Raw genomic sequence first — 47,216 nt, forward strand, 5'->3', positions numbered from 1 at the left:
CGGGGGGCCCCGGGCGGGGGCGGGGCCCCCCAACCCCACACCGGGCCCCAACACCACTCTACCACCCCCCCCCGCCCCCCCCCCCCGCCCCCCGCGCCGCGGGGGCCCAGGGCCCCCTGGGCCAGCGAGAGCTGACGGGCGGCGCTGGGGATCGCGTACCGCGACACGGAGTCCCTGATGGGCGCGAGGACCAGCTCACCGGCCTCGGCGAGGTCGCCGCCGAGCACCACGCGGCTCGGGTTCAGAAGATTGCAGAGGTTGGCGATACCGCTGCCGATGTGCCGGCCGACGTCCGCGATCACCCGCCGGCAGCCGGGGTCGCCCTCCCGGGCCAGCTGCACCACCCGTTCCATGGTCAGATCGGGGCCGTGACTGGGCTGGAGCAGCGGCAGGACGTACCGGGCCGCGGTGAAGGTCTCCAGGCAGCCGCGGTTGCCGCAGCGGCAGACCGGACCGGACTCGTCGAGGGTGATGTGCCCGATCTCGCCCGCGGTGCCGCCGGGTCCGCGGTAGACCCGCCCGTCGATCACGAGTCCCGCGCCGACGCCGCTGGCCACCTTGATGTACGCCAGGTCCTTGACCCCCCGGCCGCTCCCCCAGACCAGCTCGCCGAGCGCGCCGAGGTTGGCGTCGTTGTCGACGTGCACGGGCACGCCGAGCCGGCCGGTCAGCTCCTCGGCCGGGTTGATGCCGCTCCAGCCCGGCAGGATCGAGGTCGATCCGAGCGTCCCGGAGGAGACGTCGATGGGGCCGGGCACGCCGAGCCCGACGCCGATGACCTTGTCCCGGCCGATGCCGGTGGCCTCGATCAGCCGGTTGACCAGCTGTTCCGCCCGGTCGAAGCCATCGGCCGCGGAGGCGTCGACGTCGAGCGGTTCGGCCTCCTCGGCGAGGACCTGGTGGGCCAGGTTGCCGACGGCGACCCGGAGGTGGGTGTGGCCGAAGTCGACGCCGATCACGATGCCGGCGTCACCGGAGAGCGAGACGCTGCGGGCCCGGCGGCCCCCCGCGGAGGTGGGCGTGACCTCGACGGTCCCGCCGTCCTTCAGCTCCCGCACGATGTTGGAGACCGTGGCGGCGGAGAGGCCCGTCGCCCGCGCGATCTCCGCCTGGGTGAGCGAGCCGGCCATCCGCACCGCCCGGACGACCCGTTCGAGATTGGCCCTGTGCAGAGAGGTCTGCGACCCCGGAGTCTCCATCGACTCACTCACTCCCACCGTTTTCTCCAACATGTGAACTCTAAGGGGACTCTTTCGGCTTGCTCCCCGTCAAGACCTTGAGTGGCGGACGGTACGGGTCACACGACGGAAAGGGCCCCCGGCGCGTGGTGCGCCGGGGGCCCTGGGGCGGGGTCGGGAGGGGCCTCGCCGGCCCCGGGGATCACTTCACGGCGCCGGCGGTCAGCCCGGCCACCACCTGCCGCTGGAAGATGACGTACGCGGCGAGGACCGGGAGCATCGCCATCACCAGGCCGGCGAAGAGACCGGACCAGTCGCCCTTGTAGCCCTGGCTGACGGCGAGCTGGACGAGTCCCTGGGAGAGCACCTTCTTCTCCGGCTCGGTGTTGAGCACGGTCGGCAGCAGGTACTGGTTCCACTGGCCGAGGAAGTTGAAGATGCCGACGCTGATGAGGCCGGGCTTGGCCATCGGCAGCATGACCTGGAAGAAGGTCCGGGTGTGCGAGGCGCCGTCCACGAACGCCGCTTCCGCCACCGAGGTCGGCAGGGTGCGGAAGAAGGCGGTGAGGAAGAAGACGGTGAACGGCAGCGAGTACGCGATGTAGACGAGGACCAGGCCGTGCAGCGTGTTCAGCAGGGCCATGTTCTGCATCACGTAGAACAGCGGCACCAGCGCCAGGATGATCGGGAAGCTCATCCCTCCGATGAAGAGGAAGTAGATGAAGCGGTTGCCCGGGAAGTCGAAGCGGGCCAGGACATAGGCCGCCATCGAGCCGAAGAGCAGGGTTCCGACGAGCGAGCCGCCGACCACCAGGAGCGTGTTCAGGAAGTAGTCGCTCATGTGCGCCTCGGTCCAGGCGCGCGACCAGTTCTCGAAGTGCAGCTTGTCGGGCAGCGACCACGGTGAGGTGAAGATCGCCCGGTCGGTCTTGAAGGACGTCATCACCGCCCAGAGGAGCGGCATGACGACCATGACCGCCCAGAGGATCAGCATGCCGTGCGAGAAGACGTTGAGGGTCGCGCCCTCGCCCCTGGAGCCCTTGGCGGGGGCGGACTCCACGGTCTTGCCGAGGGTGAGGCCCGGGCCGGCCGGGGAGCCGGGGGCGTCCTCGACGCCGGTGGAGGCAGTGTCGGTCGTCTTCATCAGAACTCCAGCCGCTCGCGCCGGCCCAGCTTCATCACGACGGCCGCGAAGGCGAGCGTGACGAGGAGGAGCGCGACACCGATGGTCGTTGCGTAGGCGGCCTGACCGTCCCGGAATGCCTTCTGGTACACGTACAGCGGCATGACGATGGTGGAGTAGTCGGGCCCGCCGCCGTTGGGGCCGACGGTCATGATCTGCACGACGGCGAAGGACTCCGCGCCGAGCGCGAGGATGCCCATGTAGATCCAGCCGGACTGCACGGTGTCCCAGAGCAGCGGCAGGGTGATCTTGAAGAACGTGGTGAAGCGGTTCGCGCCGTCGAGCAGGGCGGCCTCGTAGAAATCCCTCGGAATGGACGCCATGCCGGCCGAGAAGAGGACGACGAAGAATCCGACGGTGGACCAGACGAGGACCACCATCACGCAGATGAGGGCGAGATCCGGATCGCCGAGCCAGTCCGGCTGGACGCCGTCGAGGCCGACGCCCTTCAATACGGAATTGATGGCTCCGCTATTCGGGTTGTACGCGAACTGGAAGAGCAGCGCCACGATCGCGATCGACAGCACCTGCGGGAAGAAGTACACAATTTTGTAGAAGGACGAACCGCGCACACCCGCGATCGCCGCCCCTCTGCGGCGCCGACCGCCGACATTGAGCATGAAGGCGAAGAACAGCGCGAGACCGACGGTCACCAGCGGCAGTACCACCGCGAAGGTCAGACTGTGCTGGAGGGATTTCCAGAAGATCTCGTCGTCCAGCATTCTGCTGTAGTTGTCGAATCCGACCATCCCGAATTCGGGACTCAGCCCGGTCCAGTCCGTGAAGGAGTAGTAGATGGACTGGATGAACGGCCAGATGACGAAGAGCGCGTAGAGCGCGAGGGGGGCCGCCAGGAACCCCACGATGAAACGGTACTTGCCGTGTTGCATTCCTACCGACCCCGATCTTCCCGCGCAGGCGCGCCACCGGTGCGGCGCGCGAAGGGGCCGGGGCCCGCTCCCGGTCGGCGGGAAGGGGCCCCGGCACTGTTCATCAGTGCTTGTAGTGCTTGATCGACGAGTCCTTGGCCGCCTCGTCGGCGTACTTCTGGATCTTCTTGATCGTCTCGGCCGGGGTCGCGCGGCCTGCCATCATCTCGCCGATGCCGGCCACGCCGATCTTCTCCTTCTGGAGAGCGACGTACCAGTCCTGGAGGCGCGGGTTGACGACGTTCTGGCCGGCCTTCTCCAGCGCGGCGACACCGGACTTGAGGCCCGGGGAGAGCTCGATGCCGTCGGTGCCGCCGTTGAGGGCGGTCAGGGACTTCACCGACTGGGTGAAGTTCTTGGAGGAGGACTCGCTGAGCATGATGCGCAGCTGCTCCATGCCGCCCTCGGCGTTCGCCGCCTTGGCCGGGACGATGAAGGGCTCGCCGCCGGCGGCCCAGATGGTGCCGAAGGGCATCTTGTCGGAGGCGTCGATGCCCGTCGGGGCGGAGACGGACAGGGCGAAGTCGGCCGGCATGGTCTTCGCCGCCTCGTTCTCGACCCAGGAGCCGTTCGGGATGAACAGCGCCTTGCCCTCGGTCCAGGCGGTCTGCGACTGGATGTGGTCGAGACCCGGGGTGCCCTGGAGGATGTACCCCTTCTTCTGGAGCTCGTAGTACGCCTCGAAACACGCCTTGACCGCGGGGTGCTCCCACGCCTTCGGCTCCAGGTTGTCGATGGCGTCCAGGACCTCGCGGCCGCCGACCTTGGCGATCATCGGGTAGAGCGAGAAGGGGATGTAGTACGGATGCTTGCCCGCGTACGTCCAGCCCGCGATGCCCTTCTTCTTGGCCTTCTCGCAGACGGCCAGCATCTCGTCCCAGGTCTCGGGATACTTCGCGTCGAGCGAGTCGAGGAGCTTCTGCGAGTACCAGACGCCGTAGACCGTGTAGGCGTAGTTCAGGATCCAGCACTGCTCGCCGTCGAACTGCCCCATCTCGACGATGCCCGGCCGCAGGGTGTCGCGGACCTTCTTGCTCGGGTCGTCGACGGAGGGCGCGTCGAGCAGCGGGGTGAGGTCCGCCAGCTGCTTCTGGCCGACCAGGACACCCATGTCCATCTGCTCGGCGCCCGAGTTGTCGATGAGGTCCGGCGGGTTGCCGCCGTTGAACCGCGGCTGGAGCGTGGTGGTGATCTTCTGGGTGGGGGTGAACTTGACCTTCGCCTTGGGGTAATTGGTCTCGTAGATCTTGACCGCGTCCTTGGCGTACTCCTGTCCGAATCCACCGTCGAAGAGGACGAAATCGAGCGGGGCCGACTCGTTCACCGCGAGCGGGTTCTTTTCGGACTTCGTGCCCTTCTCGACCTTCCCGTTGCCACCGCTGTCGCTGCTCGCACAGGCGGACAGGAAGCTCATCGTCGGCACCGAGATCAGACCGATAGCGGCAGAACGCTTGATCAGATCGCGACGGCCGAGGCCGCCCTCATTGGTCTGTGCGGAGGTGGATCCCATGCTCAAGTCCTCGCCTTCATTTCAGGACTCAGGCGGTGTACCGGTCGCCCGTACTGCTCGCTCGCCACAGGCGAAGGGCCCCGCCACCGCGGTCATTTGCAGCCGGGTCGTGCAGGCGTCGGGCCGTCGTCCGATGGAAACGACTGGCTGGACGCCGACAGGTATAGTCCACTTCCCTTCACCGGAGCAAGATCGAAAGCAGGTTTTCACGGCCATCTTTCCCGAGTTGAGACCTGCGGGATAAGCACGCTGGATCTGCGGCGTTTCGTCCAACCATTCATGAACCAACACCCTTGACACCGCATCGGAGTTACCCGTACTGGGGCCCTCGCGCCGGGCTGCCGCGGTCACCGGTGGGGTGTTGACCGACAATCAGGACATACGACCTCGGACCGAAACAGTTGTGTCACAAACCCGTTGCCAGGTGAAGATCACGTAAGAAAGATCCTGGATCATAGAGGTTCCGCCGCGTCCGTCCCTGTGGCACGCGCGGCGGGATCTGCCTCATTCCACTCGGATCTGGAGTACTACGTGGCCAACTCTTCTGGCCTGAACCGCGCGGGCGTCCTGTCCCGTGTCACCGTCGCGGCGATAACGGCCGCCCTCGTCGGCACCACGACGGCCGCTGTGGCGGCCGACGCGCCGCAGCGTTCGGTGACCGGTGCCCAGCAGCCCGCGTCGAACGCGAGCGCCTTCGCCGCGTCCACCGCTGCCGTCACCCCGCAGAACGCGCTCTACGGCGTCAACAGCGCCGGCACCATCTACGGCTACACCCCGAACGGCCAGGGCGGGCTCAACCTCCCCACCGGCAACTCGGGCACCGGCTGGAACTACAGCCAGCACATCAACCAGGTCGACCAGGACGGCAACGGCCACTCCGACGGCCTGTTCGACGTCACCGGCGGCGTTCTCTACTACACCAAGTGGGACAACACCCCCCGCCGGATCGGCTCGGGCTGGGGTATCTACAACAAGCTGGTCTCCGTGGGCAGCACCGGCGGCGCCGTCGCCGACGACCTGCTCGCCCGTGACTCCGCGGGTGTGCTGTGGCACTACCTGGGCTACGGCACCGGCAGCCTGACCACCCGCACCAAGGTCAGCGCCGGCTGGGGCGGCTACAACCAGCTCGCCGGCAAGGGCGACCTGACGAGCGACGGCAAGGCCGACATGGTCGCCCGTGACGGCGCGGGCGTGCTCTGGCTGTACAAGGGCACGGGCAACTACAAGACGCCCTTCACCGGCCGCACCAAGATCAGCGCCGGCTGGGGCGGCTACAATGCCCTGGTGTCCGTCGGCGACATCAACTACGACGGCGTCACGGACCTGGTGGCCCGTGACGGCGCCGGCGCCCTGTGGCTGTACAAGGGCACGGGCAACGCCTCCGCCCCGTACTACAACCGGGTCAAGATCGGCACCGGCGGCTGGAACGGCTACAAGCAGCTGTTCTGATCGTCCACCCGCCCCGCGGGTGAGGGAACGAAAGGGCCCCGCTCCTCTTCCGAGGAGCGGGGCCCTTGCCGTTCAGCCGATCCGTCAGCCGCGGATCAGGTTGCGCAGCACGTACTGCATGATGCCGCCGTTGCGGTAGTAGTCCGCCTCGCCGGGGGTGTCGATGCGGACGACCGCGTCGAACTCGACGCCGGTGTCGGTGGAGACCTTCACCGTGCTCGGCGTGGTGCCCTCGTTCAGCTCCGTGACGCCCGCGATGGAGAAGGTCTCCTCGCCGGTCAGGCCGAGCGAGTCGGCCGACTGGCCGGCCGGGAACTGGAGCGGCAGGACGCCCATGCCGATGAGGTTCGAGCGGTGGATGCGCTCGTACGACTCGGTGATGACGGCCTTGACGCCGAGGAGCGCGGTGCCCTTGGCGGCCCAGTCGCGGGACGAACCGGAGCCGTACTCCTTGCCGCCCAGGATGACCAGCGCGGTGCCGGCGGCCTGGTAGTTCTGCGAGGCGTCGTAGATGAACGACACCGGCGCGCCCTCGACGGTGAAGTCGCGGGTGTAGCCGCCCTCGGTGCCCGGCGCGATCTGGTTGCGCAGGCGGATGTTGGCGAACGTGCCGCGGATCATGACCTCGTGGTTGCCTCGGCGCGAGCCGTAGGAGTTGAAGTCACGACGCTCCACACCGTGCTCGGTGAGGTACTTGCCGGCCGGGGTGTCGGCCTTGATGGCGCCGGCCGGGGAGATGTGGTCGGTGGTGACCGAGTCGCCCAGCTTGGCCAGGACGCGCGCGCCGACGATGTCGGTGACCGGGGTGGTCTCCATCGTCATGCCCTCGAAGTACGGGGGCTTGCGGACGTAGGTGGACTCGGTGTCCCACTCGAAGGTGTTGCCGGTCGGGATCTCCAGCGCCTGCCACTGGGCGTCGCCCGCGAAGACGTCCTGGTAGGACTTGTTGAACATGTCCTCGCCGATGGCGTTGGCGACGACGTCGTTGACCTCGGCCTCCGACGGCCAGATGTCGGCCAGGTAGACGGGCTTGCCGTCCTGGTCGACGCCGAGGGCGTCCTTGGTGATGTCTACCTTCATGGAGCCCGCGATGGCGTACGCGACGACCAGCGGCGGGGAGGCCAGGTAGTTCATCTTGACGTCGGGGTTGATGCGACCCTCGAAGTTGCGGTTGCCCGAGAGCACCGAGGTCACGGCCAGGTCGTGCTCGTTGACGGCCTTGGAGACCTCCTCCGGCAGCGGGCCGGAGTTGCCGATGCAGGTGGTGCAGCCGTAGCCGACGAGGTTGAAGCCGACCTTGTCGAGGTACGGGGTGAGACCCGCCTTGTCGAAGTAGTCGGTGACGACCTTCGAGCCCGGGGCGAGGGTGGTCTTGACCCACGGCTTGCGGGTCAGGCCCTTCTCGGTGGCCTTCTTCGCGACGAGCGCGGCGGCGACCATCACGTACGGGTTCGACGTGTTGGTGCAGGAGGTGATCGCGGCGACGGTGACGGCGCCGTGGTCGATCTCGTAGGTCGAGCCGTCGGGGGCGGTGACGGTGACCGGCTTCGACGGGGCGCCGTTGGGGTGGTTCGCCGGGGCGTCGGAGGCCGGGAAGGACTCCTTGCCCGCCTCGTCCGTCTCGTCGACGTAGTTGCGGACGTCCTGGGCGAACTGCGCGGCGGCGTTCGCGAGGACGATGCGGTCCTGCGGGCGCTTCGGGCCGGCGATGGAGGGGACGACCGTGGAGAGGTCGAGCTCCAGCTTCTCGGAGAAGTCCGGCTCGGCGGCCGGGTCCAGCCAGAGGCCCTGCTCCTTGGCGTACGCCTCGACGAGCGCGACCTGCTGCGCGGAGCGGCCGGTGAGCTTGAGGTAGCTCAGGGTCTCGCCGTCGATCGGGAAGACCGCGGCGGTGGAGCCGAACTCCGGCGACATGTTGCCGATGGTGGCGCGGTTCGCGAGGGAGGTGGCGGCGACGCCCTCACCGTAGAACTCGACGAACTTGCCGACGACACCGTGCTTGCGCAGCATCTCGGTGATGGTCAGCACCAGGTCGGTGGCGGTGGTGCCGGCGGGCAGCTCGCCGGTCAGCTTGAAGCCGACGACGCGCGGGATGAGCATGGAGACCGGCTGGCCGAGCATCGCGGCCTCGGCCTCGATGCCGCCGACGCCCCAGCCCAGCACACCGAGGCCGTTGACCATGGTGGTGTGGGAGTCGGTGCCGACGAGGGTGTCGGGGTACGCCTGGCCGTTGCGGACCATGACCGTGCGGGCCAGGTGCTCGATGTTGACCTGGTGGACGATGCCGGTGCCCGGCGGGACGACCTTGAAGTCGTCGAAGGCGGTCTGGCCCCAGCGCAGGAACTGGTAGCGCTCCTTGTTGCGGCCGTACTCCAGCTCGACGTTCTGCGCGAAGGCGTCGTTGGTGCCGAACTTGTCGGCGATGACGGAGTGGTCGATGACCATCTCGGCCGGGGAGAGCGGGTTGATCTTCGCCGGGTCACCGCCGAGCGCGGCGACGGCCTCGCGCATGGTGGCGAGGTCGACCACACACGGCACACCGGTGAAGTCCTGCATGATCACGCGGGCCGGCGTGAACTGGATCTCCTGGCTCGGCTGAGCCTGCGAGTCCCAGCTGCCGAGCGCCCGGATGTGGTCGGCGGTGATGTTCGCGCCGTCCTCGGTGCGGAGCAGGTTCTCCAGGAGGACCTTCAGGCTGTAAGGGAGGCGCGCGGAGCCCTCGACCTTGTCCAGCTTGAAGATCTCGTACGACTCGTCGCCCACGCGCAGCGTGCTGCGGGCGTCGAAGCTGTTCGCCGACACGACAGTCTCCTTCATCAATGTGCGCGTACTACCGTCATGCTGCCGCCACGACCCCTCGCCGATCCGCTAAGGTAAGGCTGAGTTAGGTAACCCTTACCGGGCGGGCAGCCGCAGTGCGCCGTAAGCAGTTATCTCGATGTCGAGATAACTCTAGTGCATCCCCGCCCCGCGGTCATGCCCGGGCATGCCGTTTTCGCGTCCCGTCGATCCGCTCCGGGACCGATCCGTCCGGACCCGTACGGACCCGCCGCCGCGAATGCGCCCCACCTCCTCCGGTCATCGCAGGTCACCGGCGTCCGGGTGGCCGGCGAGGGCCTGGAGCAGATGGCGGAGCGGAGGCGTCGGCGGCCCGGGCGATACGGCCAGTGAGGTGGTCACGGAGGGTGCCGCAAGGGGGCGCAGGGCCACCCGGGGGACCCGGGGCAGCCCGGCGACCTCGTAGAAGACGGTCCAGGAAGGCGGGCCGGCCGCGATCGCCGTCAGGGTCTCCTGCAAGTCGGTGAACGGCGGCCCCAGGAGCGGTTCGGCTCCCGCCGCGCGCAGGGCGTCGGTGATCAGGTCGTGGAAGGGCGGGTTGTCCTCCCGGGGCGCCAGCCGCAGCGGAAGGCGCGCGAGCCGCGCCAGGTCCGGCCGGGGTTCGGCCGCCAGCGGGTGCCCGGCGGGCAGCGCCGCGTACAGCGGATCGGTCCACACGGGGAACAGCTCCAGATCCGGCGCGGCGGGCACCGCCCGGACGAGAGCGGCGTCCAGCTCACCCGCGCGCACGGCCGCCAGCCGGTCCGCCAGGGGCAGGCGCCGCAGCCGGACGTGGAGCCGGGGCGCCGTCGCCGCCAGCTCGTCCAGCAGGCGGAAGATCCGGTCGCCGGGCCCCTGCACGGTGCCCAGCCGCAGCAGCCCTTCCGCGCCGGACGCGATGTCGGCGGCCACCCGCCGGGCGCGGTCCGCGGCCGCGAGCACACCGCGCGCCTCGGGCAGCAGCCGCTCGCCGGCGCCGGACAGCCGCACCCGGCGGGTGGAGCGCTCGAACAGGGTCACCCCGAGCTCCCGCTCCAGGCGGCGGATCTGCTGACTCACCGCCGACTGGACGATCCCGAGCCGCTCGGCGGCGCGCCCGAATCCGCCCTCGTCGGCCACCGCCACGAAGTACCGCAGCTGCCGCAGTTCCATCCGCCCCCCTCGATTGATCACGAACCGTGATCGCCGTGGACGACAACCGCTCCTGGTTCACGGCTTCTTCCCCGACTGCAATGGAGAGCGTCGTCAGGGACCGCCCCTCGGGGCCCGCGACGAGCCCTCGGGAACGAGGACGTACGCAAGAGCGGAAGAGCGGAAGACAGGAGTCGGGAAGATGGTCCGGGACACCGGTGACACCACACACGCGCTGATCGTGCGGGCCGAGGAGGCCGAGCACGTGCCCCTGCCGCACGGCGGAGGGTTCCGGCTCCTCGCCGACGCCGGCGACACCGGCGGCGCGCTGGGCGCGAACCGCCTCACCCTCGGCGAGGGCGCCGACGGCGCCAAGCCGCACCTCCACACCCGGTCGTCCGAGCTGTTCTACGTGCTCGACGGCGCCGTGGAGTTCTTCCTCGACGGCGCGACGACGACCGTCGAGGCGGGCGGCCTCGTCGTCGTCCCGCCCCGCATGCCGCACGCCTTCGGCGCCGCCCCCGGCTCCACGGCGGACCTGCTCGCGGTCCTCACACCGGGCGTCGACCGGTTCGGCTACTTCCGCGCCCTGGGGCGCGTCCAGCACGGCCTGGACGACTTCGCGAGCCTCGCCGCCGAGCAGGACCGCTACGACGTGCACTTCCTCGACGTACCGCCCTGGCGGAAGGCGGCGGGAAGCGGCTGACGTTCGCCGGCGGTTCGCTTCCCCGGCGGTTCGCTTCACCGGACCGCGCCCGCCGCCGGGGACACCCGTACGGCGGCGGGCGAATTGCCCGGGCCGTGGGGCGGGTCGACGATCGAGCCATGTTCAGCGGCGCGCATGTGATTCTCTACACCCGGGACGCGGAGGCCGATCGCGCCTTCCTCAAGGACGTCGTGGGCTTCGAGCACGTCGACGCCGGAGGGGGCTGGCTGATCTTCAGGCTGCCGCCCGCCGAGATCGCGGTGCATCCGACGACGGAGGAGCCGAAGCACGAGGTGTACCTCATGTGCGAGGACCTCACCCGTACGCTCACGGCCCTGCAGGAGCGGGGCGTGGAGATCTCACGGGCCATCACCGACGAGGGGTGGGGACTGCTGGCCGCCGTGCGGCTGCCGAGCGGCACCGAACTCCCCCTGTACGAACCGCGCCACCCGACGGCGCACGGCACCTCACTCTGACGGCCCACCCCGATGACGGGGCTCATCTCATATCTGAGATAACGTGACGCCATGGCAGACGACTACCTCGTACGCATCGGCAAGCTCATCCGTGACGCCCGGCAGCACCGTGGCTGGACGCAGACGCAGCTCGCCGAAGCGCTGGCCACGAGCCAGAGCGCCGTCAACCGGATCGAGCGCGGCAACCAGAACATCAGCCTTGAGATGATCGCCCGGATCGGCGAGGCCCTCGACAGCGAGATCGTGTCCCTGGGATACGCGGGACCCATGCACCTCCGCGTCGTCGGCCGCCGCCGGCTCTCCGGCGCCATCGACGTCAAGACGAGCAAGAACGCCTGCGTCGCACTGCTCTGCGCCTCACTCCTCAACAAGGGCCGCACGGTCCTGCGCCGGGTCGCCCGCATCGAGGAGGTCTTCCGGCTTCTGGAGGTCCTCAACTCCATCGGCGTGCGCACCCGCTGGATCAACGACGGGGTCGACCTGGAGATCGTGCCGCCCGCCGAGCTGGACATGGAGTCCATCGACGCCGAGGCCGCGATCCGCACCCGCTCGATCATCATGTTCCTCGGCCCGCTGCTGCACCGCATGGACCGCTTCAAACTGCCGTACGCCGGCGGCTGCGACCTCGGTACGCGCACGATCGAGCCGCACATGATCGCCCTGCGCCGCTTCGGCCTCGACGTCACCGCCACCGAGGGCATCTACCACGCCCAGGTCGAGCGGTCCGTCTCCCCCGACCGCCCGATCGTCCTGACCGAGCGCGGGGACACGGTCACCGAGAACGCGCTGCTCGCCGCCGCCCGCCACGACGGCGTGACCGTCATCCGCAACGCCTCCTCCAACTACATGGTCCAGGACCTGTGCTTCTTCCTGGAGGCCCTCGGCGTACGCGTCGACGGCATCGGCAGCACCACCCTGACCGTGCACGGCGTGCCGCAGATCGACGTCGACGTCGACTACTCCCCCTCCGAGGACCCGGTCGAGGCGATGAGCCTGCTCGCCGCCGCGGTCGTCACCGAGTCCGAGCTGACGATCCGCCGCGTCCCGATCGAGTTCATGGAGATCGAGCTCGCCGTCCTGGAGGAGATGGGCCTCGACCACGACCGCTCCGCCGAGTACGCCGCCGACAACGGCCGCACCCGGCTGGTCGACCTGACGGTCCGCCCCTCCAAGCTGGAGGCGCCGATCGACAAGATCCACCCGATGCCGTTCCCCGGCCTCAACATCGACAACGTCCCCTTCTTCGCCGCCATCGCGGCCACCGCGCAGGGCAAGACCCTCATCCACGACTGGGTCTACGACAACCGCGCCATCTACCTCACCGACCTCAACCGCCTCGGCGGCCGCCTCCAGCTCCTCGACCCCCACCGCGTCCTCGTCGAGGGCCCGACCCGCTGGCGCGCCGCCGAGATGATGTGCCCCCCGGCCCTCCGCCCCGCCGTCGTCGTCCTCCTCGCGATGATGGCCGCCGAGGGCACCTCCGTCCTCCGCAACGTCTACGTCATCAACCGCGGCTACGAGGACCTCGCCGAGCGCCTCAACTCCATCGGCGCCCAGATCGAGATCTTCCGGGACATCTGAGCACGCACCGGAGTTCCGTACGCCGACGGCCCCGTCACCCCCTCGTGGGGTGGCGGGGCCGTCGGCGTGGTGGGGGGCCGGTCAGCGGGTGAAGAAGAACTCGGTGGAGGCGGGGACGGAGTCGGCGGAGCTGCCGTAGTGGCCGAGGGCCAGGACGTCGAGGGTGCAGGGGCCGGAGGTGGGCACGTACTGCTCGATCCGGACGGTCTCGCCGAGGGTGGTCTGCCAGGTGCCGGGGACGCAGCTGAAACGCCAGCGGTAGCCGCTGACGCCCTTGCCGAGGTCGGCGACGGCGGGCCGCACGTCGACCTTGACGGCGATGCGGACGTCCTGGACGACCGTCAGCCGAGGGGCGCTCAGCGGGGTGGACAGGACGGGGGCCGCGCGGACGACGTCGACGGTGGCGGAGGGGGCGCCCTCCTCCCCCGCCTCGTTCAGGGCGACCACGTAGTAGGTGGCCCGGCCGAGGGGGGCCGTGCGGTCGATGACGGTGCCGGGGTCGGTGTCCGGGGAGTCGACGACGGTCCAGAGGGGGGAGGCGGCGGTGCGGCGGTAGACGCGGTGGCCGCTCGCCTGCCCGGTGTCGGCGGGCTCCGGCAGGGTGAAGGCGAGGTGGTTGCCGTCGTCCTCCGGCGCGCCGGTGACCGAGGCCGGGACCGGGACGTCGGCGGGTACGGGGCGGGTGACCGTCACGGACTCGGCGGGCGAGAGGTTGCCGTAGGCGTCGACGGCGTCGACGCGGTAGACGGTCTCGACACCGGCCGTGGCCCGGGCGTCGTGGAGGGCCGTCCCGGTCACGAACTCGGGGCCGTCCTGGTCGCTCTCGCCGACCGGGGCCGCGAACACCTCGTACCCCACGGTGTCCGCGGAGGCCGAGGCCGTCCAGGTGACACGGTTGCCGGCCGTGGTGCCGGCCGCGGCGAGGGAGGTGACGGGCTCGGGCGCGGTGACGTCCGGGGCGCCGGTGGTGCCGGTGGCGGAGGCCGCGGAGAGGTTGCCTGCGGCGTCGCGCGCGGCGACCCTGTAGTACCACTGCTGCCGGATGTCGACGGCGGTGTCCTGGCGGGTGGTGCCGGTGACGCTGTCGACGACCGTGACCCAGGGGCCGGTCGGGGCCGCCGCGCGCACGACGCGGTAGCTCGTCGCACCGGCCACCGGCTGCCAGCGGACGTCGACCGCCCCGGCGGCGACGGTCGCGGTGACCGCGGCCGGCGCGCCCGGCGGGGTCCGGTCGACGGTGGCGACGGCGAGGTCGGCGGTGCCCGGGGACTCGTTGTTCGCGCGGTCGACGGCGCGGACCTCGTACAGGAAGGTCTGGCCGGTGGCGGGGGTCGCGTCGGTGTGGGTGACGCCGGTCGTGGCCGCCAGCGGACGGGCGGGGAACGCCTGCCCGGACAGGCGCCGGTAGACCCGGTAACCGGCGAGGTCCATCTCCTTGTTCTGCGCCCAGGAGATCCTGGTCCGGCCGGTGGTGCGGTCGTAGGAGACGGTCGCGCCGGTCGGGGCGAGCGGCTTGACCTTGTCGATGGTGGCCGCGGTCCGGGGCAGGTAGGAGAAGGCGACGTCGGCCGCGCCGGTCCAGTTCACGAAGTCGACCCGGAGCGTGTGGCGGCCCTTGGGGACGGTGACGTCGACGGCCCCCTTGCGGACGGCGGCGAGGTCGCTCCACACGCTGTACTTCCGTACGCCGTCCAGGTAGACGCGGACGCCGTCGCGGGCCGCGACCGACAGGGTGAAGGGGCCGCCGGAGCCGAAGTCGCGGGTGACGGTCCAGCGGACGCCGAACCGGTCACGGGGCAGGCCGGAGGCGGGGGCGCCGGTCCAGTGCTCGTTGACGGCGCTGTCGCAGTCGGTCCGCTTGGGGGTGCCGGTGAGCGTGGTGTTGGCGAAGTACTCCCGCTTGAAGAGCGGGCCGGCACAGGTCACCGCGGCGGAGGCCGTGGGAGCGGTGGCGAGGAGTCCGCCGGCCGCGGCGAGGACCACGGTGGCGGCCACCGTGGTCTGTCGGGCAGTTCTCAATGCGATCCTTCGGTCCTGATCCTGGGCATGTCGTACGACAGGCGAGAGCAAGACCGTCGGGAAGGCGTCAGGGTTGTACGGGGACCGGGGCGGGTTTCCGCCGGTCAGGCGCCCGGCATCACTCCTGCGCCGCCCTTGAGGCGTTCGAGGTCGGAGGCGCGGACCTGGATGACGAAGAGGGCGACGAGGGCGCCGACGACGGCGAAGACGGCGGCGGTGACGAAGCCGGCGGAGACGCCGGAGGTGAGGACCTGGTCGCCCCAGGGGGGCGGGAGTTCGCCGGTCTTGGCGAACTGGGCCTTCTCGAGGGGGCCGGCCTGGGCGAGGAAGGCCGGGACCTGGACCTCCGCCTCGTTGCGGCTGGCCGTGCCGAAGACCGTGACCAGGATCGACAGGCCGAGCGAACCGCCGACCTGCTGCATGGCGTTGAGGAGGCCGGAGGCGGCGCCGGATTCCCTCGGCTCGACGTTCGACAGGGCCATGATGGTCAGCGAGACGAACATGAAGCCCATGCCGAGACCGAAGACGAGGATCGGTCCGAGGATGCTGCCGAGATAGGTGGAGTCCACATCGGTGAGCGTCAGCCAGGACAGGCCGGCCGCGGCGAGGATCGAGCCCGTGACCATGAAGGGTTTCGGGCCGTACCGGGGCAGCAGGTTGGACGTGAGGCCGGCGCCGACGCCGATGATCGCGCTGACCGGCAGGAAGGCGAGACCCGTCGTCAGGGGGCTGAAGCCCAGCACCTGCTGGACGAACAGGGTGAGGAAGAAGAACATCCCGAAGATGGCCGCCGCCAGGCAGAGCATGATGATGTAGGTGCCCGAGCGGTTGCGGTCGGCGAACATGTGCAGCGGCGTGATGGGTTGCTGGGAGCGCCGCTCGATCAGGATGAACGTGGCCAGGAGGACGACGGCGGCGACGAACGAGCCGATCGTGTAGGGGTCGCTCCAGCCTTCCTGCGCGGCCCGGATGAATCCGTACACCAGGGCCACCATGCCGAGCGTCGAGGTCAGCGCGCCGGCGAGGTCGAAGTGGCCGGGGTGCCGCTCGGACTCCTTGACGTGACGCGGTGTGAGGAACGCGATCAGCAGGGCGATCGGGACGTTGACGAAGAAGATCCAGCGCCAGTCGAGCCACTGGACGAGCATGCCGCCGGCCACCAGGCCGATCGCGCCGCCGCCGGCCGAGACGCCCGCGAAGACGCCGAAGGCCCGGTTGCGTTCCGGGCCTTCGTCGAACGTCGTGGTGATGAGGGAGAGCGAGGTCGGGGAGGCTATCGCGCCGCCGACGCCCTGGAGGGCCCGGGCGCCGAGGAGTTGCCACTCGCTCTGCGCCAGTCCGCAGAAGAGGGAGGCGAGTCCGAAGAGCAGCACGCCGAAGATGAAGACGCGCCGCCGGCCCAGGATGTCACCGGCACGCCCGCCGAGGAGCAGCAGGCCGCCGAAGGTCAGGGTGTAGGCGTTGACCACCCACGACAGGCTGGTCGTCGAGAAGTCCAGGGCGGTCTGGATGTGGGGGAGCGCGATGTTCACGATCGTGATGTCGAGGACCACCATCAGCTGGCAGGACGCGATCACGAACAGGGCGATGCCTTTGCCGTCACTGCCCTTCCGGGGGGTGGCGGTCTGTGCCGGTGTCGTCGGCTTGGGTGTACTCATTGGGCGCCTCGGGCCTCGCCTGGTGAGTGAGCCGTGGGCCGGTCAGTCCACCTTTCGACACTAAGCCCGGCCCGCGCGGGCGACCAGTTGATCAAGCGTGCACGGGCTCGTCCAGCACGGCGAAGCCGTCCAGCTCGACCCGCGCCTGTGCGTCCCAGAGCCGTACGACTCCGATCACCGCCATCGCGGGGTAGTCCCGCCCGGCCAACCGACGCCAGATGCGGCCCAGTTCGTGCGCGTGGGTGCGGTACTCGTCGACGTCGGTGGTGTAGACGGTGACGCGGGCGAGGTCGGCGGGGGTGCCGCCGGCGTGCCGCAGGGCGGTGAGGAGGTTGCCGAGCGCGGTGGTGAACTGCTCGGGGAGGGTGTCCCCCACGACCTTGCCCTCGGTGTCGAGGGCGGTCTGCCCGGCGAGGAACACCAGCCGCGTTCCGGTGGCGGTGACGGCGTGGCTGAACCCGGTGGGCGGGGCGAGTTCGGCGGGGTTGTGACGGTGCAGGCTCATGCGGACGGGACCTCCTCGGTACGGGGAGGGGCGGCGCGGCGCGGTGCGGCGCCGGGTGCCCCCTCCCCATGGTCCTCCCGGCGGGACGCGTACAGCTCCTTGGCGATGATCGTGCGCTGGACCTCGGTGGCGCCCTCGTAGATCCGGGGGGCGCGGACCTCGCGGTAGAGGTGTTCGAGGAGGTGGCCGCGCTGGAGGGCGGCGGCGCCGTGCAGTTGGACGGCGGCGTCGACGACGTACTGGGCGGTCTCGGTGGCGAGGAGTTTGGCCATCGCGGAGCGCCGGGGCACGTCGGGGTCGCCCTCGTCGTACGCGGTGGCGGCCGCGTAGACGAGGAGGCGGGCGGCCTCGGTGCGGGTGGCCATCTCGGCGACGCGGTGGGAGACGGCCTGGAGGTCGGCGAGGACGCCGCCGAAGGCGGGGCGGGCGGCGGTGTGGGCGAGGGTCGCGTCGAGCGCGGCCTGGGCCATGCCGACGGCGAACGCCCCGACGCTGGGGCGGAAGAGGTTGAGGGTGTGCATGGCGACGCGGAAGCCGCCGTCGGGTGCGCCGAGGAGGTCCTCGGGGCCGACGGGGACGCCGTCGAAGACGAGGGTGCCGAGGGCGTGCGGGGCGAGCATGTCGAGGGGTTCGCCGCCGAGTCCCGGACGGTCGGCGGGGACGAGGAAGGCGGTGACGCCCCGGGCGCCGGCGCCGGGGGTGGTGCGGGCGAAGACGGTGGCGAAGTCGGCCTCGGGGGCGTTGGAGATCCACCGCTTCTCGCCGTGCAGCCGCCATCCGCCGTGTCCGTCGGGGACGGCGTCGAGGGCGAGGGCGGCGGCGTCGGAGCCGGCGCCGGGCTCGGAGAGCGCGAAGGCGGCGACGGCCCGTCCGGCGGTGACCTCGGGGAGCCAGCGGGCGCGCTGGGTGGAGGTGCCGAAGGCGGCGACGGGGTGGCTGCCGAGGCCCTGGAGGGCGAGGGCGGTCTCGGCCTCGGTGCAGGCGCGGGCGAGGGATTCGCGCAGCAGGCAGAGGTCGAGGGCGCCGGCGTCGAAGAGGCGGGCGAGGAGGCCGAGCTCGCCGAGGGCGGCGACGAGGGGGCGGTTGACCCGGCCGGGTTCGCCCTTCTCGGCGAGGGGCTTCAGGCGTTCGGCGGCGAGGGTGCGGAGCTCCGCACACCAGGTGATCTGTTCCGGATCGAGCGAGAATGCGGGCATGTGGGCCCTCTCTGACGCCCTCGGGCGCCTTCGTCCCTGCGCCGTCCGGCGCTTCCGTCCCTGCGCCGGCCGACGCCCTTGTCGCGAACCGTTGACTGTCGTCACCAACACGATACGCTCGTGTGGCGTTGAGCGACCCCACCACGACAGGGGGACGGACTCATGGAGCTGACACCCTCGGCCCACCTCGACACGTTCGCCCGCGACCGGCTGCCGCCGCCGGACCGGTGGCCACGTCTCCTCTTCGACCTGCCGGAGCTGGCCTACCCCGACCGGCTCAACTGCGGCACCGAACTCCTCGACCGCACGGTGGAACGCTTCGGCGCGGACCGGCCCGCCTTCCACGACGACGAGGGCGGGGTCTGGAGCTACGGAGAGCTCCGCGACCGGGTCGACCGCATCGCCCACGTCCTCACCTCCGACCTGCGCGTCGAGCCCGGCAACCGGGTCCTCCTGCGCGGCCCGACCACCCCCTGGCTGGCCGCCTGCTGGCTCGCCGTGATGAAGGCGGGCGGCGTCGCCGTCACCGTCCTGGCCCAGCAGCGCGCCCCCGAACTGGCCGTGATGGCGGACGCGGCCCGCTGCACCCACGCGCTCTGCGACGTCCACACCCTCGACGAACTCCTCCAGGCCCGGATTCCCGGGCTCCGCGTCACCCCGTTCGGCGGAGACGGGCCGGACGACCTGCTGGCCCTCGCCGCCCGCCGCCCCGGCCCGTACGAGGCGGTGAGGACGGCCGCCGACGACGTGGCCCTGATCGCCTTCACCTCCGGCACCACCGGGCGGCCCAAGGGCTGTGTCCACTTCCACCGCGACGTCCTCGCCGTCGCCGACACCTTCTCCGCGCACGTCCTGCGCCCTCGGCCCGACGACGTCTTCGCCGGTTCGCCGCCACTCGCCTTCACCTTCGGCCTCGGCGGGCTCGTCCTCTTCCCCCTGCGCGCCGGGGCGAGCGCCGTCCTGCTCCCCCAGGCCGGCCCCAAGCAGCTGCTCGCGGCGATCGAACGCCACCGCGTCACCGTGCTCTTCACCGCCCCGACGGCCTATCGCGTCATGCTCGACGAACTGGCCGGCGACACCGCCCCCGACGTCGGCTCGCTGCGCCGCTGCGTCTCCGCCGGCGAGAACCTGCCGGAGGCGACCTGGCGGGCCTGGTACGGACGCACGGGCCTGCGCCTGATCAACGGCATCGGCGCGACCGAGCTGCTGCACATCTTCATCGCCGCCGCCGACGGCGACATCCGCCCCGGCACCACCGGCCGCCCGGTGCCCGGCTGGCAGGCCAGGATCGTCGACCGGGACGGCCACGGGGTCCCCGACGGCACCGAGGGCCTCCTCGCCGTGCGCGGCCCCGTGGGCTGCCGCTATCTGGCCGACCCCCGCCAGACCGACTACGTGCGGAACGGCTGGAACGTCACGGGCGACACCTACGTCCGCGAACCCGACGGCTACTTCCGCTACGTCTCACGCGCCGACGACATGATCATCTCGGCCGGGTACAACATCGCCGGGCCGCAGGTCGAGGAGGTGCTCCTGGACCACCCCGACGTCGTGGAGACAGCGGTCGTGGGCCGCCCCGACGACCTGCGCGGCCAGGTCGTCGTCGCCTACACCGTCGTCCGGGACGGGGTGCCGCGCGACGCGAGCACCGCCGCCGCCCTGCGGGCCTTCGTCCGCGCCCGCCTCGCCCCGTACAAATCACCCCGGGAGGTCGTCTTCCTCGACGCGCTGCCCCGCACCGCGACCGGCAAACTCCAGCGCTTCCGGCTACGCGACAGCGCGTGACCCCGCGCGTGCCCGGGCGCCCGGGCCCCCAGCCCCCGCCCAGCCCCAGCCCCAGCCCCGCCCCCGCCCAGCCCCCGCACGACGGCACAGCCGTACCACCGGACGGACAGCCTGACCCGGCGGGACCCGTACGGCACCCCCTAGAGTGATCACGTGGCCGAGCAGCACACTCCCCGTTCCCTGATCGTCTCCCTCTACGGCGCCTACGGCCGTGCGCCCGACGGGGCGCCGATGCCGGTGGCCGGGCTGATCCGGCTGCTCGCGGCGGTCGGGGTGGACGCGCCCTCGGTGCGTTCGTCGGTGTCGCGGCTGAAGCGGCGCGGGCTGCTGCTGCCGGCCCGGACGGCGGAGGGGGCGGCGGGGTACGCCCTGTCCGACGACGCCCGGCGGCTCCTGGACGACGGTGACCGCCGGATCTACGCCCGCACCGAGCCCAAGCTCTCCGAGGGCTGGGTCCTGGCCGTCTTCTCGGTGCCCGAGGCCGAGCGCCACAAGCGGCACCTGCTGCGCTCCCGGCTCGCCCGGCTGGGCTTCGGCACGGCCGCCCCGGGCGTCTGGATCGCGCCCGCACGGCTGCACGAGGAGACCCGCAACACCCTGGAGCGGCTCGGCCTCTCCCCCTACGTCGACCTCTTCCGGGGCGATCACCTCGGTTACGCCGCGACCGCCGAGGCGGTGGCCCGCTGGTGGGACCTCCCGGCCATCGCCCACCTCCACGAGGAGTTCCTCGCGGCCCACGACCCCGTGCTCCGCGCCTGGCGCACGACCCCCGGCGGCGCCGAGGACGCCTACCGCGCCTACCTCCTCGCCCTCGACTCCTGGCGCCGACTCCCCTATGCCGACCCCGTCCTCCCCGCCGAACTCCTCCCGGACGACTGGCCCGGCCGCCGCTCCGCGGAGGTCTTCGCCGCCCTCCACGAACTGCTGCGCGACCGGGGCGCGGAGTACGTCACCGGGGTCTGACCGGAGCCCTTCCCTGACTTGACGGACTCGGGGTCCTTCGCGGTAGCACCCTTGCCAAAGTCATATGTACGCCTGTTGGGTTGGCGCGTTCTCCAGGTGTTCATCGTGATCCCAGAGGAGGAGCAGAAGCGATGGATCTCTGCTGCAACGTCTACGTCGACACCGGATCCCCCGCATGCCTGCTGGAGACACTGTCCGGCATCCCCGGCAGCGTGCCGTCCGGCCCGCACGGCGTCTCCTTCGCGGCGCTCTCCGTTCTCTCCGTCCCCTCCGTCCCCTCCGTCCACGACGACCACGGGACCGACCGTGCGGAGCCGTCCGACTTCGCCCGGTGGTCCACGGTGCTCGCCTGCGCGTCACGCCGCGGGGCGTCGCAGGACGAGGTGATCGCCACGATGGCGGACATCCTGGAGGCCCTGTGGGGGGCGGGCTTCGGTGCGGTGGCCGCCTGCGAGTACCAGGAGCGGCTGCCCCGCGCGGACCTCGTGGAGGTGTCCGGCGGCCGAGGCCCCGGCTAGGCCCGGTTGCGCACCGCTCCGGCACGGAGGAGGCAGGCGAGGCCGGCGGTGGTGAGGACGGCGCGGACGATGTTCCAGGCGACCCAGGGGGCCTCGAAGGCGGCGCGGGCGGCGGTGGGGTCGTGGGCGGCGGCGAGGGCGTCGTTGAGGGGGACGTTCGCGGCGGAGGTGACGAGGAAGACCGCCACGGCGAGGACGAGGGCGGCGAGGGTCCAGCCGCGGGCGCGGGTGGCGCGGTGCTGCCAGGCGGCGACCGCCGCGAGGAGCGCGGATCCGAAGAACGCGGAGAAGAAGAGCGGGTTCTGGATGACGTCGTTGATGTTCCGCATCACCTCGACATAGACGCGGTCGTCGCTCCTGGCCAGGGCCGGCATCACCGAGCAGACGTACGCGAACCACACCCCCGCCAGCAGTCCGGTCGTTGCCGTCGCCGTGCCGAGGACCGCCCCGGCACCCTTCTGTGCACCCGTGTTCTGTGTCATGTACCCATTCAAGGGTGCGCGGGCCGTGGGGACCATGCTCGTGCGTCGCACCCGCATACGCGGGCGTCCAGGGGTGGTCAGGCGGTCTGGTCGCGGCGGCCGGTGGGCGGCCGGCGGCTGCCGGCGCGGTAGGGGGCGGGCCAGGGGGCGGCCGGGCCCTCGTAGCCCTGTTCGGCGGCCGCGTGGAGCGTCCAGTGGGGGTCGTAGAGGTGGGGGCGGGCGAGGGCGCAGAGGTCGGCGCGGCCGGCCAGCAGGAGGGAGTTGACGTCGTCCCAGGAGGAGATGGCACCGACGGCGACGACGGGGACGCCGACGGCGGAGCGGATGCGGTCGGCGTAGGGGGTCTGGTAGGAGCGGCCGTAGGCGGGGGTCTCGTCGGGGACGACCTGGCCGGTGGAGACGTCGATGGCGTCGGCGCCGTGGTCGGCGAAGGCACGGGCGATCGCGACGGCGTCCTCGGCGGTGTTGCCGCCGTCGGCCCAGTCGGTGGCCGAGATGCGGACGGTCATCGGGCGCTCGTCGGGCCACACCTCCCGTACCGCGTCGAAGACTTCGAGGGGGAAGCGCAGCCGGGCCTCCGGGGAGCCGCCGTAGGCGTCGGTGCGGTGGTTGGTGAGCGGGGAGAGGAAGCCGGAGAGCAGGTAGCCGTGGGCGCAGTGGAGTTCGAGGAGGTCGAAGTCGCAGCGGGCGGCCCGGCGGGCGGCGGCGGTGAACTCCTCGCGTACGGCGGTGAGTCCGGCGCGGTCCAGGGCGTGGGGGGTCTGGTTGACGCCGGGCCGGTACGGCAGGGGGGAGGCGGCGACGAGCGGCCAGTTGCCGTCGGGCAGCGGCTGGTCGATCCCCTCCCACATGCGGCGGGTGGAGCCCTTGCGGCCGGAGTGGCCGAGCTGGACGCCGAGCGCCGTGCCGGGCGCCTGGGCGTGGACGAAGTCGGTGACGCGGCTCCAGGCCCGGGCCTGTTCGTCGTTCCAGAGTCCGGAGCACCCGGGGGTGATGCGGCCCTCGGGGCTCACGCAGACCATCTCGGTCATGACGAGTCCGGCGCCGCCGAGCGCCCTGGCGCCCAGGTGGACGAGGTGGAAGTCGCCGGGGACGCCGTCCTCGGCGACGTACAGGTCCATGGGCGAGACGAGGACGCGGTTGCGCAGGGTGAGTCCGCGCAGGCGGAGCGGGGTGAACATGGGCGGGGTGCCGGGCGGGCAGCCGAAGTCGCGCTCGACCGTGTCGGTGAAGACGGGGTCGCGCAGCCGCAGGTTGGCGTGGGTGACGCGGCGGCTGCGGGTGAGCAGGTCGAAGGCGAAGCGGCGGGGCGGCCGGTCGACGTGGTCGGCGAGTTCCTCGAACCAGCGGAGGCTGGCGGCCGCCGCGCGCTGGGTGGACTCCACGACGGGGCGGCGCTCGGTCTCGTAGGCGGCGAGCGCCTCGGCCAGGGTGGGGTGCGCGCCGAGCTGTACGGCGAGGGCGAGGGCGTCCTCGACGGCCAGTTTGGTGCCGGAGCCGATCGAGAAGTGAGCGGTGTGGGCGGCGTCGCCAATGAGGACGGTGTTGCCGTACGACCAGCGGTCGTTGACGACGGTGCGGAAGGCGGTCCAGGCGGAGCGGTGGGAGCGCAGTTCGCGGCCGCCGAGCGCCTCGGCGAAGATCTTGGCGCAGCGGGCGGTGGACTCGGCCTCGTCGAGTTCGTGGAACCCGGCCGCGCGCCAGACCTCCTCGCGCATCTCGACGATGACGGTGGAGCTGCCGTCCTGCGGTCGCGGCCCGGAGGGTACCGGTCGGGAGTAGGGGTAGGCGTGGAGCTGCATCACGCCGTGCTCGGTCTCGGCGATCTCGAAGCGGAAGGCGTCGAAGGCGAAGTCGGCGGCGAGCCAGATGTAGCGGCAGCGGTGGGTGGTGATCCGGGGGCGGAAGTGCTCGGCGTGCGCGTCCCGGGTGCGGCTGTGGACACCGTCGGCGGCGACGACCAGGTCGTGGGTGGCGGCGAGCTCGGCGGCGGGCGGCGCCTCGGTGCGGAAGCGGAGCCGTACGCCGAGTTCGGTGCAGTGGGTGTGCAGCAGTTCCAGGAGGCGGCTGCGGCCGAGGGCCGCGAAGCCGTGGCCGGTGGAGGTGGTGCGGTGGCCGCGGTGGACGACGTCGATGTCGTCCCAACGGACCATTTCGCGGCGGAGCGCCTCGTACACGGCGGGGTCGGCGTCCCGGATGCCGCCGAGGGTCTCGTCGGAGAGGACCACGCCGAAGCCGAAGGTGTCGGAGGGCGCGTTCCGCTCCCAGACGGTGACCTCGCGGCCCGGGTCGAGCCGCTTGAGCAGAGCGGCGGCGTACAGCCCGCCGGGGCCGCCCCCGATGACGGCGACACGGGAGGCGGGCGGGCCGGTGTCCAGGGGGCGCGCCATGGCTAGCGGCCCTGCCATTTCGGGGGGCGTTTCGCGGTGAAGGCGGCGTGGAACTCTGCGTAGTCCTCGCCGTGCATCAGGAGGGCCTGGGTGGCCGCGTCGAGTTCGACGGAGGCGGCGAGCGGCATGTCGAGTTCGGCGGTGAGCAGGGCCTTGGTCTGGGCGAGGGCGAGGGCGGGGCCGTCGGCGAGGCGGCGGGCGAGGTCGGCGGCGCGGGTGTCGGCGCCGCCCTCCTCGGTCAGCTCGCTGAGGAGGCCGATGCGCTCGGCCTCGGCGGCGTGGACGGGTTCGCCGAGCATGAGGAGCCGGGTGGCGTGGCCGAGGCCGACGACCCGGGGCAGCAGGTAGGCCGCGCCCATGTCGCCGCCGGAGAGGCCCACCCGGGTGAAGAGGAAGGCGAAGCGGGCGGTGGGGTCGGCGACCCGGAAGTCGGCGGCGAGCGCGAGGACCGCTCCGGCGCCGGCCGCGACGCCGTGCAGGGCGGCGACGACCGGGAACGGGCATTCGCGCAGCGCCCGGACGACCTGGCCGGTCATCCGGTTGAAGTCGAGGAGCCGGGCGGTGTCGAGGGAGAGGGTGGCGCCGATGATCTCGTCCACGTCGCCGCCCGAGCAGAAGCCGCGGCCCTCGCCGCCGAGGACGAGGGCGCGGACGGTCCGCTCGCGGGAGAGCTCGGCGAGCAGGTCGCGCAGGTCGGCGTAGGCCCCGAAGGTGAGGGCGTTGAGTTTCTCCGGGCGGGCGAGGGTCACGGTCGCGACGCCCCGGTCGATGTCCAGGCGTAGGTGCCGCCAGCGGGGGGTGCGGGTCGCGGAGCCGGTAAAGGGGCTCATACGGAACGGCCTCCTTCCTCCATTCGGAGGGTATCACCATACTGTGACTATCGTCACGAGTACGCGATAAGGAGGGGCGACCCAGGCCGCACAAGGTCCCGGACGCCGGTGACGGAGGTCCCCCACTGCGAGGGAGGGGTGCCCTGGGAAACGGATTTTTCACCTCGTAAGGTTGAAAACGGGACGTCTAGGGATTCCTCGTACCCCGGCCCCACCCGTCCGCCCCGCTCGGTGAAGGGAGCTCGCACATGCCCGATGTCAACGGCCCCGCCGATCCAGGACCCGCCGACGCCGGCCGCGCCGGCGCCGGACCCGGAGCCCCGGGACCCGGACCCGCCACCTCCTGGCGCGTCCAGCTGCCCCACACGGCCGCCGCCGTGCCGCTCGCCCGCGCCCTGATCCGTACCGCGCTCCACGATCTCGGCCCCGGCGCCGCCGCCCGGCCCGACCGCGACACGGCCGAGCTGCTGACCGCCGAGCTGGTCGCCAACGCCGTCGAGCACACCGCGGGCCTGGGCCCCATCGAGCTGGTCGTGGAGCTGCTCACGGCGCCCGGCGGCTGCCAGGTCGAGGTCCACGACGCCGAGCCCGCGGCACCCGGCCGGCTCATCTGCCCCGACCCGGACGCCGAGGTCGACCCCTGGCAGGAGCACGGCCGCGGCCTCCTGCTGATCCGCGCGCTCAGCAGCGACTGCGGCCACCGGCCCACCGCGCACGGCAAGGCGGTCTGGTTCACCCTCCCGGCGATACCGGCGCAGGGCCGACACCGGGAGCCGTGACGAGGGCGGGTGCGCCCCGGGGGGGGGGGGGCCGGGGCCGGTTTGGGAACGGGAGCGCCGGGACCGGGACGGGGACCGGGACCGGGGCCGGGGCCGGTTTCGGAACGGGACTACGCTCCCGCGGGCCCGGCCAGCGTGGCGACGAGGACGGCCTTGATGGTGTGCATCCGGTTCTCGGCCTCGTCGAAGACGACCGAGTGCGCCGACTCGAAGACCTCGTCGGAGACCTCGAGCTCGGTCAGGCCGTGCCGGGCGTGGATGTCCCGGCCGACGGCGGTGCCAAGGTCGTGGAAGGCCGGCAGGCAGTGCAGGAACTTGACGTCGGGGTTCCCGGTGGCGCGCAGCACGTCCATGGTCACGGCGTAGGGCGAGAGGACGGCGATCCGCTCGTCCCAGACCTCCTTGGGCTCCCCCATCGAGACCCAGACGTCGGTGGCGACGAAGTCGGCGCCCCGGACGCCCTCGGCCACGTCCTCGGTGAGGGTGATCGTGGCGCCGCTGGTCTCGGCGAGCTCGCGGGCGGCGGCGACGACGCCCTCGGCCGGCCAGTACGCCTCGGGGGCGACGATCCGCACGTCCATGCCGAGCAGGGCGCCGGTGATCAGGTAGGAGTTGCCCATGTTGAAGCGGGCGTCGCCCAGGTAGGCGAAGGCGATCCCGTCCAGCGGCTTGTCCGTGTGCTCGGTCATGGTGAGCACGTCGGCGAGCATCTGGGTGGGGTGCCAGTCGTCGGTGAGCCCGTTGAAGACGGGGACGCCCGCATGGGCCGCGAGTTCCTCGACCGCCGCCTGGCTGTCGCCCCGGTACTCGATGCCGTCGAACATCCGGCCGAGGACCCGGGCGGTGTCCCGGACGGACTCCTTGTGGCCGATCTGGGAGCTGGACGGGTCCAGGTAGGTGGTGGAGGCGCCCTGGTCGGCCGCGGCGACCTCGAAGGCGCAGCGGGTGCGCGTCGAGGTCTTCTCGAAGATCAGGGCGATGTTCCGGCCGCGCAGCCGCTGGACCTCGGCCCCCGCCTTCTTGGCGGCCTTCAGCTCGGCGGAGAGCGCGATCAGGGCGCGGAACTCCTCGGCGGTGAAGTCCAGCTCCTTGAGGAAGTGGCGGCCGATGAGGTCTGTGGCCATGGGACGCGCTCCTGGGGGTACGGGTCGGGGGACGGCAGCCGGGGACGACGGCCGGGAACCCTGGAAGTCTATACGAGGGGCGGCATTTATATACAGCCCCTCCCCTTCCCGCGTTCAGACCGCGTCCCGCTCCACCGGACAGCTCATACAGCGCGGGCCGCCCCGCCCCCGGCCGAGCTCGCTGCCCGGGATCTCGATCACCTCGATGCCCTGCTTGCGCAGATGCGTGTTCGTCGTGACGTTCCGCTCGTACGCCACGACCACGCCCGGCTCCACCGCCAGCACGTTGCACCCGTCGTCCCACTGCTCGCGCTCGGCCGCGTGCACGTCCTGGGTCGCCGTGAGCACCCGGATGTCCTGGAGCCCCAGGGCCGCCGCGATGGCGCTGTGCATCTGCTCCGGCGGATGGTCCGTCACCCGCAGGGACTGCCCGGCGTCGCCCGGCTCGATCGTGTACGAGCGGAGCATGCCGAGCCCCGCGTACTGGGTGAACGTGTCCTGGTCGACCATCGTGATGACCGTGTCCAGATGCATGAACGCACGCCGCTTCGGCATGTCGAGCGCGATGATCGTCCGCGCCGAACCGGCCGCGAACAGGCCCCTCGCCAGCATCTCCACCGCCTGGGGCGTGGTGCGCTCGCTCATCCCGATCAGGACGGCGCCGTTGCCGATGACGAGGACGTCCCCGCCCTCGATCGTCGACGGGTAGTCCGCCTGCCCCTCCGACCAGTGGTGGAAGGCACCCGCCTCCGGACCCGTGAAGAGCGGATGGTGCTTGTAGATCGCCTCGAAGTGCACCGTCTCGCGCTGCCGGGCCGGCCAGCGCATCGCGTTGATGGAGACGCCGTCGTAGATCCAGGCCGAGGTGTCCCGGGTGAAGATGTGGTTCGGCAGCGGCCCCAGGACGAAGTCGTCCAGGTCGAGGGCGTGGAAGCGGACCGAGGTCGGCTCCCGGTGCGCCGCCAGGAACTCCCGCTTCGTCATGCCCCCGACCAGCGCCTCGCCTAGGGCGGCGGCGTCGAGCGAGTCGAAGGCCGCCCGCAGGTGGTCGGCGGCGAGCGGCCCGTACTCCTTCTCGTCGAAGACCCGGTCGAGGACCATCGCCCGCGCCTCCGGATCCTCCATGGTCTCGCTCAGCAGGTCCCCGAAGAGGTGCACCGCCACCCCGCGGTCCCGCAGCACGTCCGCGAAACCGTCGTGCTCCTGCCGGGCCCGCCGCACCCACAGCACGTCGTCGAAGAGCAGAGCGTCCTTGTTGGACGGAGTGAGCCGCTTCAGCTCCAGATCGGGCCGATGGAGGATGACGCGGCGCAGCCGCCCGGTCTCGGAATCGACATGGAATCCCATGCGCCCATCCTGACGGAGCCGGGCGGCCACGGCCTCCCTTTCGGATCGGGCCGGAGTCATGTCAGCGCCCCCCACACGACGATCAGGACGATCGCGACCACCAGACCGCCGAGGAGCAGCGCGGCACGGGTCAGGAAGCGGCGGGTGTAGCCGCTGCCCTGATCGTCCGGAGGGACGGCGGCCGGGGAGACCGGCGCCCCCGGCCTGGGCGGGGTACGCGGCAGGCCGTACGCCTCCTTCAGCAGCGTCAGCCACACCCCGTCCGGCAGCCCCGGGCGGTCCCCGTCGACGATCAGCCAGAACGTCTCGCGGGCGGACGGCTCGGGGCTCGTCCGCAGCCACGAGAGCAGCGAGGCGACCGTCCCCAGCGGCGCGTCGCCGCCGCCGAGCACCGGGCGGACCGCCCAGCGGTACAGCTCGGCCGCGTTGGCCGCGCGCTGCTCCTCCGACGGCTCCGAGGGCTGCCCCCGGTCGCCGGGCCGCGCCACGGCCCACAGCTCCAGGCCGACGGCCACCTCGCACAGTTCGCGGCGCAGCGGATGCTCCCACGCCGGCAGCCGCCTGCCGATCTCCTGGAGCAGCACGGTCAGGACCGGGTACTCCAGGGGGCGGCGCAGTACGTCGAGCAGCTCACGGCTCCCGCCCCGCTCCACGAGCTCCCGCGCCTCCTCCGCACTCCGCGCCGTCGGCAGCTTGTGCACCAGCCCCGTCCCCTCCTCCCGCTCCCTCCCCTTCCCCTTCTTTCCTCGCGCCCTCCCCCACGGCCGCGCCCGGTCCTTCCCCGGCCCGGTCCACTCCGGCAGGGCGGCCGGGAGGACGGGACGGGGGTACGCGTCACCGCCGCCGCTCCCGAACCCGGCCCCGGGTGCCGGGTGGACGGACGGCTCCGTGACGGGGGGTGGGGGCGCGACCGGTGGGGTGGCCGAGGTGGGTGGGGTGGCTGGGATGACGGGCTCGGGTCCGAGCGAGATGGGTGCGGCCGTCTGGCGGTCGGGGGGCAGCGGGGCCCGGTCCCGGTCCGGCGTCAGGGGAGCCCGGTCGGGTGCCGGTGGGGGCACGGGGGCGTACGGGGGGTCCTCGCGGGGCGTTCGCGGCTCGTCGCCGTAGGGGTCCGCGCCTCGGCGGTCCGACCGGTCGGGGTCCGCCGGCCGGCGGCGCGGCCCGTCGGGGTCCATGGGCCGACGGGCCGGCCGGTCGGGCTCGGCGGGCTGACGGTCCCACCGGTCGGGCTCGGACTGCCGAGGGTCCGGCCGGTCGGGCTCGGCGGGTCGGCGGTCCCAGCGGTCGGACTCGGTCTGCCGATGGTCGGTCCGGTCGGGCTCGGACTGCCGAGGGTCCGGCCGGTCAGGGTCCGCAGGCCGGCGGTCCCAGCGGTCGGACTCGCTCAGCCGACGGTCGGTCCGGTCGGGCTCGGCAGGCTCGGCGGGTCGGCGGTCCCAGCGGTCGGACTCGGACTGCCGACGATCGGACCGGTCGGGCTCGGACTGCCGAGGATCCGGCCGGTCAGGGTCCGCGGGGCGACGGTCCCAGCGGTCGGGCTCGCTCAGCCGACGCTCCGGCGGGTCGGCCTCGGGCGGGCGGCGGTCCGGCCCGTCGGGGTCCGGCTGCCGGCGGTCCCAGCGGTCGGGCTCCGCGGTCCGGCGGTCCGGGCCCGGCGCCGGAGGGGCCGGGGTGCGTGGAGCGGTGGCGGGCGGGGGTTTCCGGGGGGTGGGGGCCGGGGGCCGGTCGGAGAGGTCGCCGGTGCGGCGGTCGAGGGTGTCGAGGGCGCGGGCGGCGGTGTCGAGGAGGGGGGCGCGGCGGGCGGAGGCGGCGGTGTGGAGGGCGCTGGCGACGGCGTACTCCTGGCCGTCGCCGTCGGCGAGCACCCGCAGGTGGTGGCGGACGAGGCCGGTCGCGACGGCGTCGGCGCGGTCGCCGTACCGGTCGCGCGGGTCGACGCGGCGGCGGTCGGTGTTGCGGCTCGCCGCGCCCGACCAGCGGCCGACGAACACGAAGCGGAGTTCGGTGAGTTCGGCGGTGTCGTGGGTGGCGAAGGTCCAGCGGCGGTTGGTGGAGCCGCCGAACATGCCGTGGAGCCCCCAGAGCACGGGGCAGGCGGTGTCGCCCCGCGCGTCCAGGACGGTGAACCGTTCGGTGGGGTGCCGGAGCAACTCCGCTACGACACCGATGAGTTCGCCGACGGCGTCCGGGAGTGCCCGGTCGAGTTCCCACTGGCCCCGGCCGGTGGCCGCCCGCACGAGGGCCTCCTCGGGGATCACCGGAAGCCGGCCGCGCGCCTCGGCGGCGCGCACGGCGGCCGCCCCCTCCCAGTCCCAGGCGTGGAGCCCGAGGCAGGTGGCGGGGGTGAGGAGGTCGGACGAGCCGACGAGGGCGTGGCAGAGGACGGAGGTCCCGCCGCCGGCGTCGACGAAGGGGGTGCGGCGGATCAGCATGACGCCGGCGCCCCGCTGGATCCGGATGAGGGCGGTGCGGGTCTCGTCCCCGGTGGCCCGCAGGACGGGGCCGGAGATCCGGAAGAGGCCCTCGACCTCGTCGCGCGGCCCGGACCAGGCGACCGGTCCGAAGCCGGTGCTGCCGGACGGGTTCTCGCTGTCCCAGCGGAAGACGATCTGGTCGACCTCGTTCTCCGACCGTGTCATCGGGCGATCCCCTCCCTGGGCTCCGCCCCGGGCAGCAGCCCGCACATGGCGAAGAGTGACAGCAGTGGTGCGAGGACGCGGCGTGGCCGGGCCCCGTGCGGAAACCGGTCGCCGCGTGCCTGTCCGCCGGTCGCCGCGACGAAGTGCAGGGTGCAGTCGGCGCAGTCGTCGAAGGGTTTGAGCCAGGCGGCGCTGGCGTGGTGGGCGAGGAAGGCGTAGGCGTCGCGGCTCTCGTCGCGCAGCGCCGCCGGGTCGTGGCGGCCGGGCAGGGAGCGGCCGAGCCAGCGGTCGACGACCGGTTCGAAGCGCACCAGGTCGCTCTTGTTGACCGCGAGCGCGGCGGGTGCGGCGACGAGTCCGCCGCGCTGCCGGGGGATGCGGTTGAGCACGGTGGTGAACGCCTCGTCGCCGAGGTCGCGGCGCCGCAGCCCGCTCTGTTCGCGGACCGGGTCGAGGGAGGACAGCCGCAGGGCGCGCAGCGGATCGAGGACGAACACGAAGGCGTCGACGCCCATCAGGAAGCGGCCGACCTCGCCGTCCTGCGCGAGGTCCTCGCCCGCGAGGTCGAAGAAGACGACGGGGCGGGGGGTCGCGCCGCCGGCCGAGACGAGCAGGCCGTCGGCGAACCGGGCGAAGGTCTGCTGTCCGGTGCGGCCCAGCTGCCGTCCCTGCTGGAGGCTCTGCACCCGTTCGCGCAGATAGGTGCGGTGCGCCTCGGGGTTGAGCGGCCTGCACTTCAGTCCGTACGGTTCGAGGCCGCCGAGTTCGACCTCGCCCAGCATGGCGGCGAGGAGGTGGGTCTTGCCGACGGAGGAGCTGCCGACGAGGGCGATGGAGAGCGGTTCGCCGGTGGTGAGGTAGGGCACGGGGAGTTCGTGCTCCTCGTCGCCGTCCACCGTGTGCGGGCACAGGTGGTACGCCTTGCGCAGCGCGTCCGCGACGTGGCCGGGGCGGCGCTCGCCGCTGAGGTCCAGCGGGATCCGGTTGCCCTTGGCGTCGATGGTGACGAGCAGCCGTTCGTCGTACGCGACGGGCAGCAGGCAGTGCGGGCACATCCTGCTCCTCGACAGCGGGTCCGGCACGGCCCCGGGCGGTGGCGACGGGGACGGGGCGGGGTCGGCGGGACGGGCGGGCTCCTGTCCCCCGCCGAAGATCCGGTCCAGGAGGGAGGTGCGCGGCGGGCGGGGCGCGAGGGGCTCGGGGCCGGTGTCCCGGTCGCCCCCGGACGGTGCGACGGCGCCCGGCCCGGCCCCCTCGCGCAGCGTGTTCTTGCGGGCGATCTGACGGTCGTACTCGGCACGCCACCGCGCGAGCGGGTCGGCGGCCCCGACGCCGGTCGCGAGCGGGTCGGGCACGTGGAGCAGCCGCATGAGCGCGGCGGCGTGGGGCCGTTCGGCGGCGTGCGGGGAGAAGAGGCCGCTCTGTCCGAGGGCCGCGAGCCGGCGGTACTCGGCGAGGTCCGGCGGCGGGCCGTCGCCGCGGTCGGGGCGGCCGGCGAGCAGGTAGTACGCGATCTGGGCGACGGACCACAGGTCGTCGCGCGGGTCGGCGGCGCCGCTCCCGGCCCGCTGCTCGGGCGAGGCCCAGGGGGCGGCGCCGAAGGGTTCGCGCGCCTCCCCCGCGCGCAGTGCGGCGTAGGGCTCGCTGAGCCGCACGCGCGAGCCGTCCCACCGCACGGTGTCGGGGGCGAGGGCCCGGTGCACGAGGTCCATGCCGGCCAGGAGCCGTACGGCCATGGCGAGTTGGCCGGTGATCCGCTCCTGGTCCTCGGCGCCCAGGCGTCCCGCCCACTCGGAGAGCGGCCGGCCGGCCGGCGGCCGGTACAGCACGAAGGGTTCGGCTGCGGTCAGGTCGAAGCCGACGATCCTGGGGAACACCGCCCCGAACCTCTGCTGCCCGTAGCGTCGTTCGACGGCGATGGCGGCGGCCACCTCGCGTTCGAGGAGCCCGTACGCCCGGGGGTCGTCCTGCGCGGACGCCGTGAGCCGGTACTGGAGGACCGACCACCCCGCGCCGAGCGTCGCCCGGCGCGCGAGGACGCCGGGGCGGCCGGGCGGCCTGTGGTCCTCGCCGTACCGGACCGCGAACCGGACCGGCACCTCCTCGTGCGTGAGGAACTCCAGCTCCTGATAGTACGGGTGGGTCGGCGTGCCCGGTTCGCTCAGGTGGTCCGGGTGGTCGGGGTCGATCGGCGGATACGGATCGGCCGGGCGGTCCGGCCGGTCCCCTCGGTTCGGTTGGTTCGGTTGGTTCGGTTGGTTCGGGTCGGTCACGGTTCTCCCGCCTCCTCGGCGCGGACGGTGTTCACGACGTCCGCGCGCAGCGGTACGAGACGGAGGATGCCGGCGTGCCGCCCCGCGCCGGTCCACACCACGTCCTCCGCGGTGCCGCGCCAGATGTCGTCCCCCGCCGCGCCGCGCCGCATCGCCTCGGGTACGAACCGGACCTGACGGGCGGCGAGCGGGTCGTGGGAGAGCAGCCTCAGGTGCTCGGGGCCGCAGAGCGCGACCGTGCGACCGGGATCGTCCTCCGAGAGGAGCAGCCGGGCCACCGCGTCCGGGGCGACGCCGGTGAGCCGGGCGGCGTCGGGCCGTTCGGAGCGGTCGGTGAAGGCGGCGAGGCCGGTGAGCGTCTCGCGGTCCCGCAGTCCGTCGTACGAGGGCGGCGGCGACGCGGCCACGTCGCGCTCCAGCCGGAGGCGGGTGTCGGCCAGCAGCTCCCCGAGCCGCTGCTCGGGGAACGCCGACCCGGTGGCGCCGGGGTCGCGTTCGATCCCCGCCCAGCAGCCGTCCAGGATCAGGACGGTGCCCGCGACGAGGTCCCCGACGAGCGTGTCGACCAGCGCGGGGCCCCCGTCCCCGTACCGCCGCTCCAGCCAGCCGGGCGTGGGCGCCGGCCCGGCTCCGCGCGGCGGCCCGCCGGAGGGGTGGGGGGCGGAGGATCCCGGCGTCTCCGGTCCGCCGGGCCGGTCGAACGGGTCGAACGGATCGGCGGGGTCGTGCGGGGCCTGTGCGTCGCGCCGGGTCTGTGCGTCGCGTGGGGTGTGTGCCTCGCGCGGGGCCTGCGCGTCGGGCGGGGCGAACGGGTCGAAGGGCGACGAGGGCGGATACGGCGGCGCCGCTCCGGCCGGCGGCTCGCCGTCCAGGTCGAGCCAGCCGTCGTCCTCGCCGCCGTCTCCCCAGTCCTCCCAGCTCCAGGAGGCGGCCCCGGAGTCCGGGCCCGGCGGCGGTGCGGCGTCCGTCCTCCCGGCGCCCTTCTCCGGGGCGTACGGCTGTCCGTGGGCGTCGGCGGTCGCCGCGAGGTCGCGGAGCAGCCGGGCGACCGCTCCCGCGCCGGCCGAGCAGTGGTGGCGCACGTCGGCGAAGAGCCAGTCGTGGACGGCGGTCGTGACGACCAGGGCGTGGATCTCCTGGAGGATCCGCCCGGCCTCCTCCGGGTCCGCGCGGGCCCACCAGTCGTCCACGGCCCGGCTCCAGTCGCGCAGCGCCAGGAGCACGACGGCGGCCGCGGACACCGCGAAGGCCACGGCCCCCGCCCACACCGGCGGGCCGAGGAACTGGCCGAGGGCCGCCCCGGCGAGACCGCCGAGGAGTCCGCCGAAGAGGCGTGGCGCGGCGCCCGTGGCACCGCCGCCGTCGATCCGGCCGTCGGGTGAGCGGTTGGGTCTGCGCCGCAGCATCAGATGGGCGAGACCGGCGGCGAGGACGCCGACGGCCGGGCCGAGGACCCAGCCGAAAACCGGCCAGAGGCCCGCGAGCAGGGCCAGGAGCCCCGTCACGGCGAAGGCCGCCGGGCGCGCGCCGCCGGCCGTGAAGGGGTGGTGGCGGCCCAGTCGCCGCAGCCGCTCCGGCCCGCAGATCGCGTCGAGCCGGGCGAGCCGGGCGGCGCTGCCCACCGGGGCGGTCCGCGCGGAGAGCGCGGCGAGCCGGGCCGCCACGGAGCGCAGCGGCAGCCCCTTGCCGATCAGGTCGTGGGTGTGGTCGCGCAGCGCCGGGACGATGCCGGTCCGCGAGATCTCCCGTGGCATCTCCGGGAGTTCGATCCCCCGGTCCCGCAGCAGGCCCCGGTGTTCCGCGGTGAGCCGGGTGCCGCCCGCCGCGCCGAACGCGTCCGCGACGGCGGTTCGGAACCCCGCGAGCTCCTCCGCCACCCGCTCGACGTCCCCCGGCAGGTCGAGGCTCCCGCCCACGCGGGTGAGGAGTCCGGCCGCGCCCCGCACCCGCTCGTAGCCCTCGACGGCTTCGCCGAGCGCCTCCTCGCAGGCGGCGAGCCGGGCGCCCGCCCTGCCCCGGGGCGGGAGCCAGTGGTGGCCGGAGAGCGAGCGCGGCACGCCCTCGTCGAGGAGCAGGGCGAGCGCGCCCGGCACCTGGTCGGCGAGGACGCCACCGGCCGGGACGTCCGGGCCCGCCAGCCCCTCCAGCGCCTGCCGCCAGGCGCGGGCGCGCGCCTCGTCGGTGAGGTCGTGCTCCAGGACGCGGACGGCAGGGACGGCGACGCCGTGCACCACCTCGCCGAGCGCGCGGAGCACGGCGTCGAAGACCTCGGGGGTGGACAGGACGTCCACCAACGGCCGCAGGACGGCGTCTCCCGGGACGCCGTCCTCCGTGCTGTCGAACACCCACAGCACCCCGGCGGCGGGCGGGCGCAGCGTGAGGGAGCGGCTCAGGGTCCGCTCGCCCCGCGCGCCGACGGCGAGGCAGACGACGTGGGCGGGGCCGTAGGAGGACAGGCGCTCGTAGAGCAGCTGGTGGTCGACGAGCCGGTCGGCCTCGTCGACCACGAGGAAGCGGCGCTCGCCGCCGGGCTGCGGGGCGTCGAGGGCCGCACGCACGGCGGCGTCGACACCGGCGCCGCCGTACGCCCCGGGGCCGGAACCCGGCCCCGCCGTCCGCAGGTCGAGGCAGACGGCGTGGCCCGGCAGTGGCCGTTCGGGAAGGACAGGGGAGCTCACTCGGCCCCACCGTCCCGGCGGCGCCGCGGCCCGTCGTCGAAGCCGTCGTCGAAGCCGTCGTCGAACTCGTCGTCGAAGCCGTCCCCGGACTCGTCCTCGAAGGGGCGGCCCCAGTCGGGCCCCGCGCCGGACCCGATGTCCGGTCCGGCGTCGTACCCGTCGTCGGGCCCGAAGTCCGGCTCGGGCTCCCGCTCCCAGTCGTCCTCCTGGAAGGACCGTCCGGGCGGAGGCGCTCCGGGATCGGGGCGCCCGCCGGCGGCGTACGCGGAACGGGGGTCGTGGCCGGCGCCGTTCCGACGGCCGGCACCGTTCTGGCCTTCGGCGCCGTTCTGGCGTTCGGTGCCGTTCGGGCGTCCCGTGCCGTTCGGGCGGCTGCCGCCGTTCTGCCGGCCGGTGCCGTTCTCGTACGTGCCCCCGCCCCCGGTGCCGTACTCGTACTCGTACCCGTCCCCGTACCCGGGCTCGTATCCGCTCCCGTCCCCGTACCCGCTCCCGGGCTCGAAGTCGCGCCCGCTCTCGTACCCCCGGCCGGGCTCGTACTCGACCCGACGGGGCCGGGGTTCGGGCCTCGCGCGGGGCACCCGGCCGGGGCCATGGCCGGGCCCCTGGCCCTGGCTCTGGTTCCGGCTCTGGTTCCGGCCGGGTGCGTGGCGTTCGTACAGGGCGCGGAGGGAGGAGCGGGTGGCGCGGGACGCGCTGGGGAAGCGCATGTCGAGGGCGCCCGGGTAGGTGACGGACCAGAAGTGGCGCAGCGGGGCGAGCCATTCGCTGTCCGCCTCGCCGTACTCGGCGGCGAGACGGTCGATGAGGACGAGCTGGCGCGGGGCGACGTCCTCGACGAAGCGGGTGAAGAGCGCCGACGGGGGCTGCGGCACCTGGGCGAGGCCCTTGGGCAGGGCGCGCATGAGCTGTTCGCAGAACTGCTCGATGATCTGGCCCTCGTCGAGCAGCGCCCAGCGTTCGTACGCGCGGAGCAGTCCCGCCCAGCTGGAGAGCGAGCCGTCGAACCCCTCCAGGCGCAGCGACATGGTCGCGGACTCGCCCTCCTGGAGCCGGATGCGGACGAGGTGGGGGGAGGTGTCCTGTCCCTCGGTGGAGATGTGGCCGTTCCACATGGTGCAGAGCAGCCGGTGCAGGATGCGCTGGCGGTCGTGCTCGGTGGAGACCAGCCAGTCGTCCTGGTAGCCGAGCCGCTGGCGCCAGTGCAGGAAGTCGCCCTCGCCGCCCGAGTCGCGGGCCTCGGACCAGAGGCTGAGGACGCTGCGGACCTCGGAGATGTCCGTGAGGTTCATGCCGCTGCGGAACAGCACGACGGTGATGGAGTCGGTGTCGACGGCCCGGCATTCCGGGAACACCCGCGAGGGGAGGTTGAGTTCCTGGGAGAGGAAGCCGGCGGCACGGCCGTCGGACTCACTGGCGGGGTGCACGATGAGGATCTTGAGCGGACCGCTGCCGTCCGGGGTGAAGCCCACCGGGAGCAGGCCGGCGAGCCGGGAGCGGAACTGGTCGAGCCAGCGCGGGTCGACCTTCGCCTCGGCGGACTCGTCGCCCGAGGCGGCCCGCAGCAGGAGCTCCATGGACGGCAGCAGGGGGCGGGCGAAGACGTCCTCGTTGGCCTCGCCGAAGAGGCGCTTGACCCGCCGCTCGACGACCTGCTTGATCTCCTTGACCGCGGCCCCGGCCGAGCGGCGGACCGCGTCCAGGGCGCGCCGCCAGTCGTCGGGTCCGACGAGCCGGTCGAGGAGGGTGGCGGCGTCGGTGGTCTCGGGGAGGCCCTCGCTCTGGGCGAGCCGGTCCACGACGTCGTCGTAGAAGGCGCGCAGGGTGTTCTGCGGGGGCAGCAGGTAGGCGATGCCCGCGCGGTCGTCGCGGTAGAGCTCGCGGCGGCGGTCCGCGAAGACCTTCCCCTCGTCCTGTTCGTGGGCGCGGAGCACCTTGGCGAGCTCGGCGACCTCGTTGGTGACGCGGTTGAGGGACGGCCGCCACTGGGCCTCCCCGGCCTGCCAGCCGCGGTGCCACAGGACACGGGCCCGCCACTGGTACCACGCCTCCTGCGCGGCAAGGGCTTCCTGCACGTCGACGTCGGTCCACCGGGCCGGTACGACACCGCCGACGCTGCGCCTGATCCGGGGGATGGCGGGGGCCGAGGTCTGGACGTGCTGGGGCCGTTCGGGTTCGTTGCGCCGGTTGTCGAGCATGCCGGTGAAGCCTTCCCTGGCGACCCGGTCCGGATGCCCCGGCAGGCCGGCGAGAACGGTTTCGAGCTGGAACGGGCCGATGGTGCCGAGGAGTTCGCGGGCGCCCGCGCCCGGCCTGAAGTCCTCCGTGAGGCGGGGGATCTCGCGGGAGAGGTGGATGTCGAGCCGGTGCAGGGACTCCTCCATGTCCTGGAGGCGCTGGCGGAGTTCCTGGGTGATGTCCCGGCTCCCTCTGGGGAGTTGCTCGGGCAGGGGCACGTCGGGCGCCTCGCGGCTCCAGAGCCGGCCGACGCCGGAGCGGGTGAAGAGGTCGCGGACGAGGTCCTGCCCGTCCCGCGCGGGCCGCCGGGCGCGCTCGGACATGCCGCGGACGGCCTGGGCGAGGAGCCGGGCGGCGACGATCTCGGCGAGGTCGTCGACGGGGACGGTGAGGGAGGCGGCGAGGCTCGTGGACATGCCCCGGTAGCCGATGCCGGTACGGGCCGGGGTCGCGCGCTCCACGCTCTTGTTGATGAAGCTGGCGGCGAAGGACTGGTAGTCGTCCTCGGCCTTGTGCACCGAGCCGCTGTCCTCGCCGAGTTCGGTGCCGATCAGCGACATCACCATGGCGGTGATGGAACGGCGCAGGTCCTCGGAGCCGATGACGGCCGGCTTGGAGAAGAGGAACGCGGTCTGCATGGTGGCGGGGCGCAGGGCGACGACCCCGTCGCCGGGGTAGGTGACGCTGAGCCGGCCGTGCTCCTCGACGTCGCCGACGCTGTCGAGGGCGTCGGGCACGTTCTGGTCGTCGACGAGCCGCGAGAGGTCCACGAGGGCTCGGGCGGCGTTGAGTTCGGCCTCGCGTCCGCCGCCCGCCTCGGGCGGGAAGGCGGAGGGCATGACGACGAGCGGGTAGATCTTCACGCCGGGCACCTTGGCGTTGCGGAACTCGTGCCCGATGAGGTGGATGAAGTCGTAGAAGATGCCGGCTCCGGTGCCGCCGGCGACGGAGAAGGCGACGAAGACGTCGCATCCCCGGATGCGGCCGCCGCCGACCCGCTTGAGGTCGCCGGCCGCCTGCCCGATGGCCCCGATCGCCTCGCGGAGCTGCCGCAGGACGGGTTCGAGGCCGGAGCGGACGGTCGCGAAGAACGCGGCCCGCCCGACGGTCGGCAGCTGCCCGGCGCCGCTGTTGAGCGGGGCGACGCGCGGCTGGCGGGCCTGCGGCGGCAGCCAGAGCCGGGTCTCCTCGTGGACGGAGACCCGCAGCGTGCGGGTCACCTCGGGCGAGGAGTCGAAGTCGGTGGGCAGCAGGTCGCGGACCATGCGGGAGGTGCGGGCGAACGCGGCGCCCTCGGCGCCCTTGGCCTTGAACTGCGGCTGGCTGAGCAGCTCGCCCTCGCTGAAGTCGGCGTAGACGAACTGGAGGCAGTCGGGCAGCTGGAAGGGCAGTCGGCGGCCGCCGTCGACCAGGTCGGTCCCGTCGGGTCCGCACAGCTCCCGGCGCAGGCTGCGTTCGAGTTCGCTGCCGATGCGTCCGCCGGTGCCGCCGAGTCCCACGAAGAGCATGGGCTGGTAGATCTTCATGTCGTCTCCTCGGTGACCCTTCAGAAGTTGTCGTCGTACGCGCCCGAGCCGGCCGCGGGCTCGCCGGATCCGGGGGCGGAGCCGCCGCCGCCGGCGGCGCCCGCGCCCGCACCACCGCCGAGGCCCGCGCCCGTACCCGTGCTCCCGCCCCGGCCCGTGCCGCCGCCGGCCGCCGGTCCGGCGCCGGGCCTGCGGGGGCCGCGGGGACGACGGGCCCACGGGAGGTCGCGGGTCCTGCCCGGTTCCACCCGCCCGCCCCGGATGACGAGCTCGTGGTCGCCGAGGGCGATCGGCTCCCCCGTCCTGACGGGGATCTGCGGGCCGCCCCGGGCACGGAACAGCAGCTCGCCGCCGCCGGTGCGGCGCAGGACGTGGGAGGCGGCCGCGGTGCCGCCGCGGATCCGGCGCAGCGTGGGCGGCGCGCCGTACGGCTCGTCGACGGTGAAGGCGAAGACGCCGCCGGGGCTCTGGCCGCGCCGGACGGTCAGCGCGTAGAGCGACCGCCCCTCGCGGCCGAGTTCGAGCGTGACGCCGGTGAGGTCGCGGCGGCGGCGCCGGGCGGCGAGCCGGATGCCGACGAGGGCGGCGAGGAGGAGGAGTACGCCGACGCCGCCGGCCACCTCCTTCCACCAGCGGTCCCACCAGGTGGGCGCCGCCACCACCCGGGCGTCCAGGTAGTCGGAGTCGAGGGCCAGGTCGCCGTCGGTGTCCACCACCGTGACCTGGCCGCCCAGTTCACCGAGGGCCGTGGAGCCGCCGACGGATACCGTGAACGGGACCCGGGTGCTCCGGCCCGGCGGCGCCGTGACGGTCGTCGGGGCGAGGGCGAGCTCGGCGCCGGGCGTCACGTCCTTCAGGGCGAGCCGCAGGGTGTGCGGGACCGAGTCCTCGTTGGTGACGTCGAGGGTGCCGCGGACGGTGCCCCCGGGGTGCACGGTGGCCTGGTCGACGGCGAGCCCGGCGACCACGGTCCGCGGTCCCTCGGCGGTACGGGCGTACAGCGGGCGCAGGTCGGAGGTGATGCCGGGCGCCGCCATGCGCGTGACGAACTTCAGCTCGCCGGTCGCGCCGGCGGGGACGGTGAGCCGGCCGGTGAACCGGACGTCGCCGGCCTTGAGGTCGGGCGCCCGCCCGTCGTCGGCGAGCCGGAGCGTGACGGGAGCGAAGCCCGCGCCGCTCATCTCGGCGGTGACCACGAGCCCGGCGAGCTGCCGGGGATCGGAGATGACGACCCCGCGCCGGGTCTGCATCCGGGCCTGCACGGTGATCTCCTCGCCGGCGCGCGGGGAGGCCGGGTCGAGGGTGACGTCGGAGCGGAGGCGGCCCTGCCAAATGGCCCGGACGGCGACCTCGCGGTCGCGGTGGCCCTCCGGCGCCTCGATGTGCACCCGCCAGCGGCCGGGCAGCGGGTTCTTCACGCGCAGCGCCTCGACCGGGCCGTCCTGCCCGCTCACCTCGAAGACCGAGCCGTCGAACTCGCCCCGGGCGGGCACCTTCCGGCCCGCCGGGTCGTAATAGGTCACCCGTACCTTCGGGTCGTGCTTGGAGACCGTGAGGGAACCGTCGGTCGCGATCGGCGGGATCGTGACGGACAGGTCGGCGGGCGGCTTGCCGACGGTCCCGTGGGCGATCCGGGCGCAGCGGGCGGCGGCGAAGGTCTCCTGGAGCGCCTTGTCGATCTCGGCGGAGGTGCCGACGACCCGCATGCGCGGGGCGGATCCGGGGACGTCGGAGCAGGCACCGCGGTAGCCGCCCTCGGCCATCGCGGTGAGCGCGGCGCGGTCGATGGCGCTGCCGAAGCCGAGGGGCCAGATCTGGACCCCGGCGGCCCGCGCGCGGGCGAGTTCGTCGGTGAGCCGCCGTGCCCCGTTGGCCTGGCGGCTGTCGCGGTCGGTGCCGTACTCGGGGCTGTCGGCGACGTCGAGCCTGCCGTCGGTCAGCAGGAAGACGACCTTGGGGACGGCCGGCGCCCTGGCTCCGGCCCGGGCGCCCTCGGTGAGGCGGGTGACGGCCTGGCGGACGGCCGCCGGGAAGTCGGTGCCCGGCCCCATCCGCGCCTCGTCGCGGCGGCCCAGCTGCTGCACGCAGTCGCTGAGCCGCTCACGGCCCGCCGCGTCGACGACGATGAGCGGACAGACCTCGCGCACGGGCGACTGGCCGGGCTTCTCCGAGCTGCCGAAGCCGATGACGGCGGCCCGGGAGCGCTCCGATATCTCACCCTGGCTCAGCAGCGCCGCCGCCTCGGTCTCCCGGGCCAGGTCCTTGTCCGCCAGGCTCTTCGACTGGTCGACGACCACGGCGAAGTCGATCGGATCGGGGCCGTCGGCCGGCTCCGCGGCCCGCGGCCCCACCCGGGAACTCCCCGGGGGCGCGCCGGCGCCCGAGGCGGAGGCCGCCGCGAACGGGCCGGAGAGCGCCAGGAGCGCCCCGGCGAGGAGCAGGACGCTCCCCTTGTTGGTCCACTGCATCTTCTGTCTCACCACAGTTCGCTGAAGAGGGCCAGGAGGGCGCCGAGCGCGAGCGCGCACACGCCCAGGCGCAGCCACCGGTACTTCGCCGCGAGCACGAGCCCGTGCACGCTGGCCTGTTCGAGGAGCCAGCCGGTCGCGTCCGCGCCCGGCGCCGTGAGCCGCTCGCGCAGCACGGGCTCCGACGGGCCGGCCGTCAGCTCGCGCAGGAGCGTGCGGTCGGCCCCGATCCGGGTCCGGGGCAGCACCACCGAGACGAGCATCACCACCCCGGCCGTCCACAACACGCCCGCCACCAGCAGGAACACGAGCCCCACACCGGCCGTGGGCAGCGGGGCGCGCTCCCCGGAGAACACGACCGCGAGGAAGGCGAGCGCGCCGGAGAGCAGGATCGCGGCCTTCGTGTCGGCCCGGCCGATGTCCTCGCGGACGGTGGCGAGCAGCCGCTCGGCCATGAAGCGGAGCTCTTCGGACGGAACGGGGGGCGGGGTGGAGGGAGGGGTGGGGTCCGGGGCCGACGCCCGAGTCGGGGCCGGAGTCGGGGCTGGAGTCGGAACCGGAACCGGAACCGCGGCCGGGATCGGGGCCGGAGCGGGGGTCGGGGCCGGGGTACGGTCCGGGGTCGTCACGCGTCGTCCCAGTCGTCGAAGTCGGCGCTGGGGCGGGCCGGGCGGCGGGACCGGGAATCCCGGCGGGAGCGATCGGGGCCCTCACGGTCGTACGGATCGTCGCGGTCGTACCGGTCGTAGCGCTCGTACCGGTCGTCGTGCTCACTCGCGTCGCCGCGGTCCCGCGCACGCTCCCGGTCGAGGCCGGACTCGACGCGGGTCGGCTCGTAGACCCGGGGAGCGGGAGGGTCGTCCCGCCCGTCCCGCCCGTCCGGGGCCTCCTGGTCCTCCCAGCCGCCGCGGCTTTCCTGCCGCTCACGGCTCTCGCGCCCGTCGCGCCCGTCCTGCCGCTCACGGCCCTCGCGCACCTCGCGACCCTCACGGCCCCCACGGCTGTCCGGCCGCTCGCGGCTCCCCCCTCCCTCGCGGCCGTCACGACTCTCACGGCCCTCGGGCTCTCCGTACGCCCGGCCGTCCCCGCGCGTCGGGCCGTCTCCGTAGGACCGTCCGCCGTCCCCGTACGAGCGGCCGTCCCCGCCCTCGCCGCGGGGGTCGTCGTCCCAGTCGGGGCGGCCCGGTTCGGGGAGTCGTTCCTCGATGGCGCGCGGGGAGCGCTGCCCGGTGCCGCCGGAGGGGTTGAGGACGCGGTCGGTGATGCCGCCGACGATGGTGCCGGTCTGGGACCGCAGGTACATGAGCACCTGGTACATCTGCTCGCCGATGTCGTGCCGTTCGAGGACCCCGGTGTCGAGGAGCTGGGTGAAGACGGCGAGGTAGTCCTCCTGGCCCTGGCGGCGCTCCTGCTGGAGCTGGTTGCGGATCTCCCACTGCTTGTCGGGGTGGACCGCCATGTGGTGGGCGATCTGGGCGAGGTCGCCGCGGCGGAAGAGGGCCTCGATCTCCCGGGCGCGGTCGGCGATCAGCACCCGCTCGGCCGCGTCCTTGCGGCGCTCCGCCTCGGCCTCGCGCGCGTCGGCCTCCATGGTGATGTCGAACCGGTCCCGCCGGTGGACCTCGGCCTTGACGGACTCCTCCAGGTCGATGAAGACATGGACGCGGGTCCGCAGCCCGATGTCCCGGCCGAGGCTGAGGCGCCCGGTGCTCAGCGCCTCGCGCACGGCCTCGTCGGCGCGCTGCGCGTCGGTGATGCGGAACCTCCGGGACAGTCGGCGCAGTCCGTCGAGCAGCTCGTCGTGCAGCAGCTCGGCGACGTCCTCGACCTGTTCCTGGACGACGAGGTGCGGGTCGGTCACCATCCACTGGACCCTGGCGACGGCCTCGAAGAACACGCCGTCACCGGCGGCGGGCAGCTGAAGCCTGAACTCCGTGACGTTACGCCCGAGTTGTACCTCAAAGACGGTGTACGGGGAGCCGATCAGGGGCTTGTTGACGTCCTCCTTGCGGTCCGGCCACACCACCCGGTGGCCGCCGTTGCGGTAGAGCAGCACGGCGGCGACCCGGCCGCTGCGGCGGCGGTACGGCGGCGCGTACTCCCTCAGCAGCGGTCCGCGCGGCCGCCCGGAGGCGTCCGCGTTCCACGGCTCCCGCTCACGCCCCTGTCCCACGCCCTGCCCCTCACCCCGACCCGGTGCCTGCCCCTGTCCGGCCACCTGCCCCCTCCCCTGCTCCCGGCCCTGCCCGCGGCCCTGGCCGCGACCTTGGCCACCGGCCTGCCCGGGACCCTGTCCGCGGCCGGGTTGCCCGCCGGCGGCCCCGCCGCCATGCCGCGGGGCGCCCTGGCCGCCGCCCCGCCCACCGTCCTGCCCACCGCCCGGTCCGGGATCCCGCCCCGGGTTCCGCCCGGCGTCCCGGTGCCGGGCCCGTTCGTCACGGGCGCGCTCGCCCGGCTCCTCGTACCGCTGCCGCGCCCGGCCGTCCGGTCCCTGCCCGTCCGGTCCCGAGCGGTCCGGGCGGCGTCCGTCGAGGTCGCGCTCGTCCCATCGCGTCCGCTCGTCCGGCCGTGCGTTCCCGTTCTGTTCGGGCCCGGTCATCGCTGCACTCCTTCCGTCACGGCGTCCCACATCCGCCGCGCCCCGCGTCTGTCCAGGGGCCGGTCGCGGTCCCGGACGAGTTCGTTCAGCAGTCCTCTGAGGCGGTCACGGTCGCGGCGGTCCACCGCAAGGAGGGGCAGGAAGCCGCAGACGTGCCCCAGCGCCTCCGGGTCCTTCACGGCCCGCCGGAGCAGACCCCCGAACGCCTCCAGGGCCACCTCGCCGGAGCGCGCCGTGGACAGGGTGTGCCGCAGCAGCCGGGCGAGTTCGGGCGCGAGGTCCGGCCGGGTGGCGAGCAGCGCGACGAGCAGCGGCCGGGCCGCGTGCGGCTCCAGCTCGGGCACGTCCCGCAGTCCCCACAGGTGCGTGGTCCGGGTGCTCAGGGCGCGGATGACGGTGAGGAGGACCAGGTTGGCGAGGCTGGGGCGGCCGTCGTCGAGCCAGGCGCGCAGCCGCCGCAGCACGCGCTCGGGTTCGCCGGAGGCGAGCAGCCGGGCGGCGCTGAAGGCGGCGTGCACGAGGATGTCGATGTCGCCCGCCTCGCGGTCCCTGACGACCCGCGCGAGGGCGTCGAGCGAGCCGGACACGTCCCCGGCGGCCAGTACATAGCCGTGGGCGAGCAGGGCGGTCTCGACGAGGGTGTCCTCGTCCGACGACGCCCAGTCCTTGAGGACGTCGGCGACGGCCGGCCGGACGCGGGGGTCGCGGGCGGACTCGGCGAGCGCGGTCGCGGCGGCCATCCGGGCGACGGGCTCGTCCGTCACGGCGAGGGGCGCGATCAGCTCGCGGAAGCCGTGGATCCAGTCCCAGGAGCAGAGCACGCCGGCGGCGATGGAGGCCCGCACCCACACCTCGGAGCGCGGGTCGTCGCAGAGGGCGCGCAGCCAGCGCGCCACGGGGCCGCGGACGTTGTGGTGGCCGTGCCAGACCTCGCCGAGGACGGCTCCGGCGAGTCCTCCGCCCTGGAAGCGGACGGCGCGCACGGGCACCTTGGCCGGACCGAGGTCGAGGTCGCCGTCCTCCAGGACGGCGCGGGCGAGGACCGGCCGGTGTTCGGCGTGTGTCCCGAACAGCCTGCGGCCCGGCGGGTGTTCGGGGTCGAGGGTGACGGCGAGCTCCCAGGCGAGGAGTTCGGCGGCCTCGGCGGCGAGGCTGTAGGCGGAGCCGTCGAAGACGGCGACGGCGATGCGGAAGGCCGCGGCGTTCAGGACCGGGAGGGCCTCGGGGAGTGTTCCGGGACGGTCGGCCCCCGCGAACCACTCGCGGGCCTGCGCGGTGACGAACGTGGCGCAGTCCGCGAGGAGTTGCTCGTCGGTGAGCTCGCCGCGCCAGTGGCGTCCGAGGTGGTCGGCGAGCCGGGCCGCCTCGCGCGGTCGCAGCGCCTCCAGGCCGAGGGCCTCGACCACGTCGGGGCGGCGGGCGAGGGCCCGCGCGGTCCCGAGGGCCTCGCCGCTCAGCTGGAGCCGGAGGTGGCGGTGGAGGACCTCGTCGGCGGGCGGCGGGGCGCAGTAGACCCCGTACCGGCCGCGCAGGAGCCGGTCGGCGAGTTCGCCGTTCTCGACGAGGACGATCCCGAACGCCTCGCGTCCGCGCAGCAGGTCGCCGAACCGGTCCAGGTGCAGCTCGGAGAGGCGGGTGGCGGGGCGCGGGGCGGTGGCGGGCCGGTCGCCGGAGCCCGCGGCGGAGTGCCGGGGCTCGCTCTCGGTCCTGATGTCCTCGGTGAGCAGCTCCAGGAGGTGGCCGCCGTTCTCCTGGACGTACTCCGCCGTGATCTCGTCGACGCCGTGGCGCGGGTCGAGGCGGAAGACCCTCCCCCGGGAGAGTTCGTCGAGGAGGGCGAGCGCGGTGGCCCGGCGGCCGCTGCTGGGTTCGCCGCACAGGACGAGCACCCGGTGGTCGCGGAGCCGGTCCTTCATCAGCTGGTAGCCGGCGGTCTCGCAGTACACCCGGCCGAGGTGGGCGAGCGTCTCGGGCGGTACGGGCCCCTGGACGATGTGGGGCGAGCGGTCGGGGCCGTACAGGGCGACGACCTGGGGACCCTCGTAGATGGTGCCGTCGCCGTGGATGACCGTGTGACGGTCGGCGTGGCCGCCCGCCAGGGTGCGCACGGCTCGGCGCGCCGTGGCGGCGCCACCGGTGCCGCTCTCGCCGCCGAGGGGGCCCCGGTCGGCCGAGGCGAAGACGCTGGGTTCACGGGCCTGGTCTCCGGCGCCGTCCCCCCGGTCGGCGCCGCCGGCCC

General features: G+C 73.4%; 31 protein-coding genes. 8 read left to right on the plus strand and 23 right to left on the minus strand.

The genetic code is table 11. The features are described 5' to 3' along the window. From ACFVZH_RS29415 to ngcE, 4 genes are all read right to left on the minus strand, one after another. On the minus strand, positions 1-1,199 hold a 1,199-nt coding region (locus ACFVZH_RS29415; protein ID WP_384901943.1), incomplete at its 3' end, for an ROK family protein. 181 nt (positions 1,200-1,380) lie between these two features. Continuing rightward, positions 1,381-2,322 carry a carbohydrate ABC transporter permease gene (locus ACFVZH_RS29420; protein WP_384901945.1) on the minus strand — a complete coding sequence of 314 codons (942 nt, stop codon included), beginning with the start codon at positions 2,320-2,322 and terminating at the stop codon, positions 1,381-1,383. Next, positions 2,322-3,251, minus strand: a complete 930-nt coding sequence (locus ACFVZH_RS29425) for a carbohydrate ABC transporter permease (RefSeq protein WP_384901947.1) — start codon at positions 3,249-3,251, stop codon at positions 2,322-2,324. The genes ACFVZH_RS29420 and ACFVZH_RS29425 overlap by 1 nt, the downstream gene beginning before the upstream one ends. A gap of 103 nt (positions 3,252-3,354) precedes the next feature. Next, positions 3,355-4,800: an N-acetylglucosamine/diacetylchitobiose ABC transporter substrate-binding protein gene (gene ngcE, locus ACFVZH_RS29430; protein WP_384901949.1), complete on the minus strand. Its 1,446-nt coding sequence runs from the start codon at positions 4,798-4,800 to the stop codon at positions 3,355-3,357. Positions 4,801-5,331: 531 nt separating this feature from the next. On the opposite strand from ngcE, the gene ACFVZH_RS29435 reads away from it, so the two are divergent. Further along, positions 5,332-6,249 (plus strand): FG-GAP repeat domain-containing protein, encoded by a 918-nt coding sequence (locus tag ACFVZH_RS29435; RefSeq protein WP_384901951.1) that lies wholly within the window; start codon positions 5,332-5,334, stop codon positions 6,247-6,249. A gap of 84 nt (positions 6,250-6,333) precedes the next feature. Here the strand turns inward: ACFVZH_RS29435 and acnA are convergent, their stop codons facing one another. Together acnA and ACFVZH_RS29445 are read right to left on the minus strand one after the other, a co-directional pair. Beyond that, a complete protein-coding gene (gene acnA / locus ACFVZH_RS29440; protein ID WP_384901953.1) occupies positions 6,334-9,051 on the minus strand; it encodes an aconitate hydratase AcnA in 2,718 nt (905 codons plus the stop codon). 276 nt (positions 9,052-9,327) lie between these two features. Further along, complete coding sequence (locus ACFVZH_RS29445) at positions 9,328-10,218, minus strand: LysR family transcriptional regulator (RefSeq protein WP_384901954.1); 891 nt, start codon at positions 10,216-10,218, stop codon at positions 9,328-9,330. Positions 10,219-10,399: 181 nt separating this feature from the next. Here ACFVZH_RS29445 and ACFVZH_RS29450 point away from each other — a divergent pair, with 181 nt between their 5' ends. The 3 genes from ACFVZH_RS29450 (at position 10,400) to ACFVZH_RS29460 (ending at position 12,960) form a co-directional block, all read left to right on the plus strand. Beyond that, on the plus strand, positions 10,400-10,903 hold the full coding sequence (locus ACFVZH_RS29450; protein ID WP_384901956.1) for a cupin domain-containing protein: 504 nt from the start codon (positions 10,400-10,402) through the stop codon (positions 10,901-10,903). Positions 10,904-11,022: 119 nt separating this feature from the next. Next, positions 11,023-11,379, plus strand: coding sequence for a VOC family protein (locus tag ACFVZH_RS29455; protein WP_384901958.1), 357 nt, complete (start codon positions 11,023-11,025; stop codon positions 11,377-11,379). Between the two features lie 51 nt (positions 11,380-11,430). Continuing rightward, positions 11,431-12,960 (plus strand): helix-turn-helix domain-containing protein, encoded by a 1,530-nt coding sequence (locus ACFVZH_RS29460; protein WP_384901960.1) that lies wholly within the window; start codon positions 11,431-11,433, stop codon positions 12,958-12,960. Positions 12,961-13,041: 81 nt separating this feature from the next. On the opposite strand, the gene ACFVZH_RS29465 is transcribed toward ACFVZH_RS29460, so the two are convergent. The 4 genes from ACFVZH_RS29465 to ACFVZH_RS29480 all read right to left on the minus strand — a co-directional run bounded on the left by ACFVZH_RS29465 (position 13,042) and on the right by ACFVZH_RS29480 (position 18,338). Further along, the gene (locus tag ACFVZH_RS29465) at positions 13,042-14,979 is read right to left on the minus strand and encodes a cellulose 1,4-beta-cellobiosidase (RefSeq protein WP_384901961.1); all 1,938 of its coding nucleotides are present in this window, start codon (positions 14,977-14,979) and stop codon (positions 13,042-13,044) included. 104 nt (positions 14,980-15,083) lie between these two features. Further along, positions 15,084-16,637 carry an MFS transporter gene (locus ACFVZH_RS29470; protein ID WP_384901963.1) on the minus strand — a complete coding sequence of 518 codons (1,554 nt, stop codon included), beginning with the start codon at positions 16,635-16,637 and terminating at the stop codon, positions 15,084-15,086. A gap of 91 nt (positions 16,638-16,728) precedes the next feature. Continuing rightward, positions 16,729-17,142, minus strand: a complete 414-nt coding sequence (locus tag ACFVZH_RS29475; RefSeq protein ID WP_384901965.1) for a RidA family protein — start codon at positions 17,140-17,142, stop codon at positions 16,729-16,731. Then, complete coding sequence (locus ACFVZH_RS29480) at positions 17,139-18,338, minus strand: acyl-CoA dehydrogenase family protein (RefSeq protein WP_384901967.1); 1,200 nt, start codon at positions 18,336-18,338, stop codon at positions 17,139-17,141. Before ACFVZH_RS29480 ends, ACFVZH_RS29475 begins: the two co-directional genes overlap by 4 nt. Positions 18,339-18,500: 162 nt before the next feature. Between ACFVZH_RS29480 and ACFVZH_RS29485 the strand changes: the two genes are divergently transcribed. The 3 genes from ACFVZH_RS29485 to ACFVZH_RS29495 all read left to right on the plus strand — a co-directional run bounded on the left by ACFVZH_RS29485 (position 18,501) and on the right by ACFVZH_RS29495 (position 21,604). Further along, a complete protein-coding gene (locus tag ACFVZH_RS29485) occupies positions 18,501-20,123 on the plus strand; it encodes an AMP-binding protein (RefSeq protein ID WP_384901969.1) in 1,623 nt (540 codons plus the stop codon). Between the two features lie 153 nt (positions 20,124-20,276). Next, entirely contained in the window at positions 20,277-21,086 is an 810-nt protein-coding gene (locus tag ACFVZH_RS29490; protein WP_384901971.1) for a PaaX family transcriptional regulator C-terminal domain-containing protein, read from the plus strand. 131 nt (positions 21,087-21,217) lie between these two features. Continuing rightward, a complete protein-coding gene (locus ACFVZH_RS29495; RefSeq protein ID WP_384901973.1) occupies positions 21,218-21,604 on the plus strand; it encodes a hypothetical protein in 387 nt (128 codons plus the stop codon). On the opposite strand, the gene ACFVZH_RS29500 is transcribed toward ACFVZH_RS29495, so the two are convergent. The 3 genes from ACFVZH_RS29500 to ACFVZH_RS29510 form a co-directional block, all read right to left on the minus strand. Beyond that, positions 21,601-22,086: a DUF1772 domain-containing protein gene (locus ACFVZH_RS29500; RefSeq protein WP_384901975.1), complete on the minus strand. Its 486-nt coding sequence runs from the start codon at positions 22,084-22,086 to the stop codon at positions 21,601-21,603. The two genes, ACFVZH_RS29495 and ACFVZH_RS29500, sit on opposite strands and share 4 nt — an antisense overlap. A 77-nt stretch (positions 22,087-22,163) precedes the next feature. Beyond that, complete coding sequence (locus tag ACFVZH_RS29505) at positions 22,164-24,476, minus strand: bifunctional salicylyl-CoA 5-hydroxylase/oxidoreductase (protein ID WP_384901976.1); 2,313 nt, start codon at positions 24,474-24,476, stop codon at positions 22,164-22,166. A 2-nt stretch (positions 24,477-24,478) separates the two neighbouring features. Beyond that, positions 24,479-25,306 (minus strand): enoyl-CoA hydratase family protein, encoded by an 828-nt coding sequence (locus ACFVZH_RS29510; RefSeq protein WP_384901978.1) that lies wholly within the window; start codon positions 25,304-25,306, stop codon positions 24,479-24,481. 248 nt (positions 25,307-25,554) lie between these two features. On the opposite strand from ACFVZH_RS29510, the gene ACFVZH_RS29515 reads away from it, so the two are divergent. Continuing rightward, entirely contained in the window at positions 25,555-26,085 is a 531-nt protein-coding gene (locus ACFVZH_RS29515; RefSeq protein WP_384901980.1) for an ATP-binding protein, read from the plus strand. A gap of 110 nt (positions 26,086-26,195) precedes the next feature. On the opposite strand, the gene argF is transcribed toward ACFVZH_RS29515, so the two are convergent. The 10 genes from argF to ACFVZH_RS29565 all read right to left on the minus strand — a co-directional run. Continuing rightward, a complete protein-coding gene (gene argF / locus ACFVZH_RS29520) occupies positions 26,196-27,209 on the minus strand; it encodes an ornithine carbamoyltransferase (protein WP_384901982.1) in 1,014 nt (337 codons plus the stop codon). Positions 27,210-27,323: 114 nt separating this feature from the next. Next, positions 27,324-28,556 carry an arginine deiminase gene (locus tag ACFVZH_RS29525; RefSeq protein WP_384901984.1) on the minus strand — a complete coding sequence of 411 codons (1,233 nt, stop codon included), beginning with the start codon at positions 28,554-28,556 and terminating at the stop codon, positions 27,324-27,326. Positions 28,557-28,612: 56 nt separating this feature from the next. After that, positions 28,613-31,195, minus strand: a complete 2,583-nt coding sequence (locus ACFVZH_RS29530) for a hypothetical protein (protein ID WP_384901986.1) — start codon at positions 31,193-31,195, stop codon at positions 28,613-28,615. Beyond that, positions 31,192-33,468, minus strand: coding sequence for a hypothetical protein (locus tag ACFVZH_RS29535; protein WP_384901988.1), 2,277 nt, complete (start codon positions 33,466-33,468; stop codon positions 31,192-31,194). The genes ACFVZH_RS29530 and ACFVZH_RS29535 overlap by 4 nt, the downstream gene beginning before the upstream one ends. Further along, positions 33,465-36,146: a hypothetical protein gene (locus ACFVZH_RS29540; RefSeq protein WP_384901990.1), complete on the minus strand. Its 2,682-nt coding sequence runs from the start codon at positions 36,144-36,146 to the stop codon at positions 33,465-33,467. The genes ACFVZH_RS29535 and ACFVZH_RS29540 overlap by 4 nt, the downstream gene beginning before the upstream one ends. Further along, positions 36,143-39,910: a tubulin-like doman-containing protein gene (locus ACFVZH_RS29545; RefSeq protein WP_384901992.1), complete on the minus strand. Its 3,768-nt coding sequence runs from the start codon at positions 39,908-39,910 to the stop codon at positions 36,143-36,145. The genes ACFVZH_RS29540 and ACFVZH_RS29545 overlap by 4 nt, the downstream gene beginning before the upstream one ends. Before the next feature lie 20 nt (positions 39,911-39,930). After that, entirely contained in the window at positions 39,931-42,390 is a 2,460-nt protein-coding gene (locus ACFVZH_RS29550) for a VWA domain-containing protein (protein ID WP_384901994.1), read from the minus strand. Further along, positions 42,387-42,833, minus strand: a complete 447-nt coding sequence (locus tag ACFVZH_RS29555; RefSeq protein ID WP_384901996.1) for a Pycsar system effector family protein — start codon at positions 42,831-42,833, stop codon at positions 42,387-42,389. The genes ACFVZH_RS29550 and ACFVZH_RS29555 overlap by 4 nt, the downstream gene beginning before the upstream one ends. 170 nt (positions 42,834-43,003) lie before the next feature. Continuing rightward, positions 43,004-44,551: a hypothetical protein gene (locus ACFVZH_RS29560; protein WP_384901998.1), complete on the minus strand. Its 1,548-nt coding sequence runs from the start codon at positions 44,549-44,551 to the stop codon at positions 43,004-43,006. Positions 44,552-44,973: 422 nt separating this feature from the next. Further along, on the minus strand, positions 44,974-47,216 hold a 2,243-nt coding region (locus tag ACFVZH_RS29565; RefSeq protein WP_384902000.1), incomplete at its 5' end, for a hypothetical protein.

The sequence above is a fragment of the Streptomyces sp. NPDC059534 genome, from assembly GCF_042743475.1.
Taxonomy (GTDB): domain Bacteria; phylum Actinomycetota; class Actinomycetes; order Streptomycetales; family Streptomycetaceae; genus Streptomyces.

Excerpts from the sequence above, each read along its gene's own strand:
- ACFVZH_RS29475 (WP_384901965.1), bottom strand. The coding sequence starts at position 17,142 with ATGAGCCTGCACCGTCACAACCCCGCCGAACTCGCCCCGCCCACCGGG.
- ACFVZH_RS29555 (WP_384901996.1), bottom strand. The coding sequence starts at position 42,833 with ATGGCCGAGCGGCTGCTCGCCACCGTCCGCGAGGACATCGGCCGGGCC.
- ACFVZH_RS29545 (WP_384901992.1), bottom strand. The coding sequence starts at position 39,910 with ATGAAGATCTACCAGCCCATGCTCTTCGTGGGACTCGGCGGCACCGGC.
- ACFVZH_RS29530 (WP_384901986.1), bottom strand. The coding sequence starts at position 31,195 with ATGACACGGTCGGAGAACGAGGTCGACCAGATCGTCTTCCGCTGGGAC.
- ACFVZH_RS29485 (WP_384901969.1), top strand. The coding sequence starts at position 18,501 with ATGGAGCTGACACCCTCGGCCCACCTCGACACGTTCGCCCGCGACCGG.
- ACFVZH_RS29455 (WP_384901958.1), top strand. The coding sequence starts at position 11,023 with ATGTTCAGCGGCGCGCATGTGATTCTCTACACCCGGGACGCGGAGGCC.
- ACFVZH_RS29450 (WP_384901956.1), top strand. The coding sequence starts at position 10,400 with ATGGTCCGGGACACCGGTGACACCACACACGCGCTGATCGTGCGGGCC.
- ngcE (WP_384901949.1), bottom strand. The coding sequence starts at position 4,800 with ATGGGATCCACCTCCGCACAGACCAATGAGGGCGGCCTCGGCCGTCGC.
- ACFVZH_RS29510 (WP_384901978.1), bottom strand. The coding sequence starts at position 25,306 with ATGAGCCCCTTTACCGGCTCCGCGACCCGCACCCCCCGCTGGCGGCAC.
- ACFVZH_RS29505 (WP_384901976.1), bottom strand. The coding sequence starts at position 24,476 with ATGGCGCGCCCCCTGGACACCGGCCCGCCCGCCTCCCGTGTCGCCGTC.
- ACFVZH_RS29500 (WP_384901975.1), bottom strand. The coding sequence starts at position 22,086 with ATGACACAGAACACGGGTGCACAGAAGGGTGCCGGGGCGGTCCTCGGC.
- ACFVZH_RS29480 (WP_384901967.1), bottom strand. The coding sequence starts at position 18,338 with ATGCCCGCATTCTCGCTCGATCCGGAACAGATCACCTGGTGTGCGGAG.
- ACFVZH_RS29445 (WP_384901954.1), bottom strand. The coding sequence starts at position 10,218 with ATGGAACTGCGGCAGCTGCGGTACTTCGTGGCGGTGGCCGACGAGGGC.
- ACFVZH_RS29425 (WP_384901947.1), bottom strand. The coding sequence starts at position 3,251 with ATGCAACACGGCAAGTACCGTTTCATCGTGGGGTTCCTGGCGGCCCCC.
- ACFVZH_RS29495 (WP_384901973.1), top strand. The coding sequence starts at position 21,218 with ATGGATCTCTGCTGCAACGTCTACGTCGACACCGGATCCCCCGCATGC.
- ACFVZH_RS29460 (WP_384901960.1), top strand. The coding sequence starts at position 11,431 with ATGGCAGACGACTACCTCGTACGCATCGGCAAGCTCATCCGTGACGCC.
- argF (WP_384901982.1), bottom strand. The coding sequence starts at position 27,209 with ATGGCCACAGACCTCATCGGCCGCCACTTCCTCAAGGAGCTGGACTTC.
- ACFVZH_RS29515 (WP_384901980.1), top strand. The coding sequence starts at position 25,555 with ATGCCCGATGTCAACGGCCCCGCCGATCCAGGACCCGCCGACGCCGGC.
- ACFVZH_RS29470 (WP_384901963.1), bottom strand. The coding sequence starts at position 16,637 with ATGAGTACACCCAAGCCGACGACACCGGCACAGACCGCCACCCCCCGG.
- ACFVZH_RS29525 (WP_384901984.1), bottom strand. The coding sequence starts at position 28,556 with ATGGGATTCCATGTCGATTCCGAGACCGGGCGGCTGCGCCGCGTCATC.
- ACFVZH_RS29420 (WP_384901945.1), bottom strand. The coding sequence starts at position 2,322 with ATGAAGACGACCGACACTGCCTCCACCGGCGTCGAGGACGCCCCCGGC.